This window comes from Aureimonas mangrovi, assembly GCF_014058705.1.
In the GTDB taxonomy this organism is placed as follows: Bacteria; Pseudomonadota; Alphaproteobacteria; order Rhizobiales; family Rhizobiaceae; genus Aureimonas; species Aureimonas mangrovi.
Genome location: NZ_CP059692.1, coordinates 1,784,666 through 1,841,872 on the forward strand (window position 1 = coordinate 1,784,666; position 57,207 = coordinate 1,841,872).

Below are 57,207 nucleotides of genomic sequence, written 5' to 3' on the forward strand. Positions count from 1 at the left end.
AGCCGACTGCGAGAGCTGAGGCCGGCCGGGAAGGCCGCGCTTGCGCGCGAAGGGCTTCTGTTGTATGGCCCGCCGCATTCCACACACGGAATTGGGGATCGCTCGACGCTTCGGCGGCGCTTCGGTCCATCCGGTGGCGGGTTCGCCCGCTTTTCGTTCCGTGGAGGCTCAAACCGGTCAAGGACGACACGACAATGGCATTGCCCGATTATTCCATGCGCCAGCTGCTCGAGGCTGGCGTCCACTTCGGCCACCAGACGCACCGCTGGAACCCGAAGATGGCGCCTTACATCTTCGGCGCGCGCAACAACATTCACATTCTCGATCTCGCGCAAACGGTGCCGATGCTGCACCGCGCCCTGCAGGCCGTGTCCGACACGGTGGCCAAGGGCGGCCGCGTGCTCTTCGTCGGCACCAAGCGTCAGGCGTCTGAGATCGTTGCCGATGCGGCGAACCGTTCGGCCCAGTATTACGTCAACGCCCGCTGGCTCGGCGGCATGCTGACGAACTGGAAGACGATCTCCAACTCGATCCAGCGTCTGCGCAAGCTCGACGAGCTGCTCGCCGGCGAGGCCCAGGGCTTCACCAAGAAGGAGCGCCTGACGCTTCAGCGCGAGCGCGACAAGCTCGACCGCGCTCTTGGCGGCATCAAGGACATGGGCGGCGTGCCGGACATGATCTTCATCATCGACACCAACAAGGAGTCGATTGCGATCGAAGAAGCCAAGCGCCTCAACATCCCGGTCGTCGCGGTCGTCGATTCGAACTGCGATCCGGCTCCGATCGACTATCCGATCCCGGGCAACGACGATGCGGCGCGCGCCATCTCGCTCTACTGCGACCTGATCGCCCGCTCGGCGGTCGACGGCATCGCCCGCCAGCAGGGCTCCATGGGCGTCGATCTCGGCGCGATGGAGGAGGCTCCCGAGGAGCCGGCGCTGGAGGGCGAGGCGGCTGCCGATGAGGCTCCGGCCGAGAACGAGGCGCCCGCCGCCGCCTGATCGGTCCGACAACTCTTTTCGGCGGCGCTCCCGAGCGCCGCCTTTTTCCGGCGCACGCTTCCAGAAGAAGTCCGTGCGCCCTCTTTTATGCGAAAGAAGGTTCAGCGATGACCATTTCCGCCTCCATGGTGAAGGAACTGCGCGAGAAGACCGGCGCGGGCATGATGGACTGCAAGACGGCGCTCGCCGAGACCAACGGCGACATGGAGGCTGCGATCGACTGGCTTCGCGCCAAGGGCATCGCCAAGGCTGACAAGAAGTCGGGCCGCACCGCTGCAGAGGGTCTGGTCGCTGTGGCCGCCGGCGAGAACAAGGCGGTCGTCGTCGAGGTGAACTCCGAGACCGACTTCGTCGCCCGCAACGACGCCTTCCAGGCGCTGGTGCGCGAGATCGCCGAGGTCGGCCTTTCCACGGACGGCACGGTCGAGGCAGTCGGCGCAGCGACGCAGCCTTCCAGCGGCAAGCCGGTCACCGACACCATCAAGGACGCGGTCGCCACCATCGGCGAGAACATGAGCCTGCGCCGCTCGGCGCTGCTGACTGTCTCCAATGGCGTCGTGGCCACCTACATACACAACGCGGTCGTCGATGGTCTCGGCAAGATGGGCGTTCTCGTCGCCATCGAATCGGCCGGTGACAAGGCTGCGCTGAACGCCTTCGGCCGCCAGGTCGCGATGCATGTCGCCGCTACCAACCCGCTGGCGCTGACCGACAGCGAGATCGACGCCGCCACCGTCGAGCGCGAGAAGGCCGTGTTCTCCGAGCAGGCCCGCCAGTCCGGCAAGCCCGAGAACATCATCGAAAAGATGGTCGAGGGCCGGATGCGCAAGTTCTACGAGGAGGTCGTCCTCCTGAAGCAGAACTTCGTCATCAATCCGGATCTGACGGTCGAGAAGGCACTCGCCGAGGCCGAGAAGGACTTTGGCGCGCCGGCCAAGGTTACGGGCTTCGTCCGCTTCGCTCTGGGCGAGGGCGTCGAGCGCGAAGAGAGCGACTTCGCGGCCGAGGTCGCGGCGGCCGCCGGCAAGAAGTAGTCCGATCCCATCGATCGGCTTCGCATGTGGGGCGTCCGCTTGAGAAGCGGGCGCCCTTCCTGTATCGCGATCCCGGCATTCTGACAGGTGAATTCGATGGCAACTGAGGTGCGCTTCAAGCGCGTGCTCCTGAAGGTCTCCGGCGAAGCGCTGATGGGGGCACAGGGATTCGGGATCGACGTGGCCGTCGCGGACCGCATAGCGCGTGACATCCAGTCGGCCCGCAAGCTCGGCGTCGACATCTCGATCGTCGTGGGTGGCGGCAACATCTTCCGGGGCGTCGCCGTCGCCTCCAAGGGTGGAGACCGCGTGACGGGCGACCAGATGGGCATGCTCGCCACCGTCATCAACGCGCTGGCGCTGCGAACGTCGCTCACCAAGATCGGGATCGACGCGGTGGTGCTCTCGGCCATCCCGATGCCCGAGATCTGTGAGAGCTTCTCGCAGCTCGTGGCGCTTGCCCATGCGGAAAAGGGCCGCGTCGTGATTTTCGCCGGCGGCACGGGCAATCCGTTCTTCACCACCGATTCGGCCGCGGCGCTTCGCGCCGCCGAGATGGGCGTCGATGCGCTGTTCAAGGGAACGCAGGTGGACGGCATCTACAGCGCCGATCCCAAGACGCATCCCGACGCCACGCGCTACGAGCGGCTGACCCACGACGAGGTCCTGAACAAGGGCCTTGCGGTGATGGACGTTGCGGCGGTTGCGCTCGCGCGTGAAAACCGCATTCCCATCGTCGTCTTCTCGATTCACGAGGAAGGCGGCTTCGCCGCGATTCTCTCGGGCGGCGGTCGCGCGACCGTCGTCTCCGACTAACGACCAAGACCCAAGGACAAGAAGATGGCCGAACTCGACCTCAAGGAACTGAAGCGCCGCATGGACGGTGCGATCTCGTCCTTCCAGAGCGATCTCGCCGGCCTTCGCACCGGACGCGCCTCCGCTAGTCTCCTCGATCCGATCACCATCGAGGCCTACGGCTCCTCGATGCCGATCAACCAGGTCGCGAACGTCTCGGTACCCGAGGCGCGCATGCTTTCGGTGTCGGTCTGGGACAAGTCGATGGTGGGCGCCGTCGAGCGCGCGATCCGCGATTCGAATCTCGGCCTCAACCCGGTCACCGACGGCACGACGCTGCGCATCCCGCTGCCCGAGCTGAACGAGCAGCGCCGCAAGGAACTCGTCAAGGTCGCCCACCAGTACGGTGAGAGCGCGCGCGTTGCCGTGCGGCACGTGCGCCGTGACGGCATGGATCTTCTCAAGAAGATGGAAAAGGACGGCGAAATCGGGCAGGACGAGAGCCGGCAGACGTCCGAGAAGGTCCAGAAGATGACCGACGATACGGTTTCGGAGATCGACAAGTTGCTGTCGGTCAAGGAAGCCGAAATCATGCAGGTCTAGTCTGTCGGCGGACGAGAGCTGGCAAGAGAGGCGAGGGACGGTGCCGAACCCCCAACACGTCGCCATCATCATGGACGGCAACGGCCGGTGGGCGAAGGCGCGGGGCCTGCCGCGCACGGCCGGTCACCGCCGCGGCGTCGAAGCCGTGCGCGAGGCCGTGCGCACGGCCGCCGACCTGCGCATTCCCTACCTTACGCTCTTCGCCTTCTCCTCGGAGAACTGGAACAGGCCCGCCGAAGAGGTGCGCGATCTGATGGGGCTCCTAAAGCTCTTCATCCGTCGCGACCTGGCGGATCTGCACAAGGAAGGCGTGCGGGTGCGGGTCATCGGGGCGCGAGACAATCTCGCCGCCGACATCCGCGCGCTTCTCGAAGAAGCCGAGAGCCTGACCCGCGACAACACCAACATGACGGTCGTCGTCGCCTTCAACTATGGTGCTCGTGACGAGGTGGCGCGAGCCATGCGGCGCATCGCCGAGAAGCTGGCCTCGGGCGACGTCTCGATCGAGGAACTGAGCGTCGAGACGCTGGATCAGCACCTCGACACCGCCGGCATCCCGGACCCGGACCTCATCATCCGCACCAGCGGCGAATTGCGCCTGTCCAACTTTCTTCTCTGGCAGGCGGCCTATTCGGAGTTCGCGTTTCTGCCCTGTCTCTGGCCGGACTTCGACCGCAAGACGTTCCAGGACGTCGTTGAGGAGTTCGCCACACGTGACCGCCGTTTCGGCGGTATCTCGCGAGAGATCGCGTCGTAGGAATGGGTCTTGGTCTCGGACGTCTTGCCGCCACGCAATCCTGGGACGATCTTCGTTCCCGCTTGATCTCGGCCGTCGTGCTGGGGCTCCTCGTCCTCGGCGTCGCTGTTCTCGGTGGGGTCGCCTTCCGCATCCTGTGCTTCGTCGCCGGTGTCATCGTGTTCGACGAATGGACACGGATGACCCGGGCCAAGCAGGCCGGCGGGATCTTCACCTTTACGCGTCGTGCGCTCTTTGCATCCTACATCGCGTTCCTGTTCGACTGGCCGGTCCTATCGATCGCCATCCTCGTCGCGGCCGGGATCTTCATCGCTGTGGTGGACCGCAGAGAGAGGCGGGCGAGTTGGCTGCTCGGCGGCCTGTGCTACGCGGGACTGGCGGGCCTTGCCCCCGGAATGTTGCGCGGTGACGACCCGGAGGGTCTGGCGGCGCTCGGCCTCGTCATCTGCGTCGTCTGGGCGACGGACGTCTTCGCGTATTTCTTCGGGCGGACGATCGGCGGGCGCAAGCTTCTGCCGCGCGTCTCTCCGAAAAAGACCCTCTCCGGCGCAGTGGGTGGGCTTTTGGCTGGCGTTGGCTTCGGCCTCCTCTACTCCCACGTCGTCGCGGGCGAGGCGAGCCTATGGATCGCGTTCCTTTCGGCCGTCCTGTCGATCCTGGGGCAGACGGGGGATCTGTTCGAATCCTGGGTGAAGCGCCGCTTCGGGGTCAAGGATTCCGGCCGCCTCATCCCCGGTCACGGCGGGCTGATGGACCGGATCGACGCGCTGGTCGTCTCCACCGCCGCGCTGTGGCTGATCGCGCTTATCCTGCGCGGTGTCGACGAGCCGGCGCGCGCCATCTTCGCGCTGTAATCGCGCCCCTATAGTCTCGACGTTCCCGCTCTTGCGGGGCGCCGCTTTCGGAAGGAACAACGGGGATGGAGTTCTTGAGCTCGCTGGGCGGGGGCGTCTTCGACATGACGCTCGGCACGATCGTGCCTTTCCTCTTCGTGCTCACGGTCATCGTCTTCTTCCATGAACTCGGCCACTATCTGGTGGGCCGCTGGTGCGGCATCCGCGTCCTCGCCTTTTCGATCGGCTTCGGCCCCGAACTCGTCGGATTCAACGACCGGGCCGGTACGCGCTGGAAGGTCTGCGCGATCCCGCTCGGCGGCTACGTCAAATTCATGGGCGACGAGAACGCAGCGAGCGTTCCGGACAATGCGGCGCTGGCGCGCATGAATGACGAAGAGCGCAGCGGCGCGTTCCACACCAAGAGCGTCGCGCGCCGCGCTGCGACGGTTGCCGCCGGACCGATCGCCAACTTCATCCTCGCCATCGTGATCTTCGCGGGTGTCGCCTACTTCAACGGCCGCGTGGTCGGCGACCCGGTGATCGCACAGGTCCAGGCGGATTCGCCGGCGCAGGCCGCAGGACTGCAGCCCGGCGACCGAATCCTCTCCGCTGACGGCGAGGAAATCCGCTACTTCTCTGATTTCCAGCGCCACGTGTCGACGCGCGCGGGCGTGCCGATCGCGCTCGAAGTCGAGCGCGACGGCCGCGCGGTCGATCTGACCGTGACGCCTGCCGTGCGCATCCAGACCGACAATTTCGGCAACGAGTTTCCGATGCCGATCATCGGCATCGTCGCGGACGAGGCCTCTGCCGCCTTCCGCACCGAAGAGCTGTCTCTGCCGGCTTCGCTTTCCTACGGGGTGGAGCAGACGTGGTTCATAACGGGCCAGACCGTTTCCTTCATCGGCGGCATCTTCTCCGGTTCGCAGCCGAGCGACCAGATCGGCGGACCGGTGCGCATCGCGCAGGTCTCGGGGCAGGCAGCTTCGCTCGGCTTTGCGCCACTCCTCAACCTCGCCGCTCTCCTGTCGATTTCGATCGGTCTCCTGAACCTTCTGCCCATCCCCATGCTCGATGGCGGACACCTGATGTTCTACGCCGCGGAGGCGGTGCGCGGACGCCCGCTGAGCGAGCGGGTTCAGGAGATCGGCTTCAGGATCGGGCTCGCCTTGGTGATGGGCCTTATGGTATTCGCGTTCTGGAATGACCTGTCGAGTCTCACCTGAGGCTTGCGGGCACCAGGGGAACGTCCGGGGGATTAGCGAAACGTTAACCATGTTGTTCGGCGCCGTGGCGTCCGGGCAACGGTTTTCCGAATCCTAAAGGGATTCGGTCCAGTTTGGTTGAACGCGATCGCAAAGCCGATACAAGGCAAGGGTCGTGCGGTCGGCTCAGTGCCGGCGCTCGGCGGGGACAGAGCATAAGGTGATGGGCCTATGAAGGCGGGTACGAAGCTTCTCAGAGCGATGTCGGCGGCAGCCCTGTCATCGACGGTTCTCGCGGTCTCTGCCGTCAGCCTCCAGATGGTCGACATTCCGGCAGCCCATGCGCAGGCCGTCAGCAACATCCAGGTCCAGGGCAATACGCGCGTCGATGCGGAGACGGTCCGCAACCTGACGCAGATCACGCCCGGCCAGAACGTCAGCGCCGCGCAGATCGATGCGGCCGTGACGCGGCTTTTCGCGACCGGTCTCTTCTCCGACGTGCGCATCAGCCGCTCCGGCGGCACTCTCGTCGTCCAGGTCGACGAGAACCAGATCGTCAACGAGGTGCTCTTCCAGGGCAATCGCCGACTACAGACCGAACAGCTCGAGGCGACGGTCCAGACCTCGTCGCGCAGCGCCTACAACGCCTCCACCGCGCAAGCAGACGTCGAGGCGATCCGCGCGGCCTACTCGCGCACCGGCCGCTCGGATGCGGTGGTGAGCGTCCAGACCGTTCCGGTCGAGGGGAATCGCGTCAACGTCGTCTTCGAGATCAACGAGGGCGATCGCACGCGCATCGAGCAGATCAACTTCGTCGGCAACAACGCCTTCGGCGACGGCCGCCTCAAAGAGGTGATCTCGCTGCGCGAGACGGGCCTGTTCGGCTTCCTTCAGCGTTCCGACATCTATGATGAGGATCGCCTGCGCGCCGATGAGGAGGCGCTGCGTCGTTTCTACTACAATCGCGGCTTCGCGGATTTCCGCATCGTCTCCTCGGTCGCCGAACTCGATGCCGAGCAGAACCAGTATTTCGTGACGATCACGGTCGATGAGGGTGAGCGCTACAGCTTCGGCAACATTGCGATCGACTCCACCGTTGCCGGCATCGACGCACAGAGCCTGAATGACGAGCTCGAGACGCAGGCCGGCAGCACCTACAGCGCCGAGAAGGTCGAGGACACGCTCGTCAACCTGACGAACGCCGTCGCGGCGCAGGGCTACGCCTTCGCGCAGGTTACCCCGCGTGGCAACCGCGATTTCGCCACCAACACGATCTCGATCGATTACGTGATCGACGAGGGCCCGCGCGCCTACATCGAGCGGATCGAGGTTCGCGGCAACACGAAGACGCGTGACTATGTCATCCGTCGCGAGTTCGACGTGTCGGAAGGCGACGCCTTCAACCAGGTGCTGGTCCAGCGGGCTCGCCAGCGCCTCGAGGCGCTGCGCTTCTTCGAGCGCGTCAATGTCTCGACCGCGCCCGGCTCCCAGCCCGATCGCGTGATCGTGGTGGTGCAGGTCGTCGAGCAGGCGACGGGCGAGTTCTCCGTCGGCGGCGGCTATTCGACGGGCGGCGAGAACGCCGGTCCGGTCGCCGAGGTCAGCGTCACCGAGCGCAACTTCCTCGGTCGCGGACAGTTCGTGCGCGTCTCCGCCGGCTTCGGCGAGGACTCCAGCAATTACAGCCTCGCTTTCACCGAGCCCTATTTCCTCGGGCGTCGTCTCGCGGCGGGCTTCGATCTCTACCGGTCGGAGAACTCGTCGCAATCCTACGACATCGAGCGCTTGGGCGGCTCGCTGCGCATCGCCGCGCCGATCACCGAAGACGTGACGGCTCAGCTCGCCTACAACTACAAGCAGGAGACGTTCGGCGACAACACGGGTGTGCAGCTCTTCGAGCCGCGCAACCCGGGTGATCCGCTGGTGCCGGTTCTCGACAACGGCAATCCGCTCTTCAGCACCTGCGGAACACCGAATCCTGCGGCGTATAGGGATCAGTTCGGCAACGTCGTCGACTTCAACGGCCGTCCCGTCACCTCGCCGAACTTCACGCGCTCGCCGATCATCAACGACGCGATCTGCGACAGCCCGTACTCGACCTCGTCGATCTCCTACGCGCTGACCTACAACACGCTCGACAACCAGAACGACCCGCGTGACGGTCTCTTCCTGCAGGCCGGCCAGGAGATCGCGGGCATCGGCGGCGACGCTCAGTTCCTGCGCTCCACGGGTCGGGGCTCGTTCTTCTCGCTCCTCTCGGAAGAGTACGACATCGTCAGCCAGCTCTCGGCGGGTGGCGGCAACGTTACGGCGCTCGGAGACGATCTGCGCGTCTTCGACAACTTCTTCCGGGGTCAGGACATCGTCCGCGGCTTCGAGTACCAGGGCATCGGTCCTCGCCAGAACGGCGTTGCGATCGGCGGCGAGAACTTCGTCAACGCCAGCGCGGAAGTGACCTTCCCGCTGCCGCTGATCTCGCGCGATCTTGGCTTCCGCGGCGCGGCCTTCGCCGATGCGGGCTCGCTGTGGGGCTTCGACAATGCTGGCGGCTATCAGGACATCGTGGGTGACGATTTCGCGCTCCGCGCCTCGGCCGGTGTCGGCCTGATCTGGGCCTCGCCCTTCGGTCCGCTGCGCGTGAACTATGCGATCCCGCTCGCCGAAGAGGACTTCGACGAGACGCAGGAGTTCTCCTTCGGCATCTCCTCGCGCTTCTGATGGCGTGGGGCCGGCTCGTCCGGCCTCCGCCGCGACCTTGATGACCGACACAACCTTCTTCGCGCGCGGTCCTGCTTTCACGCTCGAGACGCTGGCCGAACTCTGTGAGGCCCGACTCGAGCGGGGGGCGGGTGAGGGCGTTCGCATAGACGGCATCGCGACGCTCGACGCGGCCGGGCCAGGCGATGTCAGCTTCTTCGACAATCCGCGTTATTCGGCGGACCTCGCCGCGACGCGGGCGGGCGCGATCGTGGTGGCGCCGCGCCATCTCGGGTCCGTGCGCTCTGGACTTCCCGTCCTTGTTGCGAAAGACGCGCAGCGCGCCTTTGCGCTTGCTGGACGGGCGCTATTCCCCGACGCCATCTCGCCGATGCCGCTGGTCGGGACGTCAGGGGTCTCTGATCGCGCCAGCGTCGACCCGAGCGCCGTCCTCGAGGACTGCGTTGTGGTCGAGCCGTTCGCGACCATCGGCCCACGGGCGCAGGTGGGGCGCGGCACGGTGGTGTCGTCCGGAGCGGTGATCGGAGCCGATTGCCGGATCGGACGCGATTGCTGCGTCGGCGCGCAGGTGTCGGTACAGCACGCCTTGATCGGGGACCGGGTGATCCTGCATTCAGGCGTGCAGATCGGTCAGGACGGTTTCGGCTATTCGATGGGTGCTGCCGGCATCCTCAAAATGGTCCAGATTGGCCGCGTGATCGTTCAGGACAATGTCGAGATCGGCGCCAACACGACGGTCGATCGCGGCGCGCTGCGCGACACGGTGATCGGCGAGAACACCAAGATCGACAATCAGGTGCAGATCGCTCACAACGTGCGGATCGGGCGCAATTGCGTCATCGTCAGCCAGGTCGGCATCGCGGGCTCGGCAACGCTCGGTGACGGGGTGGTGATCGGCGGCCAGAGCGGCGTGAACGGGCATGTGACGATCGGTGACGGCGCGCAGATCGCAGCCGTCAGTTCGGTCGCCGGAGACGTTCCCCCCGGTGCTCGGTGGGGCGGCGCACCGGCCCATCCCGTGCGTGACTGGCTGCGGGAGGTGATGTGGGTTCAGGAGATGGCCAAGCGCGGCCGCAAGTCGAGGAAGGCTGATGAGTGACGCGACGACGGCGCTGGAGAGCGCCGATATCCAGAAGATCATGCAGCTTCTGCCGCATCGCTATCCCTTCCTCCTGGTCGACCGGATCGTGGATATCGACGGCGACAGGCGCGCGATCGGAATCAAGAACGTGACGGCCAGCGAGCCGCATTTCCAAGGGCATTTCCCTGCTGCGCCAGTGATGCCGGGTGTTCTCATCATCGAAGGCATGGCGCAGACAGCGGGCGCTATCTGCACGATGGCGCAAGGCACCGGCACGCCGGCGCTCGTCTATTTCATGACGATCGACAATGCCAAGTTCCGCAAGCCCGTCGTGCCTGGCGATCGCATCGAGTATCACGTCGAACAGACGAAGAAGCGCGGCAACATCTGGAAGTTCGACTGCGTCGCCAAGGTCGACGGTGGCAAGGTGGCGGAGGCGACTGTCAGCGCAATGCTCGTGCCCGCACAGGACGCCTCTGCCTGATGGCCGAAACGATCATCCATCCGACCTCGATCGTCGAGGACGGGGCTGTCATCGGCGAGGGCTGCGAGATCGGCCCGTTCTGCCGTATCGGCCCGCAGGTGGTGCTGGGCGCGCGTTCCAAGCTGCGCTCGCATGTCGTGATCTTCGGCAACACCCGCATCGGGGAAGGGGCGAACATCTATCCCTTCGCCTCGCTCGGCCACGCCCCGCAGCACCTGAAGTATCGCGGCGAGAACACGCGGCTGGTGATCGGGAGGAACTGCCTGATCCGCGAGACGGTGACGATGAACCCGGGCACGATCCAGGGGCGCGAGGAGACGACGGTCGGCGACGACTGTTCGTTCTTCACGGGAGCGCACGTCGCGCATGATTGCTTGATCGGCAACAACGTCACGATCATCAACAACGTCATGCTGGCCGGACACTGCAGCGTCGGTGACTATGCGACGGTGGCGGGTGGCTCCGGCATCCACCAGTTCACGCGGATCGGCCACCACGCCTATATCGGCGGCCTCGCGGCCGTGGAAGGCGACGTTATTCCCTTCGGCATGGTGCTCGGCAACCGCGCCTATCTGTCCGGGCTCAACGTCATCGGCATGAAGCGCGCAGGTTTCAACCGAGAGGCCATCCGCAACGTGCGCAAGGCCTATCGGGTGCTCTTCTCGGAGGACCTGACGTTCAAGGAGAATATGGACGAGGTCGATGCCGAATACCCGGAGGACCCGCTGGTGCAGGATCTTCTCGGCTTCATCCGTGCCGGCGGGGATCGCGCCCTATGTTTCCCGCGCAGCCAGCGCCCGGCCTGACCACGGGCCTCGCCCCGCTAGCCCCCACGCGCTCCGGCGAGCCGCTTGGCATTGTGGCTGGCGGCGGGCTTCTGCCGCTGCTCGTTGCGCGTGCCGCGACGAGGGCCGGATGGCGGCCCGTCGTCGTGGCCATTGCGGACGGGCGCCTGACGGACTGGACAGGCATCGACGCACAAGGCTTCGCATGGCGCCGGACCGGCGACATCTTCGCCCATCTGGCGCAACGCAAGGTCGCCCATATCGTGATGTGTGGCACCGTCTCCGTGCGACCCGACTATCGCTCTCTCGTTCCAAGCTGGCGCACGCTAAGGCTTCTGCCCGAGATATTCGCGGTCGTGCGGGGCGGCGATGACAATCTCCTGCGGGCCGTGGCTGGCGCTCTCGACAGGCGGGGGCTGACCCTGCACGCGGTCCACGAGATCGCGCCCGAACTGCTGATGCCTGACGGCATCCTGACACGCACAGCTCCATTGATCGACGACCAACGCGCGCTTGCGCGCGCCGCGGCCGCCTCGCAGGCGCTGGGTCGGCTCGACATCGGGCAGGCGGCCGTTGCCTCGGCGGAGCGCGTCGTCGCAGTGGAGGGCATCGAGGGCACCCGCGAGATGGTGCGCCGCGTCGCTGACCTTCGCGCACGCGGTCGCCTCGGGCGCTCGGAGCGCTGCGTCCTCTTCAAGGGCGTGAAGCCGCAGCAGGACAGGCGGCTGGACCTGCCCTCGATCGGCGTGCAGACGATCGAGGAGGCCGGCGACGCCGGCATCGTGGGTATTGGGCTCACGGCAGGGGCATCGCTTCTGCTCGATGCTGGCGCGCTCGTCGAGCGCGCGGACGCAGACGGCGTGTTCCTCGTGGGCCTGCCGGTGGAAGGAGAGAGCTCATGAAGATCGCCTTCGTCCTCGGCGAGGAATCGGCCGACCGGATCGCGGCCGACCTCGCGCGCTCGCTGCGTTTGAAGGTGCCGCATGTCGAATTCGTCGGGCTCGGCGGCGCGCATATGCGAGAGGAGGGGCTGGAGAGTCTCTTCGACATCGAGGAACTGTCGATCATCGGCATCGGCGGTATCGTGCGCCGGTTGCCGCAACTTCTCGGCCGCCTCAAGCAGACGAGCGAGGCGGTGCTGGCAGCCGAGCCGGACGCGGTGGTCACCATCGACAGCTTCACCTTCACCAATCGGGTGGCGACGCGCCTGAAGGCCGCGCGGCCCGAACTGCCGATCCTGAACATCGTGCCGCCGGCGGTCTGGGCCTATCGCCCTTCGCGCCTCGTCGCGCTGACCAAGGCGGTGGACCACGCGATCTGCCTGTTTCCGTTCGAGCCCACCGTCCTGAGCTCGCTGGGTGGACCACCCGCGACCTATGTCGGCCATCCCTTGATGGCCCAGCCCGATCTCGGCGCGATCGTGCGGCGGATCGAGCGCGAAGGAGCAGCTCGACCTTCCGCGCCGCCGCGCCTCCTGATCCTGCCCGGATCGCGACGCGGAGAGGTGGACCGGCTGATGGATGATTTCGGGCGAACCTTCGCTTTTCTCAAAGGCCGGATGCCGGAGCTGACGGGTGTCATTCCCGCGATCCCCCGCGTGCGCGATGCCATTGAGTGCAAGCTCCAGGGCTGGGAGCATCGCCCGGATGTCGTGCACGGCGAGGCTGCGAAGTGGGAAGCCTTCGGATCGGCGAGCGCAGCGCTGGCCGCGTCCGGCACCGTCGCGCTCGAGCTCGCGCTGGCGGGCGTCCCGACAGTGATCGCCTACCGCCTCGATCCGATCGCCTATCAGCTGCGCCACATCATCACAGGGTGGACGGCCGTCCTGCCGAACATGATCGTTGACCATCCGCTGATCGCGGAGCATTTCCACGAATTCGTCCGTGCCGATCTTCTCGGGCGTCGCCTCGAACGCCTCCTGACGGATACGCCCGAGCGTACGGCACAGATCGAGGGCTTCGCAGAGGTTCGCCGGCGCATGACAGTGGACCGTCCGCCCGGCGAAGCGAGCGCCGACATCCTGCTTTCGCTGATCGCGGACAAGAAAAAAGGGCGCTGAGGCGCCCTTTTTTCTTGTTCGACGGAACGCCGCTGGTTTCAGCCGCGCGAGCCCATGTCGATGTAGTCGCGGCGCTCGGCGCCCGTGTAGAGCTGGCGCGGACGACCGATGCGCTGCTGCGGGTCCTCGATCATCTCCTTCCACTGCGCGATCCAGCCGACGGTGCGTGCGACGGCGAAGAGCACGGTGAACATCGTGACCGGGAAGCCGAGCGCGCGCAGGGTGATGCCGGAATAGAAATCGACGTTCGGATAAAGCTTCTTTTCGACGAAATAGTCGTCGTGAAGCGCGATGCGCTCCAGCTCCATCGCCACCTCGAGCGTCGGATCGTCCTTGATGCCGAGCTCGTTGAGGACCTCGTGACAGGTCTCCTGCATGATCTTGGCGCGCGGATCGTAGTTTTTGTAGACGCGGTGCCCGAAGCCCATGAGGCGGAACGGGTCGTTCTTGTCCTTGGCCTTGGCGATGTATTCGGGAATGCGATCGGCGGTGCCGATCTCCGAAAGCATGTTCAGTGCCGCTTCGTTCGCGCCGCCGTGAGCCGGGCCCCACAGGCAGGCGACGCCCGCCGCGATGCAGGCGAAGGGGTTGGCGCCCGACGATCCGGCCAGACGCACGGTCGAGGTCGAGGCGTTCTGTTCATGATCGGCGTGAAGGATGAAGATGCGCTCCATCGCCTTCGCCAGAACCGGGTTCGCCGTGTAGGGCTCGCACGGGACGGCGAAGCACATGTGCAGGAAGTTTTCGGCGTAGGATAGGTCGTTGCGCGGATAAACGAAGGGCTGGCCGATGTGGTATTTGTAGGCCATCGCGGCCAAGGTCGGCATCTTCGCGATCATGCGGATCGAGGCGACCATGCGCTGGTGCGGATCCGAGATGTCGGTCGAGTCGTGATAGAAGGCCGAGAGCGCGCCCACCGAGCCGACCATCACCGCCATCGGGTGCGCGTCGCGGCGGAAGCCCGAATAGAAGCGGCTCATCTGCTCATGTACCATCGTGTGGCGCGTCACGCGGTAGACGAAGTCTTCCTTCTCCTGGGTCGTCGGCAGTTCGCCGTAGAGAAGGAGGTAGCAGGTTTCGAGGAAGTCGCCCTTCTCGGCGAGCTGCTCGATCGGATAGCCCCGGTGGAGGAGGACGCCTTCGTCGCCGTCGATGTAGGTGATCTTGGATTCGCAGGACGCCGTCGAGGTGAAACCGGGATCGTAGGTGAAGAGCCCGGTGTCCTTGTAGAGCGAGGCGATGTCCACGACGTCCGGCCCGATCGTTCCGTGTCGCAGGCCGAATTCGGCCTGTTTGCCATCGAGCGCCAGCTTCGCCGTTTCACTCATGCCGTATCCCTTCCTTCCGTCCCGCGGACGGCTCACGCCGCTGCGGTGCAACTATGGAAATTGGTCACCTGCCTATACCCAAGGCAGGAGTCGAACAAGTTTTTGCCACCTTACGTTTTGCGGCGCAACGTAAAGCGCGTCACCCGGCCTGATCGCCGAGCCTCGCGAGGGATTCCTCTCGCCCCAGAACCGAGAGCACGTCGAAGACACCTGGCGAAGTCGTCCGTCCGGTCAACGCGGCACGCAGGGGCTGCGCCGCCTTGCCGAGCTTGAGGCCATTGGCCTCGGCGTATTCCCGCACCACGGCCTCGAGCGCTTCGGGTGTCCATTCGGCGAGCGAGGAAAGGCCGGGTAGGAGGCCCGCGATGACGACCCGTCCCCCATCGGCGAGGATCGCCTCGGCCCTCTCCTCGAAAGGAAGCGGTCGGTCAGCGAAGAGATATGCAGAACTTTCAGCCAGTTCGACCAGTGTCTTCGCACGCTCCTTCAGGCCCGGCATCGCGGCGGTAAGCTGCCGGCGCACGGTTGCATCGTCGCGACGCTTCAGAATTTCGCCGTTCGGCAGATGATCACGCTCGCGCATGAGTGCTTCGACGAGCTCCTCGTCGGACGAGGCGCGCATCCAGTGACCGTTGACGGCCTCCAGCTTGGCGAAATCGAAGCGCGAGGCGCCCTTGTTCACATCATCGACGTCGAACCAGCCGATCATCTGTTCGATCGACATGATCTCGTCGTCGCCGTGGCTCCAGCCCAGACGGGCGAGGTAGTTCAAAAGCCCCTTGGGCAGATAGCCCATCGCGCGATAGGCCTCGACGCCGAGCGCGCCGTGCCGCTTGGAGAGCTTGGCTCCGTCCGCGCCATGGATCAGCGGGATATGCGCCATCTCGGGTACATCCCAGCCCATCGCCTTGTAGATCAGCGTCTGGCGGGCCGCATTGGTCAGGTGGTCGTCGCCGCGGATGATGTGCGTGACCCCCATGTCGTGATCGTCGACGACCACGGCATGCATGTAGGTGGGCGTGCCGTCCGAACGCAGAAGCACGAGGTCGTCGAGGTCCTTGTTCGGGAAGCGCACTTCGCCCTGCACGCGGTCGCGCACGATCGTCTCGCCGTCGAGCGGTGCCCTCAGACGGACGACCGGCTTGACGCCCGAAGGCGCCTCGGCGGGATCGCGATCGCGCCAGCGCCCGTCGTAGCGAGGGGGGCGCTTCTCGGCTTTCGCCTTCTCGCGCATCTCTTCGAGTTCGGCCTGGCTTGCGTAGCAATAGTAGGCGTTGCCGCGCGCCACCATCTCCTCGGCGACCGCCCGGTGGCGCGCGGCCCGCTCGAACTGCGAGACGGGCGGTCCGTCCGCGGTGAGACCCAGCCAGTCGAGGCCCTCGATGATCGCCGTCACCGCCGCTTCGGTCGAGCGCTCGCGGTCTGTATCCTCGATGCGAAGGAGCATCTTGCCGCCGGTGTGGCGCGCGTAGAGCCAGTTGAAGAGCGCCGTGCGCGCCCCGCCGATATGCAGGAAGCCGGTGGGCGAGGGGGCGAAACGGGTGACGACGCGGTCGGTCATTGCGGCTCCAGAAGCGGAAGGGTTCGGCGCGCCCGCGCGCCCTTGTGCGCTTCGCCCGCACGGCGGACCACGGCGCTTTTCGCTCGGCTTTTGCCCCAACCCGTGTAGCATGTGAAGGGGGAGCCGGGACGCCGGCGTCGACGAGGGGACGGCAATGGGCGTTGGGGACGCCGCCTCGACATGGACCGGCGCCCGCGGACAGCCGTGGGATCAGGATCGCTATCGCCTTCGAGCTTGGTTCGCCGTCCAGATCGCCGTCGAAGCGGAGCGGCGCACCGCCTTCTTCCTCGTTCCGCTCGGCCTGATTCTGGGAATCGCGCTTTTCTACGGTGCCGATATGCGACCGGGTTGGGCCGTCGTACTGGTTGGCATTCCGCTCGCGCTCGCCGTGGTGCTGACACCGCGCATGCCATCCGGCCTTCGCGCCCTGGCCCTGCTTCTCGCTTGCGGCCTCGGAGGCGCCGGCCTTGCTGAATGGGAGGTCGGGCGCGCGCAGACCACGATCTTTTCGGGCGAGGCGACGGTGCGCCTGGAAGGGCGTGTCGTCTGGCGTGAGGCGGACGAACGAGGTCGCTACCGCTACGTCCTCGACGTCCTTTCCACCGAGCGCCCGGTCCTGTCGCGCCCGCCCGAGCGTGTGCGCATCGTGGTCTCCAGCCGACATGAGCCGATACCGGTGGGCGGCATCTATGAGGGGCTCGTGCGCCTGCGCCCGCCGCCGGGGCCGGCGATACCCGGTGCGCACGACTTCGTCTTCACGCCCTTTTTCTCAGGGCTCGGCGCCTACGGTTTCTCGCTCGGCGCGCCGGAGGCTGCGGCCCGGCCCGCCTCGCTCGACCTCGCACAGCGGATCGCAGCGCTGCGCGTCGAGGTGACCGAGCGCATCCGCACGGCGATCGGCGGGCCGGAAGGGGCGGTCGCGGCAGCACTGGTTACGGGGGCGCGCACCGCGATCCCGGACGAAATCAACGAATGGCTCCGCATCACGGGGCTTGCGCATGTCCTGTCTATCTCCGGCTTCCACATGGCGCTGGTGGCGGGTTTCGCGATGCTGTCCATCAGGGCGGTTATCGCAGCCTGGCCGGCTATGGCGCTTCGCGTGCCCGGCAAGAAAATCGCAGCGGCCGCCGCCTTCCTCGTCGCGACGGGGTATCTCATGATCGCGGGCGAGAACGTCGCGACGCTGCGCTCCTACATCATGCTCGCCATCATGCTGGGCGCCGTGATGCTCGACAGGCCGGCGCTGACGCTCCGAAACGTCGCCATCGCCGGCATCATCGTCATGGCGCTCAACCCGCACCAGGTGGTCACGGCGAGCTTCCAGATGTCCTTCGCGGCGACGGCCGCGCTCGTCGGCGCGTATGGCGCCATCACACGCTGGTGGAGCGCGCGCCGGGCTGGTGACAAACGCCCGCGCCGCGATCGCGGGCTTCTTGCCGGCATCCTCCTCGCCATCGGCGGGTTGGCCCTGACGGCCATCATCGCTGGCGCGGCGACGGCCATTTACGGCGCCTACCACTTTCAGCGGGCGGCAACCCTCGGCAGCCTGATCGCCAACGTGGCTGTGATGCCGCTCTTCTCGTTCTGGATCATGCCGCTTGCGCTCGTTTCGGTGTTGGTCATGCCCTTCGGGCTTGACGGACCGCTACTCAGGCTCATGGGATACGGCCTGACGGCCGTGTTCGAGATGGCGCGGTGGCTGGCCGAACGCTTTCCGGACCATGCAACCGGGATCATCTCGCCGCTCGCGCTGGTCATCCTTACAGCTGCGCTGCTGGCAGCCTGCTTTCTCGCGAGCCGTCTGAGATGGGTCTGCGTGCCGCTCGCGGTTGCTGGACTCTGGCTGGCGAGCAGCAAAGCGCCGCCGCCGGAACTCCTTGTCTTCGAGGATGGAAAGCAGGTCGCTCTGATCGATTCGGAAGGGCGGTTGCACCATTTGCGCGAGCGCCCGAACCGCTTCGTTGCCGACCAGTGGGAAAGGGCGTTCCCGCAAGAGCGGTTCGCGGTATTGTCGGGCGACACCGCTGCGCCGAGCGCCCGACCCGATCCTCTCTTCCAGCCCTTCGCATGTGGAGAGGACGGCGTGTGCCGGGCCGTCACACACTCAGGCCTCTCGATCGGCTGGACGGAAGACTACGAGAAGACCGGGCTTCTCTGTGACACGACAGACATCGCCATCGTCGCGCGCGCGATCAGGCTCTCACAATGCCGATCCGGCGCGCATCTGGTGACGCTGCGGACTCTGCGCGCCAGCGGCTCGCTTGCCTTCGATGGCCGCCTGCCGAGCGATGGCGCACTTCGGATTCGTCGCGCGGTTCCGGACGAGCCGCACGAGTGGAACCTCCACCGTCTTGCATCATGGCCGGAATACTGGCGCAACCCGAATGCCGGCAATGTCGACGCCAGCGATGTCGATGCTGGTGATAGGGGCGATGTCGCCAACGCGACCACGCCAGCCGTGGCCGAATAGCTTGGCAGGCGAGAACTGCCAGGCAGCGCCCCGGCTCAGTAACGGCGGATCAATCCGACGAGGCGGCCCTGCACCTTCACCTGATCGGCGCCGAAGATACGCGTTTCATAGGCCGGGTTCGCGGCCTCCAGCGCGATGCGATCGCCTTTGCGACGGAAGCGCTTGAGCGTCGCCTCTTCGTCGTCCACGAGGGCGACGACGATGTCACCGGGGCTTGCTGTATCCGCGCGGCGGATGACCACCGTATCTCCGTCCAGAATGCCGGCCTCGATCATCGAATCGCCCGCGACGTCGAGTGCGTAATGTTCGCCCTGGCCGATCATGTCGGGCGGCAGCGCAACGCTGCGTGTGTTGTGCTGGATCGCCGAGATCGGAACGCCGGCAGCGATGCGCCCCATCACCGGGATACTGACGATGTCGTTCGCGGCCTCCGCGATCCGGGTCGGTCGGGCCTCCTCGACGGCCGGAGCCCGAGAGCCACCGACGATGCTGGGTCGGAAGCCAGCCTGCGGACGTGGTGGAGCCTTGGCTGCCGCGCCCTCCGGCAACCGTAGAATTTCCAATGCGCGGGCCCGGTTCGGAAGACGGCGAATGAAGCCTCGTTCCTCCAGAGCCGTGATAAGCCGGTGAATGCCGCTCTTCGACTTCAATTCGAGAGCGTCCTTCATTTCGTCGAAGGACGGCGGAACGCCGGCCGCCTGCAGCCGATCGTTGATGAAGATCAAGAGATCGTGCTGCTTGCGCGTCAGCATACGTGCGCCCCGGACGAATCAAAAACAAAACCTGAACAAAGCTATCTGTTCTGTTTGTGTTCCGCAAGCGTCAGTCGAGTGGAAGATAGCTGCATTCGTCTCCCGCGCGCGCTGCCTGCGCGTTCGCTGGGCGCAGCAGGAGCGCCGTGGCGCCGGCGTAGACGGAGAGGAGCGAGGAGTCCTGCCGGGGGAGCGGACGGATCGTCGGCCTCTCGCCGTCGCCGCTTTCGATCCTCGCACGCATGAACTCGGCGCGATGGTCGTTGGCCGGCAGGTCGGTGGCGAGGATGCCTTTGCGAAAGCCTGGAGCGTCGTCCAGGCCGGCGAGGCGGCGCAGGAGCGGGCGCAGGAACAGCGTCGCCGTCACCATGCTCGATGCCGGGTTGCCCGGCAGCCCGAGGACCCACATCGGCCCGCGGCGCCCGGCCATCAATGGCTTTCCGGGCCGCATCGCGACCTTCCAGAAGTCGAGGGAAACGCCGGATGCTTCCAGCGCGCGCGCGACGAGATCGTGGTCCCCGACCGAGGCCCCGCCGATCGTCACGAGGATGTCTGCGTCTTGCCGGACGGCCTCGTCGATGCGCGCCGTCAAAGCGTCCATCCTATCCGGCGCGATGCCGAGATCGATCACCTCGGCGCCGTTCGCCTCCGCGAGCGCCATGATGCCGTAGGTGTTGGAGGCGACGATCTGCGCGGGGCCGACAGGCTCACCGGGCGGGACGAGTTCGTCGCCCGTCGCCAGAACCGCCACGCGCGGTCTGCGAAGGACCGTCAGGCTCGGATGCCCGCCGCTGGCTGCGAGCGCGAGGGTGCCGGCACCGAGCCGCGTTCCGGCCTCGACCAGCGTTCCGCCTTCGCGGAAGTCGTTGCCGGCCGGGCGGATGTGACTTCCTTGCGTGATCGGCTGCGTCGGGATAACCGAAGCCTCGTCCGGCCGGGCGGTGTTTTCCTGAATGAGCACTGCATTCGCGCCGGGGGGAACCGGCGCGCCGGTGAAAATGCGAACGGCTTCGCCGGGGCCCAACTGTCTCTCGAACGCGTTGCCCGCAGCGGAAGCGCCAATCAGCCGAAGCGGCGTGCCGACGCGGACGTCCTCGGCGCGCACGGCATATCCGTCCATCGCCGACGCGTCGAAATCGGGCTGGGTGCGGTGCGCGACGACGGTCTCAGCGAGGATGCGGCCCGCCGCCGCGCGAAGCGGCAGCTCTTCTGTGCCGCCGATGGCAATCGCGTCGCGAAGCAGCCGCTCGAGCGCGTCCTCGACCGGCAGAAGGCTCACGAGACCGAGCCCTCGCCGTATCGCCACTCTCCTGAGCGCCCGCCGGCTTTGTGGAGGAGGCGGATGCCGGAGATTTCCATCGATCGGTCCACCGCTTTCGCCATGTCGTAGATGGTGAGGCACGCGACTGAGACGGCGGTCAGGGCCTCCATCTCAACCCCCGTCTTGCCGCCGACCTTGGCCGTCGCGCTCACGCGCAGGCCCGGAAGCGCCGGTTCGATCGATATTTCGACGCCGACCTTCTCTAGCATCAGAGGATGGCAGAGAGGAATCAGTTCAGACGTCTTCTTGGCACCCATGATGCCGGCGATGCGGGCGATCGCGACGACATCACCCTTTGCGGCCTGGCCCGTGCGGATGAGCTCCAGCGTCTCGGGCCGCATCAGAACGAGGCCTTCGGCGGTCGCCGCGCGCGCCGTCTCCGCCTTCTCACCGACATCGACCATCGAAGCGGCGCCGGTGGCGTCGAGATGGGTGAGGCGCGTCTCGTTCATGCGGCCTCGCGGCGAAGAAGGGCCTGCGTCGCGGCGGTCACGTCGCTCTGGCGCATGAGGCTTTCCCCGACGAGGAACGTGTCGATACCGGCACGTGAGAGGCGGGCGCAATCGGCAGCCGTGTTGATGCCGCTTTCGCCGACGACGAGCCGCCCTTCGGGAACGAGGCGAACGAGGCGTTCGCTGACGGCCAGATCTGTCTTAAAGCTGCGCAGGTCACGGTTGTTGATGCCGATCAGCGGCGAAGCAAGGCGCAGGGCGCGCTCCATCTCGGCTTCGTCGTGAACCTCGATCAGAACATCGAGGCCGTAATGGCTTGCGCTGGCCTCGAGGTCAGCTGCCAGCGCGTCGTCAACCGCCGCCATGATAACGAGGATCGCGTCCGCGCCCCAGGCGCGCGCTTCCGCGACCTGATAGGTGTCGAACATGAAATCCTTGCGCAGCGCGGGCAGGGCGGTCGCGTCGCGCGCGGCGGTGAGGAAGGATGGTTCGCCCTGAAAGGACGGCGCGTCGGTCAGGACGCTGAGGCAGGCCGCTCCGCCCGTTTCGTAGGCACGGGCGAGCGCCGGCGGATCGAAATCCTCGCGGATCAGGCCCTTGGAGGGGCTCGCCTTCTTCACTTCCGCGATCAGCGCGAAATCGCCCTTCGCCACGCGCCTTCGGAGCGCGGCATGAAAGCCGCGCGGCGCGTCACGCGTGACGACGGCGCGCTCGAGGTCGGCGAGGCTGCGGATCGCCTTGGCTGCGGCGATCTCCTCGCGCTTGTAGGCCTCGATCCGGGAGAGAATGTCGCTCATCGGGCCGTTCCTGCCTCTTCCTTCGTTGCGGCAACGAGGCGGTCGAGCGCGGCGCGCGCTGCGCCGCTGTCGATCGACTTTGACGCCATCGCGATGCCTTCGGCAAGGTCGGCCGCTTCGCCGGCGACGACGAGGGCGCCGCCTGCGTTCAGAAGCACGATGTCGCGATAGCCGCTTTCCGCACCGGCGAGGACGTCCCGCAGGGCCTGCGCATTGGCGGCCGCATCGCCGCCTTTGATCTCGGCGATATCGCGACGGGGAAGGCCGAAATCCGCAGCGTCGATCGAGAAGGTCTTGGTGCGCCCGTCCTTCAACTCGGCGACCTCGGTCGTCCCGCAGACGGTCATCTCGTCGAGGCCGTCGCCGTGGACCACCCAAGCATGGCGCGCGCCGAGCGCGCGAAGCGTCTCGGCGATCGGGACGACCCATTCGGACGAGAACACACCGACGAGCAGACGATCGACGCTGGCGGGGTTGGCGAGCGGGCCGAGGATGTTGAACACCGTGCGCGTGCCGAGCTCGACGCGGCTCGGACCGACGAAGCGCATGGCCGAATGGTGTGTGGGCGCGAACATGAAGGCGAGGCCCGCCTTGGCGACGACGCGCGAGATCGCCTGCGGCTTGAGGTCGACATCGACGCCGAGCGCGGCCAGCACGTCTGCCGCGCCCGATTTCGAGGAAAGGGCACGGTTGCCGTGCTTGGCGACGACGACGCCGCAGCCGGCTACGACGAGCGCCGCGCAGGTGGAGATGTTCAGCGTGCCCGCATGGTCGCCGCCCGTGCCGACGATGTCGACGGCGCCTTCGGGGGCTTCGACCCGCGCCATGTTGGCACGCATCACGTCGACGGCGCCGGCGATCTCGTCGACCGTCTCGCCGCGCACGCGCAGCGCCATGAGGAAGCCGCCGATCTGCGACGGCGTCGCCTCGCCCGACATCATCACCGCGAAGGCGGCGGCCGAATCGGCGCGCGACAGCGCCTCGCCCGCCGCGACGCGTGCCAGGAAGGGCTTCATATCCTGCGTCACGGGAGTTGGCCCTGCGCGGCCTGCACGGCAGCCGCATTGTAGCTCACGGGGATCTCCTGCTGCAGGAGCTCGACATAAGACTGAAGAATGTCGTTGCGCAGGGCGCCGATGAGCTGCGTGTCCTGACCCTGCGGCACGCTCGACATCGGGTCGGCGGGCGGCGCCACCTCGTCGACGCGCAGGAGCGTCCAACCGCCGGGGGCGGCCGACGGTGCGACCGCGATGAGACCGGACGGGCCCGAGAAGGCCGTGCGGAGCGCAGCCTCGCCGAGCGGGCCCATGCCCGTGGACCGTGTGATCGCGGCGGCGAGCTGCACTTCGAGACCTTCCGCTTCTGCGACCGCTTCCAGGGCCTCGCCTCCCTCGACACGCTCGCGCAGAGCGTTGGCGCGCTCCTCGAGAAGGCGCTGCGCCTCGTCTTCCTTCCAGTCGGCGACGACCTCGTCACGCACCTCGTCGAGCGGCCGGTCACGTGCCGGCACGATCTCGTTCACGTCGTAGAAGAGGAAGCTGTTGGAGCCGTAGTTGATCGGCGGATTGTCGAAACCGGGCTCCGTATCGAAGACGCCGGCCAGAAGCTGCGCGGCAGCCGGCAGGACGGGCGCCTCGCCTTCGGCGACGGAGCCGTCGGCTGCGACGTTGTCCACCGTCACGCTTGTCAGGCCGGCCTGCGCCGCGGCTTCATCGAGCGTCGCCCCCGATGCGCGCGCATCCTCGAAGGCATTGTAGGCGTCGCTCACGCGCTCGTCGGCGGCATCGAGCGCCAGTTCCTCGCGCAGTTGATCCCGCACTTCATCGAGCGGCTGGACCGATTGCGGGACGATCTCCGTGACACGCAGGATGGCCGGGCCGAAGACGCCGGCGACGGGGGCGCTCACTGCACCCTGATCGAGCGCGAAGGCCGCGTCCGCTATCGCTCCATCAGCGATCTCGTCGCGCGCCTGGAGACCGAGATCGACGACGCTGCGGCCGGTCGACTGCGCCACGGCGTCGAAATCGGCGCCGCCTTGAAGCTCGGAGGACGCCGCTTCCGCCGCTGCCTGATCGGGGAAGACGATCTGCTGGATACGGCGGCGCTCGGGGGTGGTGAAGCGCTGCTGGCTCGCCTCGTAGTCCGCAGCGATCTCCTCGTCCGTGATCGCCGAGGTGTCCGCCGCGCTCTGCGGCGTCAGATCGACATAGGAGAACGAGCGGTACTCGGGCGCCGCATAGGTGCTGCCCCGCGACATGAAGAAGTCCTCCAACTCGTCGGCTGACGGATCGGGCAGGGCGGTTGCGTCCTGCGGCTGGAGGTTCACGTAGGAGACGGTGCGCCGCTCGCCGGCATAAAGGCCGATCGCGGCAGCCAGCACGCGAGGTGCGCCGACGCCGTCCGCCACCGCGTCGATCAGCTGCGTGCGAAGGGCGGTGTCGCCGAGACGCTCCAGATAGGCCGCTTCCGTCAGACCCGCGCTGCGCATGACGTTGGAGAAGGCCGTGCGCGAGAAGTTGCCGCTACCGTCCTGAAAGGAAGGGTCCTCGGCGATGAGACGCAGGAGGCCGCTCTCCGAGAGGCCGAGGCCCAGAAGGCGACCCTGTTCATCGAGAACGGCACCGGTGGCGAGCTGCGACAGCGCGTTCTGATCGACCCCGAAGGCCTGCGCTTCCTCAGGCGTCGGACGACGCTGGAGTTGCTGCGCGACGCTCGCGAGCGACTGCTGGTAGGCGAGCTGGTAGTCCTGCAGCGTCACCGTCGTGCCGCCCGCGGTCAGGACCGTGTTCGGCGAAGTGCGGCCGGAGAAGCCGTCCGCGATCGTCCACGCGACGGCGAAGATGCCGAGCATCAGGCCGAGAACGACCTTTCCGACCCAGCCGGAAATGCTTCGGCGCAGGACGTCCATCATCGTCGGGGCTCCTTCTTCATCATTTCCGGTTCGCTTAACCACAAACCGGGGTGAGGCCAAGCGGTTCGCGGTTTGATTTTACCCGGCGTGACCGCTACGCCTGCCGCAGATCACGGTATGGCTACGCGGAGGACACCTTGAAGCAGCTGATCGCCGGCAACTGGAAGATGAACGGCCTCAAGAGCCAGCTTGCGGAGGTGGAAATTCTTCGCGGAGAGGCGAGCGGCCTCGCAGACCGGTGCGAGCTTCTGGTCTGCCCGCCCGCGACGCTCCTCTGCGCGGCGGTCGTGGTCGCCGACGGCGCCCTCGCGGTGGGCGGGCAGGATTGTCATGCCGGCGACAGCGGCGCCCATACCGGCGATATCGCGGCCGGAATGCTTCGCGATGCCGGCGCGTCCCATGTCATTCTCGGCCATTCCGAGCGGCGCGCCGATCACGGCGAGACGAGCGAGATGGTGCGCGCCAAGGTCGAGGCGGCATTGCGCTCGGGCCTCGTGGCGATCGTCTGCGTCGGCGAGACCGAAGGCGAGCGCGAGGCCGGCGATACGCTGGACGTTCTCGCGGGCCAGCTTTCGAGTTCGCTGCCGGACGGGGTGGGGAGCAAAAACACCGTCATCGCCTACGAGCCCGTCTGGGCGATCGGAACCGGGAAGACGCCGACCACCGGGGATGTGGGCGATGTCCATGCTTTCATTCGCAGAACGCTCGTCGAGCGTTTCGGCGAGGGCGAGGGCAGCGCGATCCGCATCCTCTACGGCGGCTCGGTGAAGCCCTCGAACGCGGCTGAACTCCTCGCCGTGCCGGAGGTCGGCGGCGCGCTGGTCGGCGGCGCGAGCTTGAAGGCGGCCGATTTCATTGCGATATGCGACGCCGTGCCGGGCCGCTGAGGCCCCTCACGAAACCAAACCGTTTGGCATCGGGGACACGCTCCTGTAGAAGGCGCGCGACCCGTCAAGCTCCTGCAAGAAGTGCGCGCGAACCGTCCCGATGCAAACCGTTCTGATCGTCATCCATCTCCTGATCGTCCTCGCGCTCGTCGTCGTGGTCCTGCTCCAGCGCTCCGAAGGCGGTGCGCTCGGTATCGGCGGCGGCGGTGGCGGTGGCATGATGACGGCCCGTGGCGCGGCGAACGCGTTGACCCGCGCGACCGCGATTCTCGCGACGGGCTTCTTCATCACATCCATGGCGCTCGCGATTCTCGCCCGCTACGGCGGTGACGGCACCGATATCCTCGACCGTATTCCGGGTGCGCCTGCCGGCACGAGCGCGCCAGCGACCGGCGGCGGTTCGCTGCTCGACCAGCTCGGCGGCCTGCCCGAGGAGGAAGAAGCGCCGGCTCCGATCGACGTGCCGGCAGGCGGTGCGCCTGCAACGCAGTCCCAGCCTGCCAGCCCGGCGCCGACGCCTGCGCCGGAGGCGAACGCGCCCGCGCAGGATGAAGGCGTTCCAGTCGGCGGCTCTCCCGAACCGGCACAGCCGAGCAACCAGCAGACCGCGCCCGCCCAGTAAGGCGTTCGCCACGATCGATTGCATCCAGCGGGGCGCGTTCGGCGCCCCGCTTCGTTTTTGGCCGATTTTCAGACTGGCGCGAACCCGCCCGAGCGGGTATCGGGAGGGCCCATGGCGCGATATATCTTCATCACCGGCGGCGTGGTCTCCTCACTCGGCAAGGGTATTGCATCGGCAGCGCTGGGCGCGCTGCTGCAGGCCCGTGGATACCGGGTGAGGCTGCGCAAGCTCGATCCCTACCTCAATGTCGATCCCGGCACGATGAGCCCGACGCAGCACGGCGAGGTGTTCGTCACCGACGACGGCGCCGAGACCGATCTCGATCTCGGCCATTACGAGCGCTTTACGGGGCGCCCGGCCAACCGGATGGACAACGTCACCACCGGGCGGATCTACAAGGAGATCATCGCCAAGGAGCGACGCGGCGACTATCTCGGCGCCACCGTGCAGGTGATTCCCCACGTCACGGACGCGATCAAGGAATTCGTCCTCGAGGGCAACGAGGACTATGACTTCGTCCTCTGCGAGATCGGCGGTACGGTCGGCGACATCGAGGCGATGCCCTTCATGGAGGCGATCCGCCAGCTCGGCAACGATCTGCCGCGCGGCGGCGCCGTCTACGTTCACCTGACGCTGATGCCCTACATCCCGACGGCGGGCGAACTGAAGACCAAGCCGACGCAGCACTCAGTGAAGGAACTGCGCTCCATCGGCATCCAGCCGGACATCCTCCTCGTGCGCGCGGACCGCCCGATCCCGCAGGAGGAGCGCCGCAAGATGAGCCTCTTCTGCAACGTGCGTGAAACCGCCGTGATCCAGGCGCTGGACGTCGCCACAATCTACGATGTGCCGATCGCCTATCACCGCGAAGGCCTCGACACCGAGGTTCTGGCAGCCTTCGGAATCGATCCGGCGCCCAAGCCCCAGCTCCAGCGTTGGCACCAGGTCGTTGACGGCATCCGCAACCCTGAGGGTGAGGTCACGATCGCGATCGTGGGCAAGTACACGGGGCTGAAGGACGCCTACAAGTCGCTGATCGAGGCGCTTCAGCACGGCGGCATCGCCAATCGCGTGCGCGTCAATCTCGACTGGATCGAATCGCAGGTCTTCGAGGAAGAAGACCCCGCGCCGTATCTGGAGCGGGTCAACGGCATCCTCGTACCCGGCGGTTTCGGCGAACGCGGCTCAGAGGGCAAGATCCTCGCTGCGCGCTTCGCGCGTGAGCGCAACGTGCCCTATTTCGGCATCTGCTTCGGCATGCAGATGGCGGTGATCGAGGCGGCCCGCTCGCTCGCCGGCATCGAAAAGGCCGGCTCGACCGAGTTCGGTCCGGCGGCCGAGCCCGTGGTTGGTCTGATGACCGAATGGCTGAAGGGCAACGAGCTAGAGCAGCGCGCGGCCGAGGGCGATCTCGGCGGCACGATGCGCCTCGGCGCCTACCATGCGGACCTCGCGCCCGGCTCAAAGATCGCTGAAATCTACGGCTCGACCGATATCGTCGAGCGCCATCGCCACCGCTACGAGGTCAATCGCGCCTATCGCGAGCGGCTCGAGGCGGCCGGCATGAACTTTGCCGGAATGTCGCCCGACGGGCTCCTGCCTGAAACGGTCGAGCTGCCGGACCATCCGTGGTTCGTCGGCGTGCAGTATCACCCCGAGCTGAAGTCGCGGCCCTTCGAGCCGCATCCGCTGTTCGCCTCCTTCATCGAGGCGGCCGTCGAACGCTCGCGGCTCGTCTGATGCGCAGTGCGCGCCGCTTCGACCATGCGGTCTTCGTGGTCGACACGCTGGAGGGCGCGCGTGCGGCCCTCACCGCGCTCGGCTTTACTGTCGCGCCGGACGCGCGGCATCCGTTCGGCACCGAGAACGCCTGCGTCTTCCTAGCGGACGGCAGTTTCATCGAGCCGCTGGCCGTCGGTCATCGCGAAACCTGCGAGGCCGCCGCGAAGGCGGGCAACGCCTTCGTCGCACGCGATCAGGCACATCGCTTCCGGATCGGCACGCCATCCTTCTCGGCGATCGCGCTTCGCTCGGACGATGCCGACGGCGATGCGCAGGATTTCGAGGAAGCAGGTTATGGTGTCGGCGAGCGGCTGAATTTCGGACGGGACTTCAGGACGCCGGATGGCAAGGGCGCCCGGCTGGAATTCGCGCTTGCTTTCGCCCGCGATCTGCGCGCGCCGGACGTTTCATTTTTCGCGTGCCAATCGGTCCACAGCTTCAAGCCGGACCGCTCCTCGCTGATCGCGCACGAGAACGGAGCGATTGGCATCGCCCGCCTCGTTCTCTCCGAGCCGAACCCGACCGATTTCCAGTACTATCTCCAGACCGTGACGGGTGATCGGGAGATCGACGCCGATTCCTTCGCCATGACGCTGAAGGCCGGCGACACGATGCTGGAAGTCGCTACCCCCGATGCGCTGGCGCTGCGCTACGGCGCGAAGCGAGACGCTTCGCGCGGCCTGTTCTTCGAAGGGATCGTCGTCGCGGTACGCTCGCTCGAAACCGTGCGCCCCTTCACCCGCGACGCGCGGGAGTTGCAGGGGCGCCTCGTCGTCCCACTGGGACCCCAATCTTTCATCGCTTTCGAGGAGTGCGGCCGATGACGACAGCGAACGGGACGGTGACGGCCAAAGGCGCCGTTTTCGACCAGCGTGCGCCCTTCGCGTTGATCGCCGGCCCCTGCCAGATGGAAAGCCGCGACCACGCGATGATGATCGCGGAGCGGATGAAGCGCATCACGTCCGATCTCGGCATCGGCTACGTCTTCAAGGCGAGCTTCGACAAGGCGAACCGCACAAGCCTTTCCGGTCGTCGCGGCATCGGGCTCGCCGACGCGCTGCCAGTGTTCGAGGAAGTCGCCCGGACCTTCGACCTGCCGGTTCTCACCGACATTCATACCGAAGCGCAGGCCCGCGAGGCGGGTGCGGTCTGCGACATCCTGCAGATCCCGGCCTTCCTGTGCCGGCAGACCGATCTTCTGGTTGCGGCGGCCGAGACCGGCCGCGTCGTGAACATCAAGAAGGGCCAGTTCCTGGCGCCCTGGGACATGAAGAACGTCGCGGCGAAGGTGACGGACAGCGGCAATCCGAACGTGCTCCTCACCGAGCGGGGTGCGTCGTTCGGCTACAACACGCTCGTCTCCGACTTCCGGGCGCTGCCGATCATGGCAGGGCTCGGGGCGCCCGTCGTCTTCGACGCGACACATTCGGTGCAGCAACCGGGCGGGCAGGGCGGCTCGTCCGGCGGCGAGCGCCGCTTCGTTGAGACGCTCGCGCGCGCAGCCGTGGCCGTCGGTGTCGCAGGCCTTTTCATCGAGACCCATGAGGATCCGGACAACGCACCGTCCGACGGGCCGAACATGGTGCAGCTCGACGCGATGCCGGAGCTCTTGAAGCGCCTGAAGGCGATCGACGAGATCGCGAAGTCTTTCAATCGATAAGAGAGATGCACGAGGCCGGTCTCTCGGCTAAGAGCCGGCCCGAGCCTCGCCCCTTGCTCCAGGAAGGACCAGCATGACCGCCATCATCGACATCGTCGCCCGAGAGATCCTCGACAGCCGTGGCAACCCGACCGTCGAGGTCGACGTCGTCCTCGAGGACGGTTCGATGGGCCGCGCCGCCGTTCCCTCGGGCGCCTCGACAGGTGCGCACGAGGCCGTGGAATTGCGTGACAAGGACGAGCGCTACGGCGGCAAGGGCGTCCTCGAGGCCGTGCAGGCGGTCAACACCGAAATCCTCGAATCGATCGCCGGTTTCGAGGCCGAGAACCAGATTCGCATCGACCAGGTCCTCTGCTCGCTGGATGGCACCAAGAACAAGAGCCGGCTCGGCGCCAACGCCATCTTGGGCGTTTCGCTGGCCGTCTCCAAGGCGGCCGCCGAGGCCGCCGGTCTTCCGCTTTACCGCTATGTCGGCGGCGCATCCGCGCATGTCCTGCCCGTGCCGATGATGAACATCATCAATGGCGGCGCGCATGCTGACAACCCGATCGACTTCCAGGAATTCATGGTCATGCCGGTCGGCGCGGAGAGCTTCCGCGAGGGCCTGCGCATGGGCGCCGAGATCTTCCACACGCTGAAGAAGGCGCTCAAAGACGCCGGCCACAACACCAATGTCGGCGACGAGGGCGGCTTCGCCCCCAACCTCGGCTCGCCGAAGGAAGCGCTCGACTTCATCAGCGCCTCCATCGAGAAGGCCGGCTACAAGCCTGGCGAGGACGTGTATCTCGCGCTCGATTGCGCGGCGACGGAGTTTTTCAAGGACGGGATCTATGATCTCGAAGGCGAAGGTCGCAAGCTGATGGCGGACGAGATGGCAGGCTATCTCGCCGAACTCTGCGCACAGTACCCGATCATCTCGATCGAGGACGGCATGGGGGAGGACGACTGGGCGGGCTGGCGCACGCTGACCTCCAAGGTCGGCGACAAGGTGCAACTCGTCGGCGACGATCTCTTCGTCACCAATTCCGAGCGCCTGCGCGAAGGCATCGCCAAGAACGTCGCCAATTCCATCCTCGTGAAGGTCAACCAGATCGGCACGCTCACCGAGACCCTGGACGCGGTGAACGTTGCGCATCGTGCCGGCTACACGGCCGTGATGTCGCATCGCTCGGGAGAGACCGAGGATTCGACCATCGCCGACCTCGCGGTCGCCACCGACTGCGGACAGATCAAGACGGGCTCGCTGGCCCGCTCGGATCGGCTCGCCAAGTACAATCAGCTCCTGCGCATCGAGGAGGAACTGGGTGATCAGGCGGTCTACGCCGGGCGCTCGATCCTGCGTTCGCGCGCCTGAAGCTTCACGCCGATCCATGCTGCGGGGGCAGGTGCCTCCGCCGCATGCTTAACCGGGATTTAACGCCGGTCGTGCTCTTCTGGCTATCCAGCGAGAAGGGTCTCCCATGCGCACCAGACAGAAGCGGACCACACGGCTCGGACGGCTCGTCGTGCCGACGATCGCGCTCGCTTTTCTCGGCTATCTCTCGTTGCAGGCCCAAAGCGGACGCTACGGCCTCGATGCGAAGGCGGAACTGACCGCGACGCTGGCGCTGCGCGAGGCCGAACTCAAGCGAGTCACCAAGGAGCGCGAGGCGATGGAGCAGCGTGTTCGCCTGCTTCACGATGGCACGCTGGAGCGCGACATGATCGATGAACGCGCGCGCCGCAGCCTGAACTACGGTGCCGCGGACGAGATCGTGATCCTGCGATAGGGCCTTTTAAGCCGGTTTGAAGTTAAATCATGGTGCGTCGCATCATTTAACCGAGACTAAGTTTATCGAAAACGGACGCTTGCCGAGCGCCTCTTCAGCAGTATAGTTCCGCTCCGAGACGGCCTTGCGACAGGTCGGTCGAGCACAGGAGCGCTGCATGGCCGCTACGAAGCAGAAGGGCGCAGGTGCCGCCCGCGCGCAGGAAGACAAGACACCCGAGATCGTAAAGACGCTGGAGCGGCTCGAAACGCCGAAGCCGGCGACCTTCTCGAAGGATGAAGAGCTGTCCGCCTACCGGGACATGCTGCTCATCCGCCGGTTCGAGGAGAAGGCCGGCCAGCTCTACGGCATGGGGTTCATTGGCGGCTTCTGCCATCTCTACATCGGCCAGGAAGCGGTCGTCGTCGGTATGCAGATGGCGTTGAAGGATGGCGATCAGGTCATCACCGCCTATCGCGATCACGGGCACATGCTGGCCACCGGCATGGAGGCGCGCGGCGTCATGGCCGAGCTCACGGGGCGCCGTTCAGGCTACTCGAAGGGCAAGGGCGGCTCGATGCACATGTTCTCGAAGGAGAAGAACTTCTACGGCGGCCACGGCATCGTCGGTGCACAGGTTCCGCTCGGAACGGGCCTCGCGTTCGCTAACCGCTACCGCGGCAACGACAATGTGTCGGTCACCTATTTCGGCGACGGCGCGGCCAACCAGGGCCAGGTCTACGAGAGCTTCAACATGGCCTCGTTGTGGAAGCTGCCGGTGATCTACGTGATCGAGAACAACCAGTACGCCATGGGCACGTCGGTCAAGCGCGCCAGCGCCGAGACGAATTTCGCCCACCGCGGCATCTCCTTCAGGATCCCCGGCATTCAGATCGACGGTATGGATGTGCGTGCGGTGAAGGCCGCCGGCGACCTTGCGACAGAACACTGCCGTTCGGGCGAGGGGCCGATCATCCTTGAGATGATGACCTACCGCTATCGCGGCCACTCGATGTCGGATCCCGCGAAGTACCGTTCGCGCGACGAAGTGCAGAAGATGCGCTCCGAGTCGGACCCGATCGAGCAGGTCAAGCAGCGCCTGATGGAAGAGCACGGCCTTTCCGAGGACGAGCTCAAGGGCATCGACAAGGACGTGCGCGACGTCGTCGCCGATTCGGCCGAGTTCGCGCAGAACGACCCCGAGCCGGATGTCTCGGAGCTGTGGACCGACATCTATGCGGACGAAATTCCGCAGGCTGCAGAGTAAGGAGGGCGTCATGCCGACTGAAATCCTGATGCCCGCCCTCTCCCCGACGATGGAGGAGGGCACCCTTTCCAAATGGCTCAAGCAGGAAGGCGACGACGTCGCCTCCGGCGATGTGATCGCCGAGATCGAAACCGACAAGGCGACGATGGAGGTCGAGGCCGTCGATGAAGGCAAGCTCGGCAAGATTCTGATCGAGGCCGGCACGGAAGGCGTGAAGGTCAACACGCCGATCGCTGTTCTCATCGGCGAAGGCGAGAGCGCGGACGATGTCGCGGCTCCGAAGAAGGAGCAGAGCCAGCCGGTCGGCGAGACCGCCAACGATCCGCAGGCCGACAAGGGTGAGACCGGCGCTTCGCGTGAGGCGGAGAAGAAAGCTGACAAGGCGCCCGCGCAGGGGCTTTCCCACCCCGCTCCCAAGGATGTCGACGGCGACAAGCAGGAGGTGCCCGAGGGGACCAAGATGTCGACGCAGACCGTGCGCGAGGCTCTTCGCGATGCGATGGCCGAGGAGATGCGGCGCGACGAGAATGTGTTCCTGATGGGCGAAGAGGTCGCCGAGTATCAGGGCGCCTACAAGATCAGCCAGGGCCTTCTGGAGGAATTCGGCGACAGGCGCGTCGTCGACACGCCGATCACCGAGCACGGCTTTACCGGCCTCGGCGTCGGCGCGGCCTTTGCGGGCCTGCGGCCGATCGTCGAGTTCATGACGTTCAACTTCGCGATGCAGGCGATCGACCAGATCGTCAATTCGGCGGCCAAGACGCTCTACATGGCGGGCGGCCAGATGGGCTCGCCGATCGTCTTCCGTGGGCCGAACGGGGCGGCGGCGCGCGTTGCGGCCCAGCACAGCCAGGACTACGCCGCCTGGTACAGCCACATTCCGGGCCTCAAGGTCGTCCAGCCCTACACAGCGGCCGACGCCAAGGGCTTGTTGAAGTCCGCGATCCGCGATCCGAATCCGGTCATCTTCCTCGAGAACGAGATTCTCTACGGCCATTCTTTCGAAGTGCCCGAGCTCGACGACTGGACGGTGCCGATCGGCAAGGCGCGCGTGCACCGCAAGGGCACGGACGTCACGATCGTCTCCTTCGGCATCGGCATGACCTACTCGGTTGCAGCCGCCGAGGAACTGGCCAAGGAGGGGATCGACGCCGAGGTTCTCGACCTTCGCACCATCCGTCCGATGGATGTCGGCGCCATCGTGCGTTCGGTTCAGAAGACCAATCGCTGCGTGACGGTCGAGGAAGGCTATCCGCAAAGCTCGGTCGGCGCCGAAATCGCCTCGCAGCTGATGATGCGCGCCTTCGATCATCTCGACGCGCCGGTCCTGCGGGTCTGCGGCAAGGACGTGCCGATGCCCTATGCGGCCAATCTGGAAAAGCTGGCGCTGCCTTCCGTCAAGGAAGTCATCGAGGCGGTGAAAGCCGTCTGCTACCGGGACTGAGCGAGGAGCCTTCGCGCCATGCCGATCAATGTCACGATGCCCGCCCTCTCGCCGACGATGGAAGAGGGCAACCTCGCCAAATGGCTCGTCAAGGAGGGCGACAAGGTCTCCTCGGGGGATGTGATCGCCGAGATCGAGACCGATAAGGCGACGATGGAGGTAGAGGCCGTCGACGAGGGGACGGTCGCCAAGATCGTCGTCCCGGCGGGCTCGGAAGGCGTGAAAGTCAACGCCGTGATCGCCATCCTCGCCGGGGAGGGTGAAGACGCGTCGGAGGCGGCCAGCGCAGAGGCGCCGGCAGGCAATGCCAAGGCGGACGATGCGGTGGCCTCGCAGGAGTCAGCCGGCGAGCCCGAGGCTCGTGCGCCGTCGACCGCCTCGGCCTCCGAGGGCGGCAAGAGCACGGCTCCGGCCGTCTCGCCCGCACCCTCGGGCGAGAAGGGCTCGCGCGTCTTCGCCTCACCGCTGGCCCGCCGGATCGCAAAGGATGCCGGCGTCGATCTCGCCTCCCTGACGGGTAGCGGCCCGAACGGACGCATCGTGAAGGCGGATGTCGAGGCTGCGGCCAAGGGCGGCGGCGCCAAGGCCCCGGCTTCGGACGCGAAGGCGGCTCCAGCCGCGGGGGATGCGGGCAAGGCCCCGGCAGCGGCGCCGAAGGGGCAGAGCGACGAGCAGATCCGCAAGCTGTTCCCCGACGGCTCCTACGAGGAGATCCCGCACGACGGAATGCGCAAGACGATCGCGCGCCGACTGGTGGAATCCAAGCAGACGGTTCCGCACTTCTATCTTTCGCTCGACTGTGAGCTGGACGCGCTGCTGGCGCTCCGCAAGCAGCTGAATGAGGCGGCGCCGACGGTGAAGACCGAAGCGGGCGAGAAGCCCGCCTACAAGCTATCCGTCAACGACATGGTCATCAAGGCGATGGCACTGGCGCTGAAGGCTGTGCCCGATGCCAACGCCTCGTGGACCGAGACCGCGATCCTGCGCCACCGACACGCCGATGTCGGCGTCGCCGTCGCGATCGCGGGCGGGCTGATCACGCCAATCATCCGCCGCGCCGACGAGAAGACGTTGTCGACTATATCCAACGAGATGAAGGATCTCGCCAAGCGGGCGCGTTCGCGCAAGCTGAAGCCCGAAGAGTACCAGGGCGGAACGACGGCTGTTTCGAATCTCGGAATGTTCGGGATCAAGAACTTCTCGGCCGTCATCAACCCGCCGCACGCGACGATCCTCGCTGTTGGCGCGGGTGAGGAGCGCGCCGTCGTCAAGAACGGCGCCATCGAGGTCGCGACGGTGATGTCGGTGACGATGTCCACTGACCACCGCGCGGTGGATGGTGCGCTCGGGGCCGAGCTCCTGTCCGCGTTCAAGGGCTTCATCGAGCAGCCCATGAGCATGCTGGTCTGACGGAGAGCGGGATCGATGGCTGAAACCTACGACATCATCGTCATCGGCGGCGGACCGGGCGGCTACGTCGCGGCGATCCGCGCCGCCCAGCTCGGCTTCAAGACCGCTGTGGTGGAGCGTGAGCATCTCGGCGGCATCTGCCTCAACTGGGGCTGTATCCCGACAAAGGCACTGCTGCGCTCCGCCGAGATCTTCCACTATGCCGAAAATGGCGAGAGCTACGGACTTAAGATCGAGAAGCCGAGCTTCGACATCGCGGCCGTCGTCAAGCGTTCGCGCGGGGTGTCCGCCCAGCTCAACGGCGGCGTCGGCTTCCTTCTGAAGAAGAACAAGGTCGACGTCATCTGGGGCGAGGCCAAAATCACCAAGGCCGGAAAGGGCGGCCCCGTCGAGGTCGAGGTCGGTGATGCCACGAAGCCGGTGGTTGAGCCGCAGAACCCGGTGCCGAAAGGTGTGCTGGGCCACGGCAGCTACACGGCCAAGCACGTCATCGTCGCGACCGGGGCGCGCCCGCGCGTCCTGCCGGGCATCGAGCCCGACGGCGAGCGCATCTGGACCTATTTCGAGGCGATGAAGCCGAAGGCCATGCCGAAATCGCTGATCGTCATGGGCTCAGGCGCGATCGGCATCGAATTTGCTTCGTTCTATTGCACGATGGGAGCCGACGTGACGGTCGTCGAGCTCCTGCCGCAGATTCTGCCCGTCGAGGACGCCGAGATCGCGGCGACGGCCCGCAAGCAGTTCGAAAAGCAGGGCCTGAAGATTCTAACGGACGCCAAGGTCTCGAAGGTGACGAAGGGCGCAGGCGGCGTCGAGGTGTCGGTCGAAGTCGGCGGCAAGACACAGACGCTCAAGGCCGATCACCTGATCTCTGCGGTGGGCGTGCAGGGCAACACCGAGGGGCTCAACCTCGAGGGCGTCGGCGTCAAGATCGAGCGCGGCATCGTCCAGGTGGACGGCGCCGGGCGCACCAATGTCGAGGGCGTCTACGCCATTGGCGACGTCGCCGGGGCGCCGATGCTGGCCCACAAGGCTGAGCACGAGGGCACGATCTGCGTCGAAGCCATCAAAGGGCTCGAGACACACCCGATGAAGAAGACGCAGATTCCCGGTTGTACCTACTGCCAGCCGCAGATCGCGAGCGTTGGCCTGACCGAGGCGAAAGCCAAGGAAGAGGGGCGCGAGGTGAAGGTCGGCCGGTTCAAGTTCCAGGGCAATGGCAAGGCGATTGCGCTCGGCGAACCCGAAGGGCTGGTGAAGACGATCTTCGACGCAAAGACCGGCGAGCTTCTGGGCGCCCATATGGTGGGCGCCGAAGTCACGGAGCTGATCCAGGGCTTCGTCGTAGCGATGGGGCTGGAAACGACCGAGCAGGAGTTGATGCACGCCGTCTTCCCGCATCCGACCTTGTCGGAGACCATGCATGAAAGCGTTCTCGACGCCTATGGCCGCGTCATCCACATGTAAGCAGGGAAAGGCGGGCGCCGGCGCCCGTCTGACGCTTTTGCGCTTCGAAAACACATCTGTTTCAAATGCGGCGGCCTTGCCGCATTTGCGAACTCCTCCATCTTCTCCCGCAGAGCATAACGCCTTTGCAGGAGCGAAATATGAGTTGGCTGGCAGCAATCATCGTCGGTGGCATCGCAGGATGGCTCGCCGAGCAGTTCATGAAGAGCGACATGGGCATCTTCATGAACATCATTCTGGGCATCGTGGGCGCGATCGTCCTGAACTTCATCCTCGGCCTCTTCGGCCTTATCGACCTGCAGGCCGGAGCGTCGTTCTCACTTGCCTATCTGATTGTCGGCTTCATCGGCGCCTGTCTGCTGATCGCCATCTTCCGGGCCTTCCGGGGCCGCAGGGTCTGACACGATTGCATCGCCGTCGGACCGTTCGTAAATAGGGTCCGATGGTTACGCTGATAGACACACGCACGCCGGCCGGGGCCTCGCCCCGGCCGCGCCATCCGGAAAAGGCGCATCGGCCCGATACCGAAGTGCTGCCGAAGCCGGACTGGATCCGGGTGAAAGCTCCGGTTTCCGCGGGCTATTTCGAGACCCGCGAGATCGTCAAATCGAACAGGCTGGTTACGGTCTGCGAGGAGGCGGGCTGCCCCAACATCGGAGGATGTTGGGAGAAGAAGCACGCGACGTTCATGATCATGGGCGGCATCTGCACCAGGGCCTGCGCCTTCTGCAACGTCGCCACCGGCATGCCGCATGCGCTGGACGATGACGAGCCGGCCAGCGTAGGCCGCGCCGTTGCCGCCATGGGCCTCCATCACGTCGTCATCACCTCCGTCGATCGGGACGATCTCGCCGATGGCGGTGCTGAACATTTCGCGCGCACGATTCGGGCGATCCGTGCGGCCGCGCCCGGTACGACGATCGAGATCCTGACGCCCGACTTCCTCCGCAAGCCCGGCGCGCTCGAGGTAGTGGTTGCCGCCAAGCCGGACGTTTTCAATCACAATCTCGAAACGGTGCCATCGAACTATCTGACGGTGCGCCCCGGCGCACGCTACTTCCACTCCATCCGGCTGCTTCAGCGGGTGAAGGAACTCGACCCGACGATCTTCACCAAGTCCGGCATCATGGTCGGGCTCGGGGAAGAGCGGAACGAGGTTCTGCAGTTGATGGACGATCTGCGTTCGGCGGATGTCGATTTCATCACCATCGGTCAGTACCTCCAGCCGACGCGCAAGCACCACCCGGTCAAGCGCTACGTGACTCCGGAGGAATTCAAGTCCTTCGAGACCGTGGCTTACACGAAAGGCTTCCTCGTCGTCGCATCCAGCCCGCTCACGCGCTCCTCGCACCACGCGGGCGACGATTTCGAGAAGCTGAAGGCGGCCCGGCTCGCGCGCCGCGTCGCGGCCTGACGGCATGCCGAAGTTCGAGACGACGCGCACCGTCGCTCACAGCCCGCGCGAGATGTTCGATCTCGTTGCCGATGTCGAACGGTACCCCGAATTCCTGCCGCTCTGCCGGGCGTTGACCGTGCGCTCGCGCCGTGAGAAGGGCGACAAGACGCTCCTCGTTGCCGATATGACGGTGGCCTACAAGATGATCAGCGAGACCTTTGCCTCGCAGGTGCTTCTCAGGCCGGCGGAAGACCGGATCGACGTTACCTATGTCGACGGGCCGTTTCGATATCTCGACAATCGCTGGGCGTTCGAAGAGGCGCCAGGCGGGTGTTCCGTTCGCTTCTTCATCGACTACGAGTTCAAGAGCCGCACACTTGGCCTCCTCGTCGGCTCGATGTTCGACTACGCCTTCCGCCGTTTCACAACGGCGTTCGAAGAGCGGGCAGATGCAATCTACGGGCGTGGGCCAGGGGCCGCGGCCGTCGGCGCCTGACGCTTCAGACGGGTCCGGCGTCCATCAGCGTCTCGATTAACTCGAAAGCGACGGCCACGCTCGCGAGCCTGATTTCCCGCCGTCCGATATCGCCGAAGCGCGTCTCGCGATGGAGGATCCGGTCACCGCGCGCCGCCCCGAAATGGACCAGGCCGACGGGTTTTGCCGCGCTGCCGCCGCCCGGCCCGGCGACGCCCGTAACCGAAACGGCAATCGCTGCGCGGGAATGGGCGAGAGCGCCCGAAGCCATCGCACGTGCGACGGCTTCCGAAACCGCTCCCTCGCGATCGATCAAGGCCGGATCGATGCGGAGAAGGTCCGCCTTCGCAGCATTGGAGTAGGTGACGAAGCCGCGTTCGAGCGCCGCAGAGGAACCCGGGACGTCCGTCAGGAACCCGGCGACGAGGCCTCCGGTACAGGACTCGGCCGTTGCGACCATCAGGCCGCTTTCGGCGCTGCGCGCCACAATGCGGGTCGCGGTATCGGCGAGCGTTTGCGGATCGGTCACGACGGATCTCCCGGATAAACGACGCTCGCAGTCGCGATCGCCGCGATGCCCTCGCGCCGCCCGATGAAACCGATCGTCTCGTTGGTGGTCGCCTTCACGGACACGCGGTCGAGCGCGATGCCGAGCATGTCGGCCATCGCCTCGCGCATGGCGCCGCGATGGGCGGCGATCTTCGGTGCCTCGCATATCAGCGTCACGTCGGCATTGGCGATGCGTCCGCCCTTCTGACGCACGACCGCAGCTGCATGGCGCACGAAGATGTCGGAGGATGCGCCCTTCCACTGCGGGTCGCTCGGCGGGAAGTGATCGCCGATATCGCCTGCGCCACAGGTCGCCAAGAGCGCATCGGTCAGCGCATGCAGCCCGACATCGGCATCCGAATGGCCGTCCAGCGTCTGGTCGTGCGCAATTTTCACACCGCAGAGCCAGACATGATCTCCCGGCACGAGGCGGTGAACATCGTAGCCGTTGCCGGTGCGCGGATCCACTTGCGCATTTCCTTCCAAGTGTCGTTCCTTTGCGGCGATGAGATCGGCCGCCGTCGTCAATTTGGTGTTGGCAGCCGAGCCTTCCACGATCCGCACCGGCAGCCCCGCCCATTCGGCCACCGCGACATCGTCGGTGAAGTCCGCGCGCCCGGCGGCAGCGGCCTGCTCGTGCGCCTCGAGGATCGCGGCAAAGGGGAAGCCTTGTGGCGTCTGCGCTGCGTAGAGGCTCGTGCGGTCGACGGTCCCGGTGACGACACCCTGTGCCGTCTTCTTCAGCGTATCAGCGACAGCGAGCGCGGGGAGAGCGCCCGACCTCGGATCGACAGCCGCCACAACGCGCTCGATCAACGCCGTGTCCACGAAAGGCCGGGCCGCGTCATGAATGATCACGATGTCCGGCTCTGCCTTCCGAAGTGCGAGAAGCCCCAGCCGTACCGACTCCTGCCGCGAGGCACCACCATCGACACGCTCCAGGCGCTGCCGGTCATGGCGCCCGGAGCAGTCTTCGAAAAGCGCGGCATCCTCCGGATGCGTGACGACCACGACTGAGCCGATCGACGGCACTCGGAGGATCGCGCGAAGTGTGTGCGAGAGTACCGGCTCGCCGCCGATCTCGCGATACTGTTTGGGGCGCAGCGATGGGGAGCCAGCGCGCGTGCCCCGACCGGCCGCCACGATTACCGCTGCGATCTTAGGCATTTCACTCAAGGCTTCGGCTCCGTTCTCACGACCGGCACCCCACAGACATCTACGTCAAAAAAGCAAGGCTGCCATGCAATAGCTACGGTGCAGCGCACCCATTCATGCTTGTATTTTGGGCATGCCGCGATAAGGTCCAATCATGCTGGTCAAAGACACATCAGTCGAGCCGTCGGAGGGCATGGGACGGGCGTCGCGCGATGCTCGCCCATCAGGCTTTTGCGTTGGTTCTGTGCAGATTCGCAACCGGGTGCTTCTCGCTCCGCTGTCGGGTATCACCGACGTGCCATTTCGTCGCCTTGCACGGCGATTCGGGGCCGGGCTCGTCTTTTCGGAGATGGTGGCCAGCGGGGAATTGCTGCGCCGCAGCATAGAGAGCCGGCGGCGCGCGATGGCGGATGGCGAGGGCGTCCATGCTGTGCAACTTGCCGGCCGCGAACCGCGCGCGATGGGGGAGGCGGCGAGGCTTCTCGCGGGCGAGGGCGCCGATCTGATCGATATCAATTTCGGCTGTCCCGCCAAGAAGGTCGTCGGTGGCCTATCCGGATCGGCGCTGATGCGCGAGCCCGATCTTGCGCTTCGCATCATAGAAGCGACGGTCGCGGGCGCGGGCGACGTCCCCGTTTCGGTGAAGATGCGTCTCGGCTGGGATGCAGCGTCTATCAACGCGCCTTTCCTGGCGCGCGGCGCCCAGGAGGCCGGCGCGCGAATGGTGACGGTGCACGGCCGCACGCGCGAACAGTTCTACGAAGGCGAAGCGGACTGGAATGCTGTAGCCCGCGTGCGCGAGGTGATCGACATCCCGCTGGTGATCAACGGAGACATTGCCGAGTTCGCGTCGGTTTGCCTTGCACGAAGCGCGAGCGGCGCTGACGCTGTCATGATCGGGCGCGGCGCATGCGGGCGACCCTGGCTGCCGGGGCTCGCGGCTGGAGAGATTTCCGTGGATGTGCTGGCCGGCATCGACGCCGGCGAGTTCGTCGCGGCTCATTACGATTCGATGCTCTCCCACTATGGCGAAGTTGCGGGACTGCGCCACGCACGCAAGCATCTCGGCTGGTATCTCGACCGCGCGGCGTCCCGCATGCGGAGCGATGCGACTTCGGCCCGAGCGGCGCTCATGCGCACGGCCGATCCGGCCGTCGTGACCGCCTCGCTCCTGTCCCTGCTCGGCGGCCTCTCGCTCGCCGATCTCGAAACCGCGGGCGCTCCCGCACAGAAACAGGCCGCCTGACCGCCGTGTCCACCGCCCCTGAACCAGACCACGCCAGCGTCTTGAACGCTCTGCCGCACCCCGTCGTCGTGATTGATCCCGAGGGTGGCTTTGTCTTCGCCAACTCGGATGCGGAGCAGTTCTTCGGCGCCGGCGCGGACTATCTTCGCCGTCGCAAGCTCGGCGACTTCATTCCCGCAGACAGCCCGCTCTTCACGCTCGTCGAGCAGGTGCGCAGCGAATCCTCGCGCATCAGCGAGTACCGCGTCGATCTCTCATCGCCGCGCCTCGGGGCGGAGCGGATCGTGGATCTCTACGTCTCGCGGCTCTCGGACGCCTCGCCCAACGTCGTCCTGATGATCCAGCTTCGCTCGATCGCCGCGAAGATGGACCGGCAGCTGACGCATCGCTCAGCCGCACGTTCCGTGACCGGCCTTGCGGCGATGCTCGCCCACGAAATCCGCAATCCGCTCTCCGGCATCAAAGGCGCCGCGCAGCTTCTCGAGGCGGCGGCGAGCGACGACGATCGCGTGCTGACACGCCTCATCCAGGAGGAAAGCGAGCGCATCGTGAAGCTCGTCGACCGGATGGAGGTCTTCTCAGATCAACGGCCGATCGAGCGCTCGGCGGTCAACATCCATTCGGTGCTGGAGCACGTGAAGACGCTGGCAACGAGCGGGTTCGCACGCGGCATCCGCATTCAGGAGGTCTACGACCCCTCGCTGCCGCCGGTCTATGCCAATCGCGATCAGCTCGTGCAGGTGTTCCTGAACCTGTTGAAGAATGCCAGTGAGGCGACGGCGGGCGTCGATGGCGGCGAAATCCGCCTGACCACGGCCTTCCGCCCCGGCGTGCGCCTCTCCGTGCCTGGCTCGCGCAAGCGTATCACGCTGCCGCTGGAGTTCACCGTCGAGGACAATGGCGCTGGCGTGCCCGACGACATCCGCGAGAACATCTTCGACCCGTTCGTGACGACCAAGCCCAGCGGCTCGGGTCTCGGCCTCGCGCTTGTGGCCAAGATCGTCGGCGATCACGGCGGGGTCATCGAATGTGAATCCCAGCCGGGGCACACCGCGTTCCGCGTGCTGATGCCGGCCTGGACTGAAGAGAAAGACGCCGAGCCGGCGCGGCAGGACCGCGCGACGAGGAGAGCCGACTGATGGCCAACGCCCAGATCCTGGTCGCGGATGATGATGCCGCGATCCGTACTGTTCTTTCGCAAGCGCTGCTGCGCTCGGGCTACGAGGTGCGCGTCACCTCCAACATCGCGACGCTCTGGCGCTGGATCGCGGCGGGCGACGGCGATCTTGTGATCACCGACGTCCTCATGCCGGACGGCAACATTTTCGACATGCTGCCGAAATTCCGCAATTCCCGGCCGAATCTGCCGGTCGTCGTGATGAGTGCGCAGAACACCTTCATGACTGCGGTGAAGGCGTCCGAGCGCGGGGCGTATGACTATGTCCCCAAGCCCTTCGACCTGTCAGAAGTCGTCTCGATCGTGCGCCGGGCCCTGTCCGAGCCGAAAAAAGCGCAGCTCAGCGAAGCTGGGGAGGAGGGCGGCGAGGCGATGCCGCTCGTCGGCCGCTCGCCGGCGATGCAGGACATCTACCGCGCGCTGGCGCGCATGATGCAGACGGACCTGACTGTCCTGATCACCGGCGAGTCCGGCACCGGCAAGGAGCTTGTCGCGCGGGCGCTTCATGACTACGGCCGTCGCCGGAAGGGGCCTTTCGTCGCGATCAACATGGCGGCGATCCCCCGCGACCTCATCGAATCCGAACTCTTCGGCCACGAGAAGGGCGCCTTCACCGGGGCGCAGGCCCGCGCCAGCGGGCGCTTCGAGCAGGCGGAGGGGGGCACGCTCTTCCTCGACGAGATCGGCGACATGCCGATGGAAGCGCAGACGCGCCTCCTGCGCGTTCTCCAGCAGGGTGAATACACGGTGGTGGGCGGGCGCACCGCGATCGCCACAGACGTGCGCATCGTGGCCGCGACCAACAAGGACCTGCGACAGCTCATCCAGCGCGGCCTGTTCCGCGAAGACCTCTTCTACCGCCTCAACGTGGTGCCGCTGCGCCTGCCGCCGCTGCGCGAGCGCATCGAAGACCTGCCGGATCTCTCGCGCCACTTCTTCGCCGCGGTGCAGAAGGAAGGGCTTCCCCGCAAGACGTTGAGCCAGGGCGCGCTCGACGTGATGCGCCGCTACGCCTGGCCAGGCAATGTGCGCGAGTTGGAAAACCTCGTGCGGCGCCTAGCCGCGCTCTACCCGCAGGAAGAGATTTCCGCGGCCCTTGTCGAACACGAGATCGCGAGCGACTTCGCTAAGCCGAGCCAGGAGGAGGGCGAGAGCGGCAAGCCGATCGACCTCTCGGCCTCGGTTGAGCGCTATCTTGCAGATTACTTCCTTTCCTTCGGCAGCGATTTGCCGCCGCCCGGGCTCCACAGCCGGATTCTGCGCGAGGTGGAGTATCCGCTGATCGCGGCCGCGCTGGCCGCGACACGTGGAAACCAGGTGAAGGCCGCCGATCTTCTCGGCGTCAACCGCAACACGCTGCGAAAGAAGATTCGCGATCTCGACGTGATGGTTGTTCGCTCGGTTCGCTAAAAAATCTTCGGCGTCGTTGCATTCTCACCGCAATGCGTTGCAAACCTGCCACTCAAGCGATTGAGTCGTCCACGGCGACTCGCTCGCTCGCGAGTCTCTCAATGGCGGGTCATGACGGCTCAACCGATCCAGACCGAAGGCGAACTGCCCTTTCTGCGTGAACGGCGCCGCTTCATGCTGGTGCCCGGCCTCCTCGCGGTGGCCGGCGCGCTGGTCACGGGGGCGATCTCCTTCGTCGTGCTGATGGGGCTGACGCCTATCGCGCCGACCGACACGGTGGTGACGGTCGCCAGCGTGGTGAACGGCGGCTTCGTCTTTCTCTTGTGCGCGCTGATCTTCCGTGAAGTCGCACGGATGGTGCGGGCGCGCAGCGAAGGCAAGGCAGCCTCGCGCCTGCATGTGCGCATCGTCGCGCTGTTCTCGATCGTCGCCGCGCTGCCGGCGCTTCTCGTTGCGATCGTCGCCGGTATTACGCTGGATCTCGGGCTCGACCGCTGGTTCGAGATCCGAACGCGGGCGATCGTCGATTCCTCCATCTCTGTCGCACGCGCCTACGTGAACGAGAATGCACGCAACCTGCAGGGCTCGACCCTGTCGATGGCCTATGACCTGTCCTCGCAGAGGCGTCTCTACGATCTCGATCGCACCGGCTTCCAACAGCTGATGACGGAGCAGGCGAGGGGACGTTCGCTGCTCGGCGCGCAGCTCCTGCGCGAGGACGGCACGCCCTTCCTGCGCGCGGACGTTCCAGTGGAGCGCCCGCTGCCCGTGCCTCCGACGGACGCGCTCGATCAGGCTTCGGAAGGCAATCTCGTCTTCATTCCGCCGGGCGTGACCAATCTCGTCGGCGCAGTCACGCGGCTCCAGCAGTTCGGCGACGTCTACCTCTACACCGTGCGCGCCGTGGATCCCGAGGTGATCGGCGCGATGCGGATGATGGAGGAGCGAACGGCGGAGTATTCCTCGCTGGAAGCGAACCGCTTCGGCCTGCAGATCGCCTTCGCGCTTCTTTATCTCGGCATCACCTTGATCGTTCTTCTCTCGGCGATCTGGACAGGCATCGGGGTTGCCGATCGTCTGGTGCGCCCGATCCGCCTCCTGATCGGAGCTGCGGACGAGGTGTCGGCCGGCAACCTCTCCATTTCCGTTCCGGTGCGCGCGTCCGACGGCGACGTCGGCTCATTGTCCAACACATTCAACAACATGATCCGCCAGCTTCGCTCTCAACGCTCGGAGCTGATCAGCGCCAAGGACGTGATCGACGAGCGCCGCCGATTCACGGAGGCTGTGCTTTCGGGCGTGACCGCCGGCGTCATCGGCGTCACCCGCGAAGGCACCATCTCGATGATGAACCCGTCTGCCGAGCGCATCCTGCAGGTGCGATCAGCGGACGCCGTGGGGCGTCAGCTCGCAGAGCTTTATCCGGGTATCGCCGCGATCCACGAGGCTGCAAGCCATTCTCGCAAGGCCGAATACCAGGAGCAGATCAAGCAGCGGGACCGCGTGCTCGATATCCGCGTCACCTCCGAAGGGGGGCAGGACGGCACGCATTCGAGCGTTGTGACGCTGGACGATATCACCGACCTCGTCGAAGCGCAGCGGTCGAGCGCCTGGGCGGACGTTGCGCGGCGCATTGCCCACGAGATCAAGAACCCGTTGACGCCGATCCAGCTTTCGGCCGAGCGCATCCGCCGCCGCTACGGCAAGGTCGTCGAGGGCGACCGCGACGTCTTCGACCGCTGCATCGACACGATCATCCGGCAGGTCTCCGACATAGGACGCATGGTCGACGAGTTCTCGACCTTTGCACGCATGCCAAAGCCCAGGATGGAAGACCGCGACCTTCACGAAGCGCTGCGCGAGGCCGTCTTCATGCGCGAGATGGGCGATCATGGCATCTCCTTCGAGACAGACTTCTGCGATGCGCCGCTCTCGGGTTCCTACGACATCCGCCTGCTGAGCCAGGCCTTCGGCAATCTCGTGAAGAACGCCGTCGAGTCCGTGGAAACGCGTGAGGGCGGTGGTGGACGGATCACGGTTCGCACTCGCGCCGGAGAAGGCGAGCACGTCGTCGAGATCATCGACAACGGGCGCGGATTTCCGAAAGAGGATCGCGAACGGCTTCTCGAGCCCTATATGACGACGCGCGAGAAGGGGACGGGGCTCGGCCTCGCCATCGTCCGCAAGATCGTCGAAGAACACGGGGGAGCGATCGAGCTCGACGATGCACCGGGCGAGGAGGGAGGCGCACTCGTGCGCGTCCGCCTGCCCGCCGCATCTCAGCCCGGCCGCGAGCCTTTTGACAACAAGAACCTGAACGCAACAGGACGCAGCGAGGACTGATGGCATCGGACATCCTGATCGTCGATGACGAAGCCGATATCCGCGAACTCGTGGCTGGCATCCTTGAGGATGAAGGTCATGAGGCGCGCATCGCATCCAATTCCGACACCGCGCTCGCCGCGATCGCCGACCGAGTGCCTCGGCTGATCTTCCTCGACATCTGGCTGCAAGGCTCGAAGCTCGACGGGCTGGATCTCCTCGACGCCATCAAGTCCCAGCACCCCGAGGTGCCGGTGGTGATGATCTCGGGCCACGGCAACATCGAGACGGCCGTCTCCGCCATCCGACGCGGCGCCTACGACTATATCGAGAAGCCGTTCAAGGCCGACCGGCTGGTTCTCGTCGCCGAGCGCGCGCTCGAGACCTCCAAGCTCAAGCGCGAAGTGTCCGAACTTCGGCGCCGTTCGTCGGACTTCCCGGAGCTGATCGGCAAGTCGCATCCGATGAACCAGCTGCGCACGACGATCGAGCGCGTGGCACCGACCAACAGCCGCGTGATGATTCTCGGGCCGTCCGGCTCGGGCAAGGAGATGGTCGCTCGCGCGATCCACGGCGCGTCCTCGCGTGCGAAGGGGCCGTTCGTGGCGCTGAACGCGGCCGCGATCACGCCCGAGCGCATGGAGATCGAACTCTTCGGCACCGAGACGCCACCGGGCGTCGAGCGCAAGGTCGGCGCGTTCGAGGAAGCTCACGGCGGCGTCCTGTATCTCGACGAGGTGGGCGACATGCCGAGGGAGACGCAGAACAAGATCCTGCGCGTCCTGACCGAGCAGACCTTCGAGCGCGTCGGCGGCACCAAGCGCGTGAAGGTGGACGTGCGCATCATCTCCTCCACGGCGCAGAACCTCGAATCCTTGATCGCCGAGGGGTCGTTCCGCGAGGATCTCTACCATCGCCTCGCAGTGGTCCCGATCGTCGTTCCATCGCTCGCCGACCGGCGCATCGACATCCCTCTCCTGATCGAGGCTTTCACCAAGCAGATCGCCGAGCAGACGGGCATCCGGCCGAAGGAGATCAGCCCCGAGGCGCTGGCCGTCCTCCAGTCGAGCGATTGGCCGGGCAACATCCGGCAGTTGCGCAACAATATCGAGCGGCTGATGATCCTGTCGCGGCAGGGCGACGGCGAGGCGATCTCGGCGGACATGCTGCCCAACGAGGTGTCGGACATGCTGCCGAGGACGCCGTCCCAGTCGGACGGGCGGATCATGGCGTTGCCGCTGCGTGACGCCCGCGAGGTCTTCGAGAAGGAGTATCTCGTCGCGCAGATCAACCGCTTCGGCGGCAACATCTCGCGCACCGCGGAATTCGTCGGGATGGAGCGCTCGGCGCTGCACCGCAAGCTGAAATCGCTCGGAATCTGATCTTGGCCACCGAACGGACACGGATGAGCCCGCGATGAAGATCGTCGTCTGCGGCGCCGGGCAGGTCGGCTACGGCATTGCCCAGCGGCTCGTGGCGGAAGGCCACGAGATTTCCGTCATCGATTCAGCGCCGACGCTCGTGCAAGCCGTGCGAGAGACCCTGGACGCGCGCGGTATCGTGGGCCACGGCGCCCATCCCGAGGTCCTGGCCGAAGCCGGGGCGGGCGACGCTGACATGCTGATCGCGGTGACGCTCTTCGACGAGGTCAACATGGTCGCCTGTCAGGTCGGCCACAGCCTCTTCTCGGTTCCCACGAAGATCGCGCGTATCCGCTCGCAGGCGTATCTGCGACCGCATTGGCAGGACCTCTTTTTCGAGGAGGGGCTGCCGATCGACGTCATCATCTCGCCGGAGATAGAGGTCGGCGAGACGGTGTTGCGGCGGATCGCGTTGCCGGGTGCCGTAGACGTGGTGCGCTTCGCCGACGATGCGGTCGCCTTGGTCGGCATCGAATGCGAAGCGACCTGCCCGATCCTCGACATCCCCCTGAACAAGATCAGCGAGCGCTTCCCGGATATCCTGTCGACCGTCGTCGGCATCGTGAGAAACGGCGAACTCGTGATCCCCTCGGCCGAGCAACGCCTGAGGGCGGGCGATCTCGCCTATGTCGTCGCGAAGGGGGATCAGGTCCGCCGGACGCTCGACATCTTCGGCCATGAGGAGCCGAAAGCGGGACGGATCGTCATCGCCGGCGGTGGCAATATCGGCGCCTACGTCGCTCGGCAGATGGAGAAGAGCGATCTGTCGGCGCGTCTGCGGATCGTGGAGGCCGACCGCGAACGTGCCAAGCTCATCGCAGAGAAGCTTTCACGCACGATCGTCATCCACGGAAGCGCGCTCGACCATGCGATCATGCGCGAGGCCGACATCGACGACGCGGACCTGATGGTGGCGCTCACCAAGGATGATCAGACCAACATCCTGTCGGCGGTGATGGCCAAGCATCTCGGCTGCCGTTCGAACCTGTCCCTGATCAACGATCCGGCCTTCCACGATCTCACGCGGCCGCTGGGAATCGACGCCTTTATCAATCCGCGCTCCATCACCATATCGAAAGTGCTCCAGCACGTGCGTCGCGGGCGCATCCGCTCCGTTCATTCGATCCAGAACGGCATGGCGGAAGTGATCGAGGCCGAGGCGCTGGAGACCTCTCCGCTGGTCGGGCGCACGCTCGGCGAACTCGATCTGCCCCGTTGCATGCGGATTGGCGCGATCTGCCGCGAGGGTAAGTTCATCCGCCCCGAAGCGGATACACGTGTGCGCCCGGGTGACCGCGTCGTGGTCTTCTCCAGCGTCGAGGGCGTCAAGAAGGCCGAGCAGCTCTTCCGGGTGAGCCTCGAGTTCTTCTAGCCAGCCGTCTCGCGGGGCGATAAACAGACAATCGCAACACGCGCGGGTGCGAACGGACGTTCGTCCGCGGCGTGACCGGGGAGGGGAAGCCGACCGCCTCTTCGAGCCAATAACAGAGGATCAATGCCCGTATGGCCGACAGGACGCAGAACCTTCAGGATCTCTTCCTTAACACGGTTCGCAAGCAGAAGATTTCGCTCACCATTTTCCTGGTGAACGGCGTCAAGCTGACCGGGATCGTGACCTCCTTCGACAATTTCTGCGTGCTTCTGCGGCGCGACGGCCATTCGCAGCTCGTTTACAAGCACGCCATCTCCACCATCATGCCCTCGCAGCCCGTGCAAATGTACGACGGGGACGAGGCGGAACGGACCGATTGACCGAATACGAAACGAACGGGCGCGGCGAATTCGTCGCGCATGAGACGACCCCCACGCGCGCCGGCGTCTACACGCCGGTCATCCGCCAGCCGGCCTTTCAGGACGAGGACGGTGAAGCCTTGCCGCGACGGGGCGGGGAAGAGCGTCTTTCCGAAGCGATCGGCCTTGCCGCCGCCATCGATCTCGACATTGTCGCCGTCGGCGTCATTCCCGTTTCCAAGGCGCGCCCGGCGACGTTGATCGGCGCTGGCAAGGTCGAGGAACTGAAGGAGACGGTGGCCGAGGAAAAGATCGGCCTTCTCGTCGTCGATCACCCTTTGACACCCGTCCAGCAGCGCAATCTCGAGAAGGAACTGGACTGCAAGGTCATCGACCGGACAGGCCTGATCCTCGAGATCTTCGGACGTCGTGCGCGCACGAAGGAAGGCCGATTGCAGGTCGAACTCGCCCATCTCAATTATCAGCGCGGACGCCTCGTGCGGTCCTGGACCCACCTCGAACGGCAGCGCGGCGGCGGCGGCTTCCTCGGCGGCCCGGGCGAAACGCAGATCGAGTCCGATCGCCGGCAGCTTCAAGAGAAGATCAAGCGGCTCGAGAAGGACCTCGAGGCGGTGCGCCGCACGCGCTCGCTCCACCGTGCCAAGCGCAAGAAGGCCCCGCACCCGGTCGTCGCGCTCGTCGGCTACACGAACGCCGGCAAGTCGACGCTCTTCAACGCCATCACCGGTGCCGATGTGATGGCAAAGGACCTCCTCTTCGCCACGCTCGACCCGACCTTGCGCCAGGTCACGCTGCCGCGCGGCACGCACGTCATCTTCTCGGACACGGTCGGCTTCATCTCGGACCTGCCGACGCATCTCGTCGCGGCGTTCCGGGCGACGCTGGAAGAGGTGATGGAGGCCGAACTCGTCCTGCATGTCCGCGACATGGCCGATGACGACGCGCAGGCCCAGGCGGCCGACGTGCGGCAGATCCTGCGAGACCTCGACATCGATGCCGACGACGCGGACCATGTCGTCGAGGTCTGGAACAAGAGCGATCTTCTGGACGAAGCCGCACGCGAGAGGCTGCTGGTCAGCGCCGAAGGAACGGACGGGCGCACACGAGCGCATGTGGTTTCGGCGCTGACGGGGCAGGGCATCGACGCACTCCTCGCCGATATCGAGGAGCGGATCGCGGGCCGCGCCAGCGCGCTGCGGCTCGAAATCCCGGCCGACAGCCTGTCGGTGCTGCCATGGCTCTACGACAACGCGTCCGTTCGGGAACGCGAGGACCTCGAGGACGGTGCCGTGGCGCTGCATCTCGAAATGACGGAGCAGGCGCGCAGCGAGCTCCTACGACTCGGCGAGCGCCATCCGGGCCTTCAGATCGGCTGAGGCTCGGCGGCTGGAGCGCGTTCGCCCACCTTGGCGCGCTGCCAGAGAGCTTCCATCTCATCGAGCGTCATGACGTCGAGGCTACGGCCTTCGGAAACGGCGGCGCGCTCCATCGCACCGAAGCGACGGCGGAACTTCGACGCCGTGCCACGCAGTGCCTGATCGGGGTCGATCTCCAGCCGCCGCGCCAGATTGACCGCGCAGAACAGGAGATCACCCAACTCGTCAGCCTGCTCTGCCCGCGTCCCGTTGTCGAGCGCGTCCTCGAACTCGCCGATCTCCTCGCGAAGCTTTTCGAGGATCGGCGGAACGCTGGTCCAATCGAAGCCGACGGTCGCGGCCGCGCTCTGGAGTTTCAGCGACAGAAGCAGCGCCGGGAAGGTCGGCGGCACCTTGTCGAGGATGCTCGGCGTCGCATCGTTCGGCAGGCTCGCGGACCATTCCGGCATGGCGCCGTTCGCACTTGCTGCTGCAGCGTTGCGCCGGATCGCGGCCTTCTCTGCGCGTTCCTCCGCCTTGATGCGCTCCCATTGGCCTTTGGCAGAGTGCGCGCTTCGTGCGGTCTCGGCGCCGAAGACGTGCGGATGGCGACGGACCATCTTGCGCGTGACGGTTTCAACGATATCGCCGAAATCGAAGAGCCCGGTCTCCTCGGCGAGTTGCGCGTAATAGACGACCTGGAGGAGAAGGTCGCCCAGTTCCTCACGCAGATCGACCGGATCACGCCGCTCGATCGCGTCCACGACCTCGTAGGTTTCCTCGATCGTGTACGGCACGATCGAGTCGAAGTCTTGCTCGACATCCCAAGGGCAGCCGGTGTTCGGATCGCGCAGCGCGCGCATGATCTCGACGAGGCGGGAAACGTCGCGCGAAGGCTGCATGGCTATCGATCCGGTTGCGGTCGCGTCGTTGTGCAGGCTCTGCGGCGAGCGGTCAACGCGCGAAGACAGCAAACCAGGGCCGCTCATGCGGCTGGGGCGCGCCGAGCTTGCACAAGCGTCTGGCGGCCAATGCTTCCGAGGCAGGGGAATGGACATCAATGCCTTCCTCTCCCGTGAGCGTAACCCATGTCCATAAGTGCCATAAGAAAGATTATGGAACCTAACGTGTGAAAGGCAGTGGGTTGAGCGGTTGCGCTGGTTGCCAAGGCTTCGAAACGCCTCGGCGATGATGCCGCGGGATGCATTCGGGATCGAGTTGTCGTTGGCCGCCCGTCCATTCTCGTTGCGATCGGGAATAAGCACGGCATTCCGGATGCCGCCACGAACGGCTTCGGCCGATGCCGCTCAGTCGATCGCCGACGAAAGGACCAGACCGTCATAGGCCGGGCGGATATGGTCCGGCAGCACGTCGCAGAGCGTGCGATAGTCGAGCGGCGTGTGCATATGCGTCAGGACGGCGTTCGCCACGCCCAGTCGTTCGCACCATGCGCAGGCCTCGTCGAGCGAGAAATGGCTCGGATGGCTGCGATACTGGAGCGCATCTATGACAAGGTGCTCGGCGCCCTCGATCGCACTCACGGCGTCATCGGGAAAATCGCTGACATCGCTGCAGTACGCGAACGGTCCGATGCGAAATCCCAGCGAATGGATCGAACCGTGGACCTGGCGAAATGGCCTGAACGCGATCGCGCCGCCGGGTCCGATCACTTTGAAGGACCGGCCGGGCTCGATCTCGCGATGACGCGCGATCGGCGGATAGCTGCTGTCTTGCGGGGTTTCGTAGCAGTAGCCGAAGGCCTCGAAGACGCGCGCGTAAGTCTCTGCGTCCGAATGGATATCGATCAACGCGCGGCCGTTCAGCGCAAAGGTCCGCACGTCGTCTATGCCATGGATGTGGTCGGCATGGGCGTGCGTCAGCACCATCGCGTCGATGTGCCGGACGTCCGCCGCCAGCATCTGCTCGCGGAAATCGGGGCCGCAATCGATGACGACGGTGGTCCGGCCTTCCGGGCTGATGCGCTCAACCAGCGCGGCGCAACGCCTACGGCGATTGCGAGGCTCCTGTGGGTCACACGCGCCCCAGTCGCCGTTCGGGCGCGGTACGCCGGGCGAGGAGCCGCAGCCGAGAATGGTCAGCCGCAGTTCGTCGCTCACGCGGCGAGGCCCTGTCGCGGGTCGGGCGTCTTGGCGAAGAGCCGGAAGAAGTTGTCGCTGGTCGCGGTCGCGGTCTCGTCGAGCGACAGCCCACGGACCTTTGCCAGAACCTCCGCCGTATGTCGCGTATAGGCCGGCTCATTGCGCTTGCCGCGATGCGGTGTCGGCGCCAGATACGGCGCGTCCGTCTCTACGAGAAGCCTCTCGAGCGGCAGATCGGCCGCGATGGCGCGCAATTCGTCCGAGCGGCCGAAGGTCAGGATGCCGGAGAACGATACGTAGCCGCCGAGCTCGATGCCGGCCTCGGCAAGACTGCGGCCAGCCGAAAAGCAATGAAGAAGGAAGGGAAAGGCCCCCTTCCCTGTTTCCTCGCGCAGGATCGTCTCCATGTCCTCGTCCGCATCGCGGGAGTGGATGACGAGCGGCAGGCCGGTTTCGCGAGCCGCTTCGATATGGCGGCGGAACACGGTGGCCTGAACGTCGCGGGGCGCGTTGTCGTAATGATAGTCGAGCCCGGCTTCGCCGATGGCGACGATCTTCGGATGGGTGCTGATCTCGACGAGGCGCTCTGCGGGCACGTCGCTCTCGATCGCGGCGTTTTGCGGGTGCGTGCCGATGGAAGCGTAGATATTGGGATAGCGGTCCGTCAGGGCGATCAGCCCTTCGATCCGCGAAACGTAGGTGGAAATCGTCACCATCAGCTGCACGCCGGCGTCACCGGCGCGCTGGACGATGGCGTCCCGCTCTTCGGCAAAATCCGGGAAGTCGAGATGGCAGTGGCTGTCGACGATGAAGGGCGTCATGTCCGCAGTGCTGGCAAGTGTTGCGCGGCGTGCGAGGCGTTGTTTCGCGCCGCCGTGCGCTGGATAGCGCAGCACGACGCATGTGGCCAGTGCGTGCCACCCGCGCAAGGCGGTGGGCGATGCCTAACGGCTCGTTAAGGGGATCGGCCTAGCTTTTCGGCAAATTGGAGATTTTCCGATGCGCTATCCGGTGGCCATCATGGCCCTTCTGTTGCTTGGCGGCTGCGCCTCCGCGCCGAAGAACACGACGAACTCCTGCGCCATCTTCCGCGAGCAGAGCGGCTTCCTGACCAACTGGCGTGGTGCGGCCGAACGCACCTCTGCCGAATTCGGCGTGCCGGTCTCCGTGCTGATGGCGACCATCCAGGCCGAGTCGAACTTCGAGCCCCGCGCCCGTCCACCACGTCGCCAGCTTCTCGGCTTCATTCCGTGGAAGCGGCAGTCGACCGCTTATGGATACGCGCAGGCCCTGAACGGAACCTGGAGCGACTATCAAAGCCGTACCGGGCGTTCGCTCTCGCGGCGTAACAACTTCGCGGACGCGATCCACTTCGTCGGCTGGTACCACCACCAGAACCATCGTCAGACGGGGATAGCCCTGAACGACGCCTACAATCTCTATCTCGCCTACTATTCTGGCCCTGCAGGCTATGCGCGCGGCAGCTGGAAGAGCGATCCGGCGGCGCGTCGCGGCGCACGACGTGCCGCCGATATGGCGGCGCGTTACGAAGCACAGCTTCGCAGCTGCTGAAGTCTCAGGCCTGCGCCTCGGATTCGACGAAGCGCGGGAACACTCCTTCGGGAATCGGCAGCGGTGTGCCGCCGGCCAGCATGCGCCCGCCGTCGAGTTCGGCGAAGCTGCGCTCCGCTTCGGCGACCGCGAGGAGGCCGAGCAGCTTGTCCATCGAGCCCGGCATGAAAGGCTGAAGCAGAATCGCGACGCGCCGAAGCACCTCTGCGGTCACGTAGAGGACGGTGCCCATCCGCGCGGGGTCTGTCTTGCGCAGGACCCAAGGCTCCTGCGCCGCGAAATAGCGGTTGGCCTGGGAGACCACCGAGACGATGGCGGCGAGCATCGCGTGCAGCTCCTGCCGGTCCATCGCCGCGCGGGATCGCTCCAGAAGCGCGCCGCTCTCGTTCAGGATCGCATGGTCGTCGGCCGTGAAGTCGCCTGGCACCGGCAGGCGGCTCTCGCAGTTCTTGGCGATCATCGACAGCGAGCGCTGCGCGAGATTGCCGAGATCGTTGGCGAGTTCGGAGTTGATCCGGTTGACGATGGCCTCGTGGCTGTAGTTGCCGTCCTGGCCGAACGGCACCTCGCGCAGAAGGAAGTAGCGCAGTTGATCGAGCCCGTAGACGTCGATGAGCGCCAGAGGATCGATGACGTTGCCGACCGACTTCGACATCTTCTCCCCCTTGTTGAAGAGGAAGCCGTGAACAAAGACGCGACGGGGGATTTCGAGGCCCGCCGACATCAGGAAGGCTGGCCAGTAGATCGTGTGGAAGCGCACGATGTCCTTGCCGATGACGTGAAGGTCCGCCGGCCAGAAGTCCGCTCGCTCCCCGCTGTCGGGAAAGCCCGTCGCCGTCAGGTAATTGGTGAGCGCGTCCACCCACACATACATCACGTGCCGCTCGTCGCCGGGCACGGGAATGCCCCAGTCGAAGGTCGTGCGCGAAATCGACAGGTCCCGTAGTCCCGAGCGCAGGAAGGAAAGGATTTCGTTGCGACGCTCGGGCGGTGCGATCAGTTCCGGGTTCGCCTCGTGAAGCGCTAGTAGACGATCCGTGAAGGCCGAGAGGCGGAAGAAGTAGCTCTCCTCCTCGATCCACTCGACGGGGGCACCGTGTGGGCTGAGGCGCGTACCTGCGGCGTCGACGGTCGTTTCTTCCTCGCCGAAATAGGCTTCGTCCCGCACCGAGTACCAGCCGGAATAGGCGCCCTTGTAGATGTCGCCGGCCGCCTCCATCCGCTTCCAGAGCTCCTGGCTGGCGCGCCTGTGGCGCTCCTGCGTGGTGCGCATGAAATCGTCGTTCGAGGCGCCGAGCGCGCGTCCCATCCGTTCGAACTCATTGGAGTTGCGTGCCGCGAGCTCGGCGGGTTCGATACCCTCCTTGCGCGCTGTCTGCAGCATCTTGATGCCGTGCTCGTCCGTGCCCGTCAGGAAGAGAACGTCGAACCCATCCAGCCGCTTGAACCTTGCGATGACATCCGTCGCGATCAGCTCGTAGGCGTGGCCGATATGGGGACGACCGTTCGGATAGGAGATGGCGGTCGTCAGGTAATAGCGCTCGGCCATGGGATCTTTCTGGACACGCGGTAATTCGTCCGCCCCGGATTAGAACATCGCGGCGGCGGGCTCAATCGGCTTCCCGTCAGGCCGGGAGGCCGCCGGCTTCGCGCGCAGCCTCGAGCTTGCGGAAGAAGGTCAGCGCCACCTGCTTGCGGTCGAGGTTGAAGGCTGCCGCCTCGCGCCAGCGGGCCTGCTCCTGCGACCAAAGATCGGAGAGCGCTGCGGCCCTTCGAAGATCGCCAGTCGCCAACCTCTCCGATGCTTCCGCTGCCAGGAGGCGAAATATCTCGGTCAACATCCTTTCGTAGGCGGCTTCCCTGCCCTTCACGGTCAAGGCATCGAGAAGCTTCTGGAGTGCTGCCCAGTCGGGCCGCTGCGCATAGAGCCGCTCGACCTCGGCGCCGACCTCCAGGCCCCCGCCCTCGATCATCATGAAGCCGGCGCGCGCGCTCCCCTCTGCCCGACGCGCAGCGTGAGAAAGCGTGTCGGCAGGCGTCT

53 protein-coding genes (2 of these 53 only partly in view) are annotated in these 57,207 nt (G+C 65.8%); 38 read left to right on the plus strand and 15 right to left on the minus strand.

Annotation, left to right across the window (positions count from 1 at the left end):
- From H1343_RS08425 to H1343_RS08490, 14 genes are all read left to right on the plus strand, one after another.
- Nucleotides 1-19, plus strand: partial view of an EipB family protein gene (locus H1343_RS08425; RefSeq protein WP_185982498.1) — the final stretch only. It extends 779 nt beyond the left edge of the window; only the last 19 of its 798 coding nucleotides appear in the window; the start codon falls outside the window, past its left edge; it ends in the stop codon at nt 17-19.
- A 175-nt stretch (nt 20-194) separates the two neighbouring features.
- Complete coding sequence (gene rpsB / locus H1343_RS08430) at nt 195-1,001, plus strand: 30S ribosomal protein S2 (RefSeq protein ID WP_185982499.1); 807 nt, start codon at nt 195-197, stop codon at nt 999-1,001.
- A 107-nt stretch (nt 1,002-1,108) separates the two neighbouring features.
- The gene (tsf, locus tag H1343_RS08435; RefSeq protein ID WP_185982500.1) at nt 1,109-2,035 is read left to right on the plus strand and encodes a translation elongation factor Ts; all 927 of its coding nucleotides are present in this window, start codon (nt 1,109-1,111) and stop codon (nt 2,033-2,035) included.
- A gap of 96 nt (nt 2,036-2,131) precedes the next feature.
- Entirely contained in the window at nt 2,132-2,851 is a 720-nt protein-coding gene (pyrH, locus tag H1343_RS08440) for a UMP kinase (RefSeq protein WP_185982501.1), read from the plus strand.
- Between the two features lie 24 nt (nt 2,852-2,875).
- The gene (gene frr, locus H1343_RS08445; RefSeq protein ID WP_185982502.1) at nt 2,876-3,433 is read left to right on the plus strand and encodes a ribosome recycling factor; all 558 of its coding nucleotides are present in this window, start codon (nt 2,876-2,878) and stop codon (nt 3,431-3,433) included.
- A 70-nt stretch (nt 3,434-3,503) separates the two neighbouring features.
- Nucleotides 3,504-4,190, plus strand: coding sequence for an isoprenyl transferase (locus H1343_RS08450; RefSeq protein ID WP_246333575.1), 687 nt, complete (start codon nt 3,504-3,506; stop codon nt 4,188-4,190).
- 2 nt (nt 4,191-4,192) lie between these two features.
- Nucleotides 4,193-5,044, plus strand: a complete 852-nt coding sequence (locus H1343_RS08455; protein ID WP_185982503.1) for a phosphatidate cytidylyltransferase — start codon at nt 4,193-4,195, stop codon at nt 5,042-5,044.
- A gap of 65 nt (nt 5,045-5,109) precedes the next feature.
- Nucleotides 5,110-6,252 carry an RIP metalloprotease RseP gene (gene rseP, locus H1343_RS08460; RefSeq protein WP_185982504.1) on the plus strand — a complete coding sequence of 381 codons (1,143 nt, stop codon included), beginning with the start codon at nt 5,110-5,112 and terminating at the stop codon, nt 6,250-6,252.
- A 210-nt stretch (nt 6,253-6,462) separates the two neighbouring features.
- A complete protein-coding gene (gene bamA, locus H1343_RS08465) occupies nt 6,463-8,949 on the plus strand; it encodes an outer membrane protein assembly factor BamA (RefSeq protein WP_185982505.1) in 2,487 nt (828 codons plus the stop codon).
- A gap of 40 nt (nt 8,950-8,989) precedes the next feature.
- Nucleotides 8,990-10,048, plus strand: coding sequence for a UDP-3-O-(3-hydroxymyristoyl)glucosamine N-acyltransferase (lpxD, locus tag H1343_RS08470; RefSeq protein ID WP_185982506.1), 1,059 nt, complete (start codon nt 8,990-8,992; stop codon nt 10,046-10,048).
- Nucleotides 10,041-10,514 (plus strand): 3-hydroxyacyl-ACP dehydratase FabZ, encoded by a 474-nt coding sequence (gene fabZ, locus H1343_RS08475; protein WP_185982507.1) that lies wholly within the window; start codon nt 10,041-10,043, stop codon nt 10,512-10,514. The genes lpxD and fabZ overlap by 8 nt, the downstream gene beginning before the upstream one ends.
- A complete protein-coding gene (gene lpxA, locus H1343_RS08480) occupies nt 10,514-11,320 on the plus strand; it encodes an acyl-ACP--UDP-N-acetylglucosamine O-acyltransferase (protein WP_185982508.1) in 807 nt (268 codons plus the stop codon). Before fabZ ends, lpxA begins: the two co-directional genes overlap by 1 nt.
- Nucleotides 11,290-12,201 (plus strand): LpxI family protein, encoded by a 912-nt coding sequence (locus tag H1343_RS08485; RefSeq protein ID WP_185982509.1) that lies wholly within the window; start codon nt 11,290-11,292, stop codon nt 12,199-12,201. Before lpxA ends, H1343_RS08485 begins: the two co-directional genes overlap by 31 nt.
- The gene (locus H1343_RS08490) at nt 12,198-13,358 is read left to right on the plus strand and encodes a lipid-A-disaccharide synthase (protein ID WP_185982510.1); all 1,161 of its coding nucleotides are present in this window, start codon (nt 12,198-12,200) and stop codon (nt 13,356-13,358) included. Before H1343_RS08485 ends, H1343_RS08490 begins: the two co-directional genes overlap by 4 nt.
- Before the next feature lie 38 nt (nt 13,359-13,396).
- On the opposite strand, the gene gltA is transcribed toward H1343_RS08490, so the two are convergent.
- Entirely contained in the window at nt 13,397-14,686 is a 1,290-nt protein-coding gene (gene gltA / locus H1343_RS08495; protein ID WP_185982511.1) for a citrate synthase, read from the minus strand.
- A 139-nt stretch (nt 14,687-14,825) separates the two neighbouring features.
- Complete coding sequence (gltX, locus tag H1343_RS08500; protein ID WP_185982512.1) at nt 14,826-16,247, minus strand: glutamate--tRNA ligase; 1,422 nt, start codon at nt 16,245-16,247, stop codon at nt 14,826-14,828.
- Nucleotides 16,248-16,401: 154 nt separating this feature from the next.
- Here gltX and H1343_RS08505 point away from each other — a divergent pair, with 154 nt between their 5' ends.
- Nucleotides 16,402-18,717, plus strand: a complete 2,316-nt coding sequence (locus tag H1343_RS08505; protein ID WP_185982513.1) for a ComEC/Rec2 family competence protein — start codon at nt 16,402-16,404, stop codon at nt 18,715-18,717.
- 35 nt (nt 18,718-18,752) lie between these two features.
- On the opposite strand, the gene lexA is transcribed toward H1343_RS08505, so the two are convergent.
- The 6 genes from lexA to H1343_RS08535 form a co-directional block, all read right to left on the minus strand.
- A complete protein-coding gene (gene lexA / locus H1343_RS08510; protein ID WP_185982514.1) occupies nt 18,753-19,469 on the minus strand; it encodes a transcriptional repressor LexA in 717 nt (238 codons plus the stop codon).
- A gap of 70 nt (nt 19,470-19,539) precedes the next feature.
- Complete coding sequence (locus H1343_RS08515) at nt 19,540-20,748, minus strand: molybdopterin molybdotransferase MoeA (RefSeq protein WP_185982515.1); 1,209 nt, start codon at nt 20,746-20,748, stop codon at nt 19,540-19,542.
- Nucleotides 20,745-21,242 carry a cyclic pyranopterin monophosphate synthase MoaC gene (moaC, locus tag H1343_RS08520; RefSeq protein ID WP_185982516.1) on the minus strand — a complete coding sequence of 166 codons (498 nt, stop codon included), beginning with the start codon at nt 21,240-21,242 and terminating at the stop codon, nt 20,745-20,747. Before moaC ends, H1343_RS08515 begins: the two co-directional genes overlap by 4 nt.
- Entirely contained in the window at nt 21,239-22,039 is an 801-nt protein-coding gene (gene trpC / locus H1343_RS08525; protein ID WP_185982517.1) for an indole-3-glycerol phosphate synthase TrpC, read from the minus strand. The genes moaC and trpC overlap by 4 nt, the downstream gene beginning before the upstream one ends.
- Complete coding sequence (gene trpD, locus H1343_RS08530) at nt 22,036-23,055, minus strand: anthranilate phosphoribosyltransferase (RefSeq protein WP_185985568.1); 1,020 nt, start codon at nt 23,053-23,055, stop codon at nt 22,036-22,038. Before trpD ends, trpC begins: the two co-directional genes overlap by 4 nt.
- A gap of 8 nt (nt 23,056-23,063) precedes the next feature.
- Nucleotides 23,064-24,950, minus strand: a complete 1,887-nt coding sequence (locus H1343_RS08535) for a peptidyl-prolyl cis-trans isomerase (protein WP_185982518.1) — start codon at nt 24,948-24,950, stop codon at nt 23,064-23,066.
- Nucleotides 24,951-25,117: 167 nt separating this feature from the next.
- Here H1343_RS08535 and tpiA point away from each other — a divergent pair, with 167 nt between their 5' ends.
- From tpiA to H1343_RS08605, 14 genes are all read left to right on the plus strand, one after another.
- Complete coding sequence (gene tpiA, locus H1343_RS08540) at nt 25,118-25,837, plus strand: triose-phosphate isomerase (RefSeq protein WP_210270110.1); 720 nt, start codon at nt 25,118-25,120, stop codon at nt 25,835-25,837.
- A gap of 100 nt (nt 25,838-25,937) precedes the next feature.
- Nucleotides 25,938-26,459 (plus strand): preprotein translocase subunit SecG, encoded by a 522-nt coding sequence (gene secG, locus H1343_RS08545; protein WP_185982520.1) that lies wholly within the window; start codon nt 25,938-25,940, stop codon nt 26,457-26,459.
- A 111-nt stretch (nt 26,460-26,570) separates the two neighbouring features.
- Nucleotides 26,571-28,199, plus strand: a complete 1,629-nt coding sequence (pyrG, locus tag H1343_RS08550) for a CTP synthase (RefSeq protein ID WP_185982521.1) — start codon at nt 26,571-26,573, stop codon at nt 28,197-28,199.
- Nucleotides 28,199-29,065, plus strand: coding sequence for a VOC family protein (locus H1343_RS08555; protein ID WP_185982522.1), 867 nt, complete (start codon nt 28,199-28,201; stop codon nt 29,063-29,065). Before pyrG ends, H1343_RS08555 begins: the two co-directional genes overlap by 1 nt.
- Nucleotides 29,062-29,901: a 3-deoxy-8-phosphooctulonate synthase gene (gene kdsA / locus H1343_RS08560; RefSeq protein ID WP_185982523.1), complete on the plus strand. Its 840-nt coding sequence runs from the start codon at nt 29,062-29,064 to the stop codon at nt 29,899-29,901. Before H1343_RS08555 ends, kdsA begins: the two co-directional genes overlap by 4 nt.
- Before the next feature lie 73 nt (nt 29,902-29,974).
- Nucleotides 29,975-31,255, plus strand: a complete 1,281-nt coding sequence (eno, locus tag H1343_RS08565) for a phosphopyruvate hydratase (protein WP_185982524.1) — start codon at nt 29,975-29,977, stop codon at nt 31,253-31,255.
- Nucleotides 31,256-31,361: 106 nt separating this feature from the next.
- Entirely contained in the window at nt 31,362-31,670 is a 309-nt protein-coding gene (locus H1343_RS08570; RefSeq protein ID WP_185982525.1) for an FtsB family cell division protein, read from the plus strand.
- A 157-nt stretch (nt 31,671-31,827) separates the two neighbouring features.
- On the plus strand, nt 31,828-32,916 hold the full coding sequence (gene pdhA, locus H1343_RS08575) for a pyruvate dehydrogenase (acetyl-transferring) E1 component subunit alpha (RefSeq protein ID WP_185982526.1): 1,089 nt from the start codon (nt 31,828-31,830) through the stop codon (nt 32,914-32,916).
- 10 nt (nt 32,917-32,926) lie between these two features.
- Nucleotides 32,927-34,360, plus strand: a complete 1,434-nt coding sequence (locus H1343_RS08580) for a pyruvate dehydrogenase complex E1 component subunit beta (RefSeq protein ID WP_185982527.1) — start codon at nt 32,927-32,929, stop codon at nt 34,358-34,360.
- An 18-nt stretch (nt 34,361-34,378) separates the two neighbouring features.
- Nucleotides 34,379-35,770: a pyruvate dehydrogenase complex dihydrolipoamide acetyltransferase gene (locus H1343_RS08585; RefSeq protein ID WP_185982528.1), complete on the plus strand. Its 1,392-nt coding sequence runs from the start codon at nt 34,379-34,381 to the stop codon at nt 35,768-35,770.
- Nucleotides 35,771-35,785: 15 nt separating this feature from the next.
- The gene (lpdA, locus tag H1343_RS08590; RefSeq protein WP_185982529.1) at nt 35,786-37,237 is read left to right on the plus strand and encodes a dihydrolipoyl dehydrogenase; all 1,452 of its coding nucleotides are present in this window, start codon (nt 35,786-35,788) and stop codon (nt 37,235-37,237) included.
- Between the two features lie 140 nt (nt 37,238-37,377).
- Nucleotides 37,378-37,638 carry a GlsB/YeaQ/YmgE family stress response membrane protein gene (locus H1343_RS08595; RefSeq protein WP_425484577.1) on the plus strand — a complete coding sequence of 87 codons (261 nt, stop codon included), beginning with the start codon at nt 37,378-37,380 and terminating at the stop codon, nt 37,636-37,638.
- Between the two features lie 41 nt (nt 37,639-37,679).
- Nucleotides 37,680-38,651, plus strand: a complete 972-nt coding sequence (gene lipA, locus H1343_RS08600) for a lipoyl synthase (RefSeq protein ID WP_185982531.1) — start codon at nt 37,680-37,682, stop codon at nt 38,649-38,651.
- Nucleotides 38,652-38,655: 4 nt separating this feature from the next.
- A complete protein-coding gene (locus H1343_RS08605; protein WP_185982532.1) occupies nt 38,656-39,129 on the plus strand; it encodes a type II toxin-antitoxin system RatA family toxin in 474 nt (157 codons plus the stop codon).
- Between the two features lie 4 nt (nt 39,130-39,133).
- Here the strand turns inward: H1343_RS08605 and H1343_RS08610 are convergent, their stop codons facing one another.
- Complete coding sequence (locus H1343_RS08610; RefSeq protein ID WP_281374594.1) at nt 39,134-39,637, minus strand: CinA family protein; 504 nt, start codon at nt 39,635-39,637, stop codon at nt 39,134-39,136.
- On the minus strand, nt 39,634-40,824 hold the full coding sequence (locus H1343_RS08615) for a bifunctional 2-C-methyl-D-erythritol 4-phosphate cytidylyltransferase/2-C-methyl-D-erythritol 2,4-cyclodiphosphate synthase (protein WP_185985570.1): 1,191 nt from the start codon (nt 40,822-40,824) through the stop codon (nt 39,634-39,636). Before H1343_RS08615 ends, H1343_RS08610 begins: the two co-directional genes overlap by 4 nt.
- A gap of 181 nt (nt 40,825-41,005) precedes the next feature.
- Between H1343_RS08615 and dusB the strand changes: the two genes are divergently transcribed.
- The 8 genes from dusB (at nt 41,006) to hflX (ending at nt 51,516) form a co-directional block, all read left to right on the plus strand.
- Entirely contained in the window at nt 41,006-42,058 is a 1,053-nt protein-coding gene (dusB, locus tag H1343_RS08620) for a tRNA dihydrouridine synthase DusB (RefSeq protein ID WP_185985571.1), read from the plus strand.
- Nucleotides 42,055-43,197 (plus strand): two-component system sensor histidine kinase NtrB, encoded by a 1,143-nt coding sequence (locus H1343_RS08625; protein WP_425484654.1) that lies wholly within the window; start codon nt 42,055-42,057, stop codon nt 43,195-43,197. The genes dusB and H1343_RS08625 overlap by 4 nt, the downstream gene beginning before the upstream one ends.
- On the plus strand, nt 43,197-44,645 hold the full coding sequence (gene ntrC / locus H1343_RS08630) for a nitrogen regulation protein NR(I) (RefSeq protein WP_185982534.1): 1,449 nt from the start codon (nt 43,197-43,199) through the stop codon (nt 44,643-44,645). The genes H1343_RS08625 and ntrC overlap by 1 nt, the downstream gene beginning before the upstream one ends.
- 111 nt (nt 44,646-44,756) lie before the next feature.
- The gene (locus H1343_RS08635) at nt 44,757-46,988 is read left to right on the plus strand and encodes a sensor histidine kinase NtrY-like (RefSeq protein ID WP_185982535.1); all 2,232 of its coding nucleotides are present in this window, start codon (nt 44,757-44,759) and stop codon (nt 46,986-46,988) included.
- The gene (gene ntrX, locus H1343_RS08640) at nt 46,988-48,349 is read left to right on the plus strand and encodes a nitrogen assimilation response regulator NtrX (protein WP_185982536.1); all 1,362 of its coding nucleotides are present in this window, start codon (nt 46,988-46,990) and stop codon (nt 48,347-48,349) included. The genes H1343_RS08635 and ntrX overlap by 1 nt, the downstream gene beginning before the upstream one ends.
- A gap of 34 nt (nt 48,350-48,383) precedes the next feature.
- On the plus strand, nt 48,384-49,760 hold the full coding sequence (trkA, locus tag H1343_RS08645; RefSeq protein ID WP_185982537.1) for a Trk system potassium transporter TrkA: 1,377 nt from the start codon (nt 48,384-48,386) through the stop codon (nt 49,758-49,760).
- Nucleotides 49,761-49,891: 131 nt separating this feature from the next.
- A complete protein-coding gene (gene hfq, locus H1343_RS08650; RefSeq protein ID WP_185982538.1) occupies nt 49,892-50,140 on the plus strand; it encodes an RNA chaperone Hfq in 249 nt (82 codons plus the stop codon).
- Complete coding sequence (gene hflX, locus H1343_RS08655; RefSeq protein WP_185982539.1) at nt 50,137-51,516, plus strand: GTPase HflX; 1,380 nt, start codon at nt 50,137-50,139, stop codon at nt 51,514-51,516. Before hfq ends, hflX begins: the two co-directional genes overlap by 4 nt.
- Here the strand turns inward: hflX and mazG are convergent.
- From mazG to H1343_RS08670, 3 genes are read right to left on the minus strand one after another with little or no spacing between them, the layout of a single operon-like run.
- Nucleotides 51,504-52,760 (minus strand): nucleoside triphosphate pyrophosphohydrolase, encoded by a 1,257-nt coding sequence (gene mazG / locus H1343_RS08660; protein WP_343048865.1) that lies wholly within the window; start codon nt 52,758-52,760, stop codon nt 51,504-51,506. The genes hflX and mazG overlap by 13 nt on opposite strands.
- A 42-nt stretch (nt 52,761-52,802) precedes the next feature.
- Nucleotides 52,803-53,612, minus strand: coding sequence for an MBL fold metallo-hydrolase (locus H1343_RS08665; RefSeq protein WP_185982540.1), 810 nt, complete (start codon nt 53,610-53,612; stop codon nt 52,803-52,805).
- Entirely contained in the window at nt 53,609-54,415 is an 807-nt protein-coding gene (locus tag H1343_RS08670; protein ID WP_185982541.1) for a TatD family hydrolase, read from the minus strand. The genes H1343_RS08665 and H1343_RS08670 overlap by 4 nt, the downstream gene beginning before the upstream one ends.
- Before the next feature lie 178 nt (nt 54,416-54,593).
- Here H1343_RS08670 and H1343_RS08675 point away from each other — a divergent pair, with 178 nt between their 5' ends.
- Nucleotides 54,594-55,166: a transglycosylase SLT domain-containing protein gene (locus H1343_RS08675; RefSeq protein ID WP_185982542.1), complete on the plus strand. Its 573-nt coding sequence runs from the start codon at nt 54,594-54,596 to the stop codon at nt 55,164-55,166.
- A gap of 4 nt (nt 55,167-55,170) precedes the next feature.
- Here the strand turns inward: H1343_RS08675 and metG are convergent, their stop codons facing one another.
- Nucleotides 55,171-56,715 (minus strand): methionine--tRNA ligase, encoded by a 1,545-nt coding sequence (gene metG / locus H1343_RS08680; protein WP_185982543.1) that lies wholly within the window; start codon nt 56,713-56,715, stop codon nt 55,171-55,173.
- Nucleotides 56,716-56,791: 76 nt separating this feature from the next.
- On the minus strand, nt 56,792-57,207 hold the final stretch of the coding sequence (locus H1343_RS08685) for a DNA polymerase III subunit delta' (RefSeq protein WP_185982544.1). It continues 604 nt past the right edge of the window; only the last 416 of its 1,020 coding nucleotides appear in the window; its start codon lies off the right edge, out of view; it ends in the stop codon at nt 56,792-56,794.

Bases quoted from the DNA above. Each gene is read 5' to 3' on its own strand.
- rpsB (WP_185982499.1), top strand. From the start codon at position 195: ATGGCATTGCCCGATTATTCCATGCGCCAGCTGCTCGAGGCTGGCGTC.
- tsf (WP_185982500.1), top strand. From the start codon at position 1,109: ATGACCATTTCCGCCTCCATGGTGAAGGAACTGCGCGAGAAGACCGGC.
- pyrH (WP_185982501.1), top strand. From the start codon at position 2,132: ATGGCAACTGAGGTGCGCTTCAAGCGCGTGCTCCTGAAGGTCTCCGGC.
- frr (WP_185982502.1), top strand. From the start codon at position 2,876: ATGGCCGAACTCGACCTCAAGGAACTGAAGCGCCGCATGGACGGTGCG.
- H1343_RS08450 (WP_246333575.1), top strand. From the start codon at position 3,504: ATGGACGGCAACGGCCGGTGGGCGAAGGCGCGGGGCCTGCCGCGCACG.
- H1343_RS08455 (WP_185982503.1), top strand. From the start codon at position 4,193: ATGGGTCTTGGTCTCGGACGTCTTGCCGCCACGCAATCCTGGGACGAT.
- rseP (WP_185982504.1), top strand. From the start codon at position 5,110: ATGGAGTTCTTGAGCTCGCTGGGCGGGGGCGTCTTCGACATGACGCTC.
- bamA (WP_185982505.1), top strand. From the start codon at position 6,463: ATGAAGGCGGGTACGAAGCTTCTCAGAGCGATGTCGGCGGCAGCCCTG.
- lpxD (WP_185982506.1), top strand. From the start codon at position 8,990: ATGACCGACACAACCTTCTTCGCGCGCGGTCCTGCTTTCACGCTCGAG.
- fabZ (WP_185982507.1), top strand. From the start codon at position 10,041: ATGAGTGACGCGACGACGGCGCTGGAGAGCGCCGATATCCAGAAGATC.
- lpxA (WP_185982508.1), top strand. From the start codon at position 10,514: ATGGCCGAAACGATCATCCATCCGACCTCGATCGTCGAGGACGGGGCT.
- H1343_RS08485 (WP_185982509.1), top strand. From the start codon at position 11,290: ATGTTTCCCGCGCAGCCAGCGCCCGGCCTGACCACGGGCCTCGCCCCG.
- H1343_RS08490 (WP_185982510.1), top strand. From the start codon at position 12,198: ATGAAGATCGCCTTCGTCCTCGGCGAGGAATCGGCCGACCGGATCGCG.
- gltA (WP_185982511.1), bottom strand. From the start codon at position 14,686: ATGAGTGAAACGGCGAAGCTGGCGCTCGATGGCAAACAGGCCGAATTC.
- gltX (WP_185982512.1), bottom strand. From the start codon at position 16,247: ATGACCGACCGCGTCGTCACCCGTTTCGCCCCCTCGCCCACCGGCTTC.
- H1343_RS08505 (WP_185982513.1), top strand. From the start codon at position 16,402: ATGGGCGTTGGGGACGCCGCCTCGACATGGACCGGCGCCCGCGGACAG.
- lexA (WP_185982514.1), bottom strand. From the start codon at position 19,469: ATGCTGACGCGCAAGCAGCACGATCTCTTGATCTTCATCAACGATCGG.
- moaC (WP_185982516.1), bottom strand. From the start codon at position 21,242: ATGAACGAGACGCGCCTCACCCATCTCGACGCCACCGGCGCCGCTTCG.
- trpC (WP_185982517.1), bottom strand. From the start codon at position 22,039: ATGAGCGACATTCTCTCCCGGATCGAGGCCTACAAGCGCGAGGAGATC.
- trpD (WP_185985568.1), bottom strand. From the start codon at position 23,055: ATGAAGCCCTTCCTGGCACGCGTCGCGGCGGGCGAGGCGCTGTCGCGC.
- H1343_RS08535 (WP_185982518.1), bottom strand. From the start codon at position 24,950: ATGATGGACGTCCTGCGCCGAAGCATTTCCGGCTGGGTCGGAAAGGTC.
- tpiA (WP_210270110.1), top strand. From the start codon at position 25,118: ATGAACGGCCTCAAGAGCCAGCTTGCGGAGGTGGAAATTCTTCGCGGA.
- secG (WP_185982520.1), top strand. From the start codon at position 25,938: ATGCAAACCGTTCTGATCGTCATCCATCTCCTGATCGTCCTCGCGCTC.
- pyrG (WP_185982521.1), top strand. From the start codon at position 26,571: ATGGCGCGATATATCTTCATCACCGGCGGCGTGGTCTCCTCACTCGGC.
- H1343_RS08555 (WP_185982522.1), top strand. From the start codon at position 28,199: ATGCGCAGTGCGCGCCGCTTCGACCATGCGGTCTTCGTGGTCGACACG.
- kdsA (WP_185982523.1), top strand. From the start codon at position 29,062: ATGACGACAGCGAACGGGACGGTGACGGCCAAAGGCGCCGTTTTCGAC.
- eno (WP_185982524.1), top strand. From the start codon at position 29,975: ATGACCGCCATCATCGACATCGTCGCCCGAGAGATCCTCGACAGCCGT.
- H1343_RS08570 (WP_185982525.1), top strand. From the start codon at position 31,362: ATGCGCACCAGACAGAAGCGGACCACACGGCTCGGACGGCTCGTCGTG.
- pdhA (WP_185982526.1), top strand. From the start codon at position 31,828: ATGGCCGCTACGAAGCAGAAGGGCGCAGGTGCCGCCCGCGCGCAGGAA.
- H1343_RS08580 (WP_185982527.1), top strand. From the start codon at position 32,927: ATGCCGACTGAAATCCTGATGCCCGCCCTCTCCCCGACGATGGAGGAG.
- H1343_RS08585 (WP_185982528.1), top strand. From the start codon at position 34,379: ATGCCGATCAATGTCACGATGCCCGCCCTCTCGCCGACGATGGAAGAG.
- lpdA (WP_185982529.1), top strand. From the start codon at position 35,786: ATGGCTGAAACCTACGACATCATCGTCATCGGCGGCGGACCGGGCGGC.
- H1343_RS08595 (WP_425484577.1), top strand. From the start codon at position 37,378: ATGAGTTGGCTGGCAGCAATCATCGTCGGTGGCATCGCAGGATGGCTC.
- lipA (WP_185982531.1), top strand. From the start codon at position 37,680: ATGGTTACGCTGATAGACACACGCACGCCGGCCGGGGCCTCGCCCCGG.
- H1343_RS08605 (WP_185982532.1), top strand. From the start codon at position 38,656: ATGCCGAAGTTCGAGACGACGCGCACCGTCGCTCACAGCCCGCGCGAG.
- H1343_RS08615 (WP_185985570.1), bottom strand. From the start codon at position 40,824: ATGCCTAAGATCGCAGCGGTAATCGTGGCGGCCGGTCGGGGCACGCGC.
- dusB (WP_185985571.1), top strand. From the start codon at position 41,006: ATGGGACGGGCGTCGCGCGATGCTCGCCCATCAGGCTTTTGCGTTGGT.
- ntrC (WP_185982534.1), top strand. From the start codon at position 43,197: ATGGCCAACGCCCAGATCCTGGTCGCGGATGATGATGCCGCGATCCGT.
- H1343_RS08635 (WP_185982535.1), top strand. From the start codon at position 44,757: ATGACGGCTCAACCGATCCAGACCGAAGGCGAACTGCCCTTTCTGCGT.
- ntrX (WP_185982536.1), top strand. From the start codon at position 46,988: ATGGCATCGGACATCCTGATCGTCGATGACGAAGCCGATATCCGCGAA.
- trkA (WP_185982537.1), top strand. From the start codon at position 48,384: ATGAAGATCGTCGTCTGCGGCGCCGGGCAGGTCGGCTACGGCATTGCC.
- hfq (WP_185982538.1), top strand. From the start codon at position 49,892: ATGGCCGACAGGACGCAGAACCTTCAGGATCTCTTCCTTAACACGGTT.
- H1343_RS08670 (WP_185982541.1), bottom strand. From the start codon at position 54,415: ATGACGCCCTTCATCGTCGACAGCCACTGCCATCTCGACTTCCCGGAT.
- H1343_RS08675 (WP_185982542.1), top strand. From the start codon at position 54,594: ATGCGCTATCCGGTGGCCATCATGGCCCTTCTGTTGCTTGGCGGCTGC.
- metG (WP_185982543.1), bottom strand. From the start codon at position 56,715: ATGGCCGAGCGCTATTACCTGACGACCGCCATCTCCTATCCGAACGGT.